The 40,379-nt window shown below is 70.2% G+C and carries 40 protein-coding genes; 12 read left to right on the top strand and 28 right to left on the bottom strand.

Features of this window, described 5'->3' with window-relative positions; all coding sequences use genetic code 11:
* On the bottom strand, window positions 1-1,091 hold a 1,091-nt coding region (locus tag FJ694_RS28215), incomplete at its 3' end, for a Re/Si-specific NAD(P)(+) transhydrogenase subunit alpha (RefSeq protein WP_157270871.1).
* Between the two features lie 126 nt (window positions 1,092-1,217).
* Here FJ694_RS28215 and FJ694_RS28210 point away from each other — a divergent pair.
* From FJ694_RS28210 to FJ694_RS28200, 3 genes are all read left to right on the top strand, one after another.
* Window positions 1,218-1,721, top strand: coding sequence for an NUDIX domain-containing protein (locus tag FJ694_RS28210; RefSeq protein WP_157270870.1), 504 nt, complete (start codon window positions 1,218-1,220; stop codon window positions 1,719-1,721).
* On the top strand, window positions 1,718-2,860 hold the full coding sequence (mnmA, locus tag FJ694_RS28205) for a tRNA 2-thiouridine(34) synthase MnmA (RefSeq protein ID WP_157270869.1): 1,143 nt from the start codon (window positions 1,718-1,720) through the stop codon (window positions 2,858-2,860). Before FJ694_RS28210 ends, mnmA begins: the two co-directional genes overlap by 4 nt.
* Before the next feature lie 158 nt (window positions 2,861-3,018).
* Window positions 3,019-3,966, top strand: a complete 948-nt coding sequence (locus FJ694_RS28200; protein WP_157270868.1) for a CysB family HTH-type transcriptional regulator — start codon at window positions 3,019-3,021, stop codon at window positions 3,964-3,966.
* On the opposite strand, the gene FJ694_RS28195 is transcribed toward FJ694_RS28200, so the two are convergent.
* From FJ694_RS28195 to FJ694_RS28175, 5 genes are all read right to left on the bottom strand, one after another.
* Complete coding sequence (locus tag FJ694_RS28195) at window positions 3,967-4,563, bottom strand: nitroreductase family protein (protein ID WP_157270867.1); 597 nt, start codon at window positions 4,561-4,563, stop codon at window positions 3,967-3,969. It abuts the gene before it with no gap.
* A 50-nt stretch (window positions 4,564-4,613) separates the two neighbouring features.
* A complete protein-coding gene (locus tag FJ694_RS28190) occupies window positions 4,614-5,405 on the bottom strand; it encodes an amino acid ABC transporter ATP-binding protein (RefSeq protein ID WP_157270866.1) in 792 nt (263 codons plus the stop codon).
* Window positions 5,406-5,409: 4 nt separating this feature from the next.
* Window positions 5,410-6,411, bottom strand: a complete 1,002-nt coding sequence (locus FJ694_RS28185) for an amino acid ABC transporter permease (protein WP_232540259.1) — start codon at window positions 6,409-6,411, stop codon at window positions 5,410-5,412.
* A 109-nt stretch (window positions 6,412-6,520) separates the two neighbouring features.
* The gene (locus FJ694_RS28180) at window positions 6,521-7,516 is read right to left on the bottom strand and encodes an amino acid ABC transporter permease (protein ID WP_232540258.1); all 996 of its coding nucleotides are present in this window, start codon (window positions 7,514-7,516) and stop codon (window positions 6,521-6,523) included.
* Window positions 7,474-8,502, bottom strand: a complete 1,029-nt coding sequence (locus FJ694_RS28175; protein WP_157270864.1) for an amino acid ABC transporter substrate-binding protein — start codon at window positions 8,500-8,502, stop codon at window positions 7,474-7,476. The genes FJ694_RS28180 and FJ694_RS28175 overlap by 43 nt, the downstream gene beginning before the upstream one ends.
* Before the next feature lie 128 nt (window positions 8,503-8,630).
* On the opposite strand from FJ694_RS28175, the gene FJ694_RS28170 reads away from it, so the two are divergent.
* From FJ694_RS28170 to FJ694_RS28160, 3 genes are all read left to right on the top strand, one after another.
* Complete coding sequence (locus tag FJ694_RS28170) at window positions 8,631-8,873, top strand: type II toxin-antitoxin system Phd/YefM family antitoxin (protein ID WP_157270863.1); 243 nt, start codon at window positions 8,631-8,633, stop codon at window positions 8,871-8,873.
* Window positions 8,873-9,286: a type II toxin-antitoxin system VapC family toxin gene (locus FJ694_RS28165; RefSeq protein WP_157270862.1), complete on the top strand. Its 414-nt coding sequence runs from the start codon at window positions 8,873-8,875 to the stop codon at window positions 9,284-9,286. Before FJ694_RS28170 ends, FJ694_RS28165 begins: the two co-directional genes overlap by 1 nt.
* A gap of 181 nt (window positions 9,287-9,467) precedes the next feature.
* Window positions 9,468-10,610 carry an endonuclease/exonuclease/phosphatase family protein gene (locus tag FJ694_RS28160; RefSeq protein ID WP_232540257.1) on the top strand — a complete coding sequence of 381 codons (1,143 nt, stop codon included), beginning with the start codon at window positions 9,468-9,470 and terminating at the stop codon, window positions 10,608-10,610.
* A gap of 42 nt (window positions 10,611-10,652) precedes the next feature.
* Here the strand turns inward: FJ694_RS28160 and FJ694_RS28155 are convergent, their stop codons facing one another.
* The 10 genes from FJ694_RS28155 to ssb form a co-directional block, all read right to left on the bottom strand.
* Window positions 10,653-11,726, bottom strand: coding sequence for a sulfate/molybdate ABC transporter ATP-binding protein (locus FJ694_RS28155; protein ID WP_157270860.1), 1,074 nt, complete (start codon window positions 11,724-11,726; stop codon window positions 10,653-10,655).
* 11 nt (window positions 11,727-11,737) lie between these two features.
* On the bottom strand, window positions 11,738-12,604 hold the full coding sequence (cysW, locus tag FJ694_RS28150) for a sulfate ABC transporter permease subunit CysW (protein ID WP_157270859.1): 867 nt from the start codon (window positions 12,602-12,604) through the stop codon (window positions 11,738-11,740).
* A gap of 4 nt (window positions 12,605-12,608) precedes the next feature.
* Window positions 12,609-13,442, bottom strand: coding sequence for a sulfate ABC transporter permease subunit CysT (gene cysT, locus FJ694_RS28145; protein ID WP_157270858.1), 834 nt, complete (start codon window positions 13,440-13,442; stop codon window positions 12,609-12,611).
* A 138-nt stretch (window positions 13,443-13,580) separates the two neighbouring features.
* Complete coding sequence (locus tag FJ694_RS28140; RefSeq protein WP_157270857.1) at window positions 13,581-14,600, bottom strand: sulfate ABC transporter substrate-binding protein; 1,020 nt, start codon at window positions 14,598-14,600, stop codon at window positions 13,581-13,583.
* Window positions 14,601-14,720: 120 nt separating this feature from the next.
* Entirely contained in the window at window positions 14,721-15,710 is a 990-nt protein-coding gene (locus FJ694_RS28135) for a sulfate/molybdate ABC transporter ATP-binding protein (protein WP_157270856.1), read from the bottom strand.
* A 41-nt stretch (window positions 15,711-15,751) separates the two neighbouring features.
* Window positions 15,752-16,717, bottom strand: a complete 966-nt coding sequence (cysW, locus tag FJ694_RS28130; protein ID WP_157270855.1) for a sulfate ABC transporter permease subunit CysW — start codon at window positions 16,715-16,717, stop codon at window positions 15,752-15,754.
* Window positions 16,714-17,550 (bottom strand): sulfate ABC transporter permease subunit CysT, encoded by an 837-nt coding sequence (gene cysT, locus FJ694_RS28125; RefSeq protein ID WP_157270854.1) that lies wholly within the window; start codon window positions 17,548-17,550, stop codon window positions 16,714-16,716. Before cysT (FJ694_RS28125) ends, cysW (FJ694_RS28130) begins: the two co-directional genes overlap by 4 nt.
* Before the next feature lie 25 nt (window positions 17,551-17,575).
* Window positions 17,576-18,568: a sulfate ABC transporter substrate-binding protein gene (locus FJ694_RS28120; RefSeq protein ID WP_198321039.1), complete on the bottom strand. Its 993-nt coding sequence runs from the start codon at window positions 18,566-18,568 to the stop codon at window positions 17,576-17,578.
* 124 nt (window positions 18,569-18,692) lie between these two features.
* A complete protein-coding gene (locus FJ694_RS28115; protein WP_157270852.1) occupies window positions 18,693-19,052 on the bottom strand; it encodes a thioredoxin family protein in 360 nt (119 codons plus the stop codon).
* Between the two features lie 99 nt (window positions 19,053-19,151).
* On the bottom strand, window positions 19,152-19,724 hold the full coding sequence (gene ssb, locus FJ694_RS28110) for a single-stranded DNA-binding protein (protein ID WP_157270851.1): 573 nt from the start codon (window positions 19,722-19,724) through the stop codon (window positions 19,152-19,154).
* A 157-nt stretch (window positions 19,725-19,881) separates the two neighbouring features.
* On the opposite strand from ssb, the gene recQ reads away from it, so the two are divergent.
* Together recQ and FJ694_RS28100 are read left to right on the top strand one after the other, a co-directional pair.
* Window positions 19,882-21,768 carry a DNA helicase RecQ gene (gene recQ / locus FJ694_RS28105; protein ID WP_157270850.1) on the top strand — a complete coding sequence of 629 codons (1,887 nt, stop codon included), beginning with the start codon at window positions 19,882-19,884 and terminating at the stop codon, window positions 21,766-21,768.
* A gap of 193 nt (window positions 21,769-21,961) precedes the next feature.
* Complete coding sequence (locus tag FJ694_RS28100; protein WP_232540256.1) at window positions 21,962-24,259, top strand: 3-hydroxybutyrate oligomer hydrolase family protein; 2,298 nt, start codon at window positions 21,962-21,964, stop codon at window positions 24,257-24,259.
* A gap of 111 nt (window positions 24,260-24,370) precedes the next feature.
* Here the strand turns inward: FJ694_RS28100 and FJ694_RS28095 are convergent, their stop codons facing one another.
* A complete protein-coding gene (locus FJ694_RS28095; RefSeq protein WP_157270848.1) occupies window positions 24,371-24,793 on the bottom strand; it encodes a hypothetical protein in 423 nt (140 codons plus the stop codon).
* Window positions 24,774-26,645 (bottom strand): PHA/PHB synthase family protein, encoded by a 1,872-nt coding sequence (locus FJ694_RS28090; RefSeq protein ID WP_232540255.1) that lies wholly within the window; start codon window positions 26,643-26,645, stop codon window positions 24,774-24,776. Before FJ694_RS28090 ends, FJ694_RS28095 begins: the two co-directional genes overlap by 20 nt.
* Before the next feature lie 161 nt (window positions 26,646-26,806).
* On the opposite strand from FJ694_RS28090, the gene uvrA reads away from it, so the two are divergent.
* The 4 genes from uvrA (at window position 26,807) to FJ694_RS28070 (ending at window position 32,224) form a co-directional block, all read left to right on the top strand.
* Window positions 26,807-29,707, top strand: coding sequence for an excinuclease ABC subunit UvrA (uvrA, locus tag FJ694_RS28085; protein WP_232540254.1), 2,901 nt, complete (start codon window positions 26,807-26,809; stop codon window positions 29,705-29,707).
* An 828-nt stretch (window positions 29,708-30,535) separates the two neighbouring features.
* Window positions 30,536-31,159, top strand: coding sequence for a 2-hydroxychromene-2-carboxylate isomerase (locus FJ694_RS28080; protein WP_157270846.1), 624 nt, complete (start codon window positions 30,536-30,538; stop codon window positions 31,157-31,159).
* On the top strand, window positions 31,159-31,824 hold the full coding sequence (locus tag FJ694_RS28075) for a dienelactone hydrolase family protein (protein ID WP_375140260.1): 666 nt from the start codon (window positions 31,159-31,161) through the stop codon (window positions 31,822-31,824). Before FJ694_RS28080 ends, FJ694_RS28075 begins: the two co-directional genes overlap by 1 nt.
* Window positions 31,814-32,224 (top strand): response regulator, encoded by a 411-nt coding sequence (locus FJ694_RS28070; protein WP_157270845.1) that lies wholly within the window; start codon window positions 31,814-31,816, stop codon window positions 32,222-32,224. Before FJ694_RS28075 ends, FJ694_RS28070 begins: the two co-directional genes overlap by 11 nt.
* Window positions 32,225-32,254: 30 nt before the next feature.
* Here FJ694_RS28070 and bfr read toward each other — a convergent pair whose 3' ends face one another.
* The 10 genes from bfr to FJ694_RS28020 all read right to left on the bottom strand — a co-directional run.
* A complete protein-coding gene (gene bfr / locus FJ694_RS28065) occupies window positions 32,255-32,734 on the bottom strand; it encodes a bacterioferritin (protein ID WP_157270844.1) in 480 nt (159 codons plus the stop codon).
* 119 nt (window positions 32,735-32,853) lie between these two features.
* Window positions 32,854-33,432, bottom strand: coding sequence for a cytochrome b/b6 domain-containing protein (locus FJ694_RS28060; protein WP_232540253.1), 579 nt, complete (start codon window positions 33,430-33,432; stop codon window positions 32,854-32,856).
* Window positions 33,425-33,706 carry a PepSY domain-containing protein gene (locus tag FJ694_RS28055; RefSeq protein ID WP_157270843.1) on the bottom strand — a complete coding sequence of 94 codons (282 nt, stop codon included), beginning with the start codon at window positions 33,704-33,706 and terminating at the stop codon, window positions 33,425-33,427. Before FJ694_RS28055 ends, FJ694_RS28060 begins: the two co-directional genes overlap by 8 nt.
* Window positions 33,707-33,890: 184 nt before the next feature.
* A complete protein-coding gene (locus FJ694_RS28050) occupies window positions 33,891-34,238 on the bottom strand; it encodes an SWIB/MDM2 domain-containing protein (protein ID WP_157270842.1) in 348 nt (115 codons plus the stop codon).
* A gap of 343 nt (window positions 34,239-34,581) precedes the next feature.
* Window positions 34,582-35,676, bottom strand: a complete 1,095-nt coding sequence (locus FJ694_RS28045; protein WP_157270841.1) for an alpha-hydroxy acid oxidase — start codon at window positions 35,674-35,676, stop codon at window positions 34,582-34,584.
* Window positions 35,677-35,686: 10 nt separating this feature from the next.
* Window positions 35,687-36,370, bottom strand: coding sequence for a Fe2+-dependent dioxygenase (locus FJ694_RS28040; protein ID WP_157270840.1), 684 nt, complete (start codon window positions 36,368-36,370; stop codon window positions 35,687-35,689).
* A gap of 33 nt (window positions 36,371-36,403) precedes the next feature.
* Window positions 36,404-38,686, bottom strand: coding sequence for a TonB-dependent receptor (locus FJ694_RS28035; protein ID WP_157270839.1), 2,283 nt, complete (start codon window positions 38,684-38,686; stop codon window positions 36,404-36,406).
* Window positions 38,687-38,800: 114 nt separating this feature from the next.
* On the bottom strand, window positions 38,801-39,220 hold the full coding sequence (locus FJ694_RS28030) for an ExbD/TolR family protein (RefSeq protein ID WP_157270838.1): 420 nt from the start codon (window positions 39,218-39,220) through the stop codon (window positions 38,801-38,803).
* Window positions 39,221-39,260: 40 nt separating this feature from the next.
* Window positions 39,261-40,022 carry a MotA/TolQ/ExbB proton channel family protein gene (locus FJ694_RS28025; protein ID WP_157270837.1) on the bottom strand — a complete coding sequence of 254 codons (762 nt, stop codon included), beginning with the start codon at window positions 40,020-40,022 and terminating at the stop codon, window positions 39,261-39,263.
* Window positions 40,023-40,025: 3 nt separating this feature from the next.
* The coding region (locus tag FJ694_RS28020) for an energy transducer TonB (RefSeq protein ID WP_157270836.1) at window positions 40,026-40,379 on the bottom strand (354 nt) is incomplete at its 5' end.

The raw sequence follows: 40,379 nt of genomic DNA, 5'->3' as shown, positions 1-40,379 counted from the left end.
GTCATCAGGCACGCGGCCACGATGTCGTCGTCCATCGGCACGCTCACGGCCGTGGCGTCCTTCGGCAGCACCAGCTTCAGGAAGTCCAGCACGTTGCGCGCGTACAGCGCGCTGGCGTCGGCCGCCACGAGCGCGGGCAGGTTGGTCTCGCCCACGATCGTCACGCCATGCTCCTGCACCGTTTGTCCGGGCACGGTCAGCGCGCAGTTGCCGCCATTGGCCGCGGCCAGGTCCACGATCACCGAACCCGGCTTCATCGACTGCACCATCTCCGCGGAGACGAGCTTCGGCGCCGGACGGCCCGGGATCAGCGCCGTGGAGATCACCACGTCGGCCAGCGCCACGCGCTTGGCGACCTCGGCCCGCTGGCGCGCCAGCCAGCTCTCGGGCATCGGCCGCGCGTAGCCGCCCACGCCTTCGGCCGCTTCCTTCTCTTCCGCGGTTTCGTAGGGCACGTCGATGAACTTGGCGCCCAGCGATTCGACCTGCTCCTTCACGGACGGGCGCACGTCGGAGGCCTCGATGACCGCGCCCAGCCGCTTGGCCGTGGCAATGGCCTGCAGCCCCGCCACGCCCACGCCCAGGATCACCACGCGCGCGGCCTTCACGGTGCCGGCGGCGGTCATGAGCATGGGAAAGAACTTCTGGTACCGGTCGGCCGCGATGATCACGGCCTTGTAGCCGGCGATGTTGGCCTGCGACGAGAGCACGTCCATGCTCTGCGCGCGCGTGGTGCGCGGCGCGGCTTCCAGCGCGAAGCTGGTCACGCCGGCCGCGGCCAGCCGCTCCAGCCCTTCGCGGTCGAAGGGGTTCAGCATGCCGACCAGCGTGGCGCCGCGCTTCATGAATGCCAGTTCCGCGTCAGCCGGCGGGCGCACCTTGAGGACGAGGTCGCAATTGAAGGCGGCCCTGGCGTCCACGATCTCTGCCCCGACGGCGGCGTAGGCTGCATCCGGTGCCGAGGCCTGGACACCGGCGCCGGACTGCACGAAGAGCTGGTGGCCCTGGGCCTTGAGCTTTTTCGCGGTCTCCGGCGTGACCGCGACGCGGGTCTCTCCGGCCGCTGTCTCCAGCGGTACTCCGATCAGCATGAAAGTCTCCTTGCGGAAGTTGAAAATTTTTCGCTATGTGCAGTTCTATACCACCATGTAGAAAACGGTCAACCGCAATCCGACCCTGGCAGGGCACACCCGTTGGGCGGACGCTACCATCCGGCGATGTCTGAACGATGGAAACCCAACGTCACCGTGGCGGCGCTGATCGACAAGGTGGTCGATGGGGAACAGCGCTTCCTCCTTGTCGAGGAACACACGGCTGAGGGCTTGCGCCTGAACAACCCGGCCGGCCACCTGAATCCCGGCGAGACGCTGCTGCAGGGCGTGGCGCGCGAGGTGCTGGAGGAAACCGGCTGTGTGTTCGTGCCCACGCACCTCGTGGGCGTGTACCTGTCGCGCGTGTACCGGCAGGGCGCGGGCGAGGACATCACGTACCTGCGCTTCGCCTTCGCCGGCACGGCCAGCGCGCCGCAGCCGGGCTGGGTGCTCGACGAGGGCATCGTGCGCACGCTGTGGATGTCGGCGGCCGAGCTGCGCGCCAGCACGCACCGGCATCGCAACCCGCTGCTGCTGCGCGGCGTGGAAGACCACCTCGCCGGCAAGCGCTTCCCGCTGGAGCTGCTGAACACCGACCCCAGCGTCTTCGCGCCGGAGATCAAGGCATGAGCGCCGCCGCACCGGCGGTGCACGTGGGCGCGCGTCCGCGCCGCGTCGTGGTGGGCCTGAGCGGCGGGGTGGATTCCGCCGTCAGCGCCTGGCTGCTCAAGCAGCAGGGCCACGAGGTGGTGGGCATCTTCATGAAGAACTGGGAGGACGACGACAGCAGCGAGTACTGCTCCTCGCGCCAGGACTTCATCGACGCCGCCAGCGTGGCCGAGGTCATCGGCATCGAGATCGAGCACGTCAACTTCGCCGCCGAGTACAAGGACCGCGTCTTCGCCGAGTTCCTGCGCGAGTATCAGGCGAACCGCACGCCGAATCCGGACGTGCTGTGCAACGCCGAGATCAAGTTCAAGGCTTTTCTTGATCACGCCATGCGTCTCGGGGCCGAGAAGATCGCCACCGGGCATTACGCGCGGGTGCGCGAAGTCGGCGGCGAGTTCCAGCTGCTCAAGGGCCTCGATCCGCTCAAGGACCAGAGCTATTTCCTGCACCGCCTGAACCAGCCGCAGCTCGCGCGCACGCTTTTCCCGGTGGGCGAGCTGCCCAAGACCGAAGTGCGGCGCATCGCCGGCGAGGCCGGGCTGCCCAATGCGAAGAAGAAGGACTCCACCGGCATCTGCTTCATCGGCGAGCGGCCGTTCCGCGAGTTCCTGAACCGCTACCTCTCCAACCAGCCCGGGCCGATCAAGGACGCGCGCGGCCGCAAGATCGGCGAGCACGTGGGCCTGAGCTTCTACACGCTGGGCCAGCGCCAGGGCCTGGGCATCGGCGGCGTGAAGGAGAAGGGCGCCCCGCGCGGCGGCGGCGAGCACGAGCCCTGGTACGTCGCGCGCAAGGACCCGGCCACCAACACGCTCTACGCGGTGCAGGGCCACGACCACCCCTGGCTGCTGAGCCGATCCCTGGTGGCGCAGGACCTGAGCTGGGTGGCCGGGCGCACGCCCGCGCCCGGCGCGCTGGCGGCCAAGACGCGCTACCGCCAGTCCGACGCGCCCTGCCGCCTGTCGCTGCCGGCGGTGGACGCCGTCGCGCTGCATTTCGGGCAGCCGCAGTGGGCCGTGACGCCGGGGCAGTCGGCCGTGCTCTACGACGGCGAGGTGTGCCTGGGCGGCGGCGTCATCGCCACGGCCAGCCCGGACTGAGCCACCGGCACCCCACCCAGGCGAGGGGGCGCGGACCGCGCCGAAACAGGCCTTCTCCCAGGGCTCATGCGCCCAACGCATGAGCAAGTGTCCAACCCTTCGTTGGCACGAAAAACGCAGCTTCAATAATGAAAGCGTTCCGACCTCTGGGGGATTGCATGAATTTCCAGCAGTTGCGCTCCGTGCGCGAAGCCGTGCGTTGCGGCTTCAACCTGACCGAGGTCGCGCAGGCGCTGCACACCTCGCAGCCCGGCGTGAGCCGGCAGATCCGCGAGCTGGAACAGGAGCTGGGGGTGGAGATCTTCGTGCGCCAGGGCAAGCGCCTGACCGGGCTGACCGCGCCCGGGCGCACACTGCTGCCGGTGGTGGAGCGGCTGCTGACCGAGGCGCAGAACCTGCACCGCATCGGCGAGGACTTCAGCCAAGGCGACATCGGCACGCTGGCCGTGGCGGCCACGCACTCGCAGGCACGCTACGCGCTGCCGGCGGTGGTGCGCGACTTCCAGGCGCGCCACCCCAGCGTGAGCCTGAAGCTGCACCAGGGCTCGCCCACGCAGATCGCGCAAATGCTGATCAGCGGCGAGGCCGACATCGGCATCGCCACGCAGTCCCTGGCCGAGCAGGACGCGCTGGTGGCGCTGTCGTGCTACCGCTGGACGCACTCGGTGGTGGTGCCGGCCGAGCACGAGCTACTGGAGGGGCCGCTGACGCTGCAGCGGCTGGCGGCCTATCCGCTCATCACCTACGACGTCGGCTTCACCGGCCGCGGCACCATCGACGACGCCTTCCGCCGCGCCGGGCTGCCCATGCAGCTGGTGCTCAGCGCCATGGATGCCGACGTGATCAAGACCTACGTCGGGCTGGGCATGGGCGTGGGCATCGTGGCCTCGATCGCGTTCGACGACGAGCGCGACCACCCGCTGCGCGCCATTGACGCGCGGCACCTGTTCGCCATCAACACCACCAGCGTGGCGCTGCGCCGCGGCGCGCTGCTGCGCGCCTACGCCTACGACTTCATCCAGGCCTTCGCGCCGCACCTGAAGCCGGAGATCGTGATGCAGGCCCAGGCCGCGCGCGCGGCGGCGGCGCAGCCGGCGCCGCTGTGATCAGCCCTCGAAGCTGAACTTCCCTTCCGCCACCAGCGCCGACAGCGGCAGCCGCCCGTTGGGCTGCTCGCGCTCGCGCAGCGCTTCGGGCAGCAGCGACGCCTCGCCGCGCCGGCCCAGCGCCACCACGGCGTGCAGCGCGTGGTCGTCGGGCACGGCCAGCACCTCGCGCGCGCGGGCCTTGTCGAAGCCGCCCATGGCATGCGCGTGCAGGCCCAGCGCCTGGGCCTGCAGCGCCAGGCTCATCCAGGCCGCGCCGGCGTCGAAGGCGTGCGAGGCGATGGGCTGCGGCCCCTCCTTGCCCGGCACCAGGCGCTGCGTGCGCGACAGCACCAGCACCAGCGCGCCGGCCTGCCGGGCCCAGACGCGGTTGCTCTCCACCAGCGTGCCCAGCAGCTGCTCGAACGCCGGCGTGCCGCGCAGGCCGTAGACGAAGCGCCAGGGCTGCAGGTTGTTGCCCGAAGGCGCCCAGCGCGCCGCTTCCAGGCAGGTCATCAGTGAGCCCTTGTCCAGCGCCTCGCCGGTGAAGGCGCGCGGCGACCAGCGCTCGGTGAACTGGGGATCGATGCGGTATTCGGGCTGGCGCGGGGCGGTCATGAGCGGCGTCGGAAAGTCGTCGTACAGGCCGGGCAGTGTGCCGCAGCCTTTCAATCCCGCGCCGTGCCGGCCGGGTCCAGCACCCGCTGCAGGAAGGCGCGGGTGCGTGCGCGCCGCGGCGCGGCGAAGAACTCGGCCGCCGGAGCCTGCTCGACGATCTGGCCCTCGTCCATGAACACCACCCGGTCGGCCACGGCGCGGGCGAAGCCCATCTCGTGCGTCACGCACAGCATGGCCTGTCCCTGATCGGCCAGGGCGCGCATCACGTCGAGCACCTCCTGCACCACTTCCGGGTCCAGCGCCGAGGTGGGCTCGTCGAAGAGCAGGAGCTTCGGCGCCTGCACCAGCGCCCGGGCGATGGCCACGCGCTGCTGCTGCCCGCCCGAGAGCTGCAGCGGGTATTTCAATGCCTGCTCCGCCACCCGCACCCGCTCCAGTTGCGCCAAGGCGCGCTCGCGCACCGCGCCCTCGCGCTCGCCGGCCATGACGGGGCCGAGCGTGAGGTTCTGCAGCACGGTCAGGTGCGGGAACAGGTTGAACTGCTGGAACACCATGCCCACGCGCCGGCGCAGCGCCTGCAGCGCGCGCTCGTCCTCGCGCCGCCCGGGCTCGAAGGCCAGGCCGTCCACCGTCAGCTTGCCCTCCTCAAACCGCTCCAGCCGGTTCACGCAGCGCAGCAGTGTGGACTTGCCGCTGCCCGACGGCCCACACAGCACCACGCGCTCGCCCGGCTGGACGCTGAAATCCACGTCGCGCAGCACGTGGTGCGCGCCGAACCATTTGTTCACGCGCTCGAAGCGCAGCAGCGGGGCGGTGTCAGGGGTGGACATCACGTGGGACATGCCTTCAGTTCCCGCGCCGCCAGCGCGCCTCGGCCCAGCGCCCGCCCGCCGACATCGCGGCGCAGCCGATGAAATAGATCGCCGTGATGAACAGGTAGCCCTCGACCTTGAACGGCCGCCACACCGGGTCGCCGCTGAGCGCCAGGCCCAGGGCGCCGGTGAGCTCGTAGAGGCTGACGATGGTCACCAGCGAGCTGTCCTTGAAGGTGGAGATGAAGCTGTTGAGCAGCGCCGGCAGCGCCGCGCGCAGCGCCTGCGGCAGCAGCACCAGGCGCTGCACCTGCCAGGCGGTGAGCCCCAGGCTGCGCGCGGCCTGCGCCTGCGCCAGCGGCACCGCCTGCAGCCCGGCACGCACGGCCTCGGCGAGATAGGCGGCGGCAAACAGCGCCAGCCCGGCCAGCACGCGCAGCAGCACGTCCGGATTGCTCCCGGGCGGCAGCAGCAGCGGAAAGATGAAACTCGCCATGAACAGCACCGACACCAGCGGCACGCCGCGGATCAGCTCGATGTAGAGCGTGCTCAGGCCCCGCAGCAGCGGCGGCCCGGAGCGCCGCGCCAGCGCCAGCGCAATGGCCAGCGGGAAGGCCAGCCCGATGGCCACCAGCGCCAGCAGCAGCGTCAGCGGCAGGCCGCCCCACTGCTCGGTGGGCACGAAGGGCAGCCCCGCGAAGCCGCCGCGCAGCAGCAGCACGCCGCCCAGGAGCCCGGCGATCCAGGCCCAGGGCAGGACGCGGCCGCCGCCGGGCCGCCCGGCGCGCGCCAGGCTCCACGCGCCCAGCGCGATCCACAGCGCCAGCGCCGCGGCCGGGCGCCATTGCTCCTTGAACGGGTAGCGGCCGAACAGGATCAGCCGGTGCTTCTCCGCCACCACGCCCCAGCAGGCGCCGTGGCCGCGCGCGGCCTGGCAGGCGTCCACGTCCGGCGCCCACACCGCCTGCCACAGCGCCCAGTCCAGCAGCCGCGGCAGGCCCCAGGCCAGCAGCGCCAGGATCGCGAGCGTCGCCACGCCGCTGAGCCAGCTCCCGAAAAGTCTCGTTCGCAACCGCGACGCGAGGCCCGGCGGCGCAGGCGGGCGGCGTGGCGGGAGGGGCGTGAAATCGTCGTCCGCCATGGGCTCAGCGCTCCCGCAGCGCCGCACGGCGGTCCAGCGCGCCCATCAGCGCCGCGGTCAGCAGCGAGGTGCACAGGTACACGGCCATGATCAGGCTGATGCACTCCAGCGCCCGGCCGGTCTGGTTCAGCGCGGTGTTGGCGATCGAGACCACGTCCGGGTAGCCGATGGCCACGGCCAGCGAGGAGTTCTTGGTCAGGTTCAGGTACTGGCTGGCCAGCGGCGGCACGATCACGCGCAGCGCCTGCGGCAGCACCACGCGCCGCAGCACCTGGGCCCGGGACAGGCCGATGCTCAGCGCCGCTTCCGTCTGCCCGCGCGGCACCGCCAGCACGCCGCCGCGCACCACCTCGGCGATGAAGGCGGCGGTGTAGAGGCTCAGGCCCCCGCACAGCGCCACGAACTCCGGCGTGAGCGTCGCGCCGCCCTCCACCGCGAAGGGCCCGGGCTGCGGCAGGCTCCAGCCGCCCTCGGCCGGCCAGGGCAGCGACAGCCCGCCCTTGCTCAGCAGCAGCCAGGGGCCCAGGTGCAGCGGCTCGCCCGGGTCGGGCAGGTACTCCACCAGCAGCAGGTACCACAGCAGCAGTTGCACCAGCAGCGGCACGTTGCGCACGACCTCGACGTAGGCGCCGGCCAGGCCGCTCACCAGCGCGTTGCGTGACAGCCGCGCGATGCCGATGGCGCCGCCCAGCAGCGTGGCCAGCGCGATGCCGGCCAGCGCCACGCGCAGCGTGTTGAGCACGCCGACCAGGAAGGCGCGGGCGTAACTCTGCGCGCCGTCGAAGGCGATGGGCGACTCGCCGATCTCGAAGCCGGCGGCATCGCCCAGGAAATCCCAGCCGGCCTGGATGCCGCGCGCGGCCATGTTGGCCAGCGTGTTGCGCGCCAGCCAGCCCAGCAGCAGCGCCAGCGCGAGCAGCACCAGCGCCTGCGCCAGCCGGGCGCGCGTGGCGGGCTTCAGCGCACCGGCGGCGCGTACAGCAGGCCGCCCTGGTTCCACAGCGCGTTCTTGCCGCGGGGCAGGCCCACGGGTGTCTTCTCGCCGACGTTGCGCTCGTAGATCTCGCCGTAGTTGCCCACGGCCTTGACCGCGCGCAGCAGCCAGTCACGGTCAAGTCCCAGCAGCTTGCCCATGTCGTCGCCCTTGCCCAGCAGCCGCTGCACGACCGGGTCGGTGCTCTCGGCCTTGAGCTTGTCGGTGTTGGCCTGGGTGATGCCGGCCTCCTCGGCCTCGATCAGCCCGTACACGACCCACTTCACGATCGTGAACCACTCGTCGTCGCCGCGGCGCACCAGCGGACCCAGCGGCTCCTTGGAGATGAGGTCCGGGAGGATGACGTGTTCCTTCGGGTCCTTGGCCTCGCGCGAGCGGATGGCGGCCAGGCCGGAGGCGTCGGTGGTGTAGGCCTGGCAGCGGCCGGCGAAGTAGGCGGCGTTGGCAGCCTCGATCTTCTCGAACACCACGGGCTTCAGGTTCAGGCCGTTGGCGCGCGAGAAGTCGGTGAGGTTCTTCTCGGTGGTGGTGCCGGACTGCAGGCAGACGCTGGCGCCCTTGAGCTGCTTCGCGCTGGTCACCTTGGTTTTGGCCGGGACCATGAAGCCCTGGCCGTCGAAGAAGTTGATGGCCGTCTGCTGCAGGCCCAGCGAGGCGTCGCGGGTGAGGGTGAAGCTGGTGTTGCGCGAGAGCACGTCCACCTCGCCGGACTGCAGGGCCGTGAAGCGCTGCTGCGAGCTCAGCGGCACCCAGCGCACCTTGTTGGGGTCACTCAGGACGGCCGCGGCGATGGCCTTGCCGAAGTCCACGTCGAAGCCGCTCCAGCGGCCCTGGCTGTCGGCGGCCGAGAAGCCGGCCACGCCGGTGCTGACGCCGACCACGACCTGGTCGCGCTGCTTGATGGCGTCGAGGGTCTTGCCGGCCTGCGCCGGGGCGGCGGCAAGGGCGAGGGCGGCGGCCAGGGGGGCGAGGAGCAGGGAGGGCTTTTTCATGCGGGGGAGTATGCAAGGGGGCACGGCCGGGAATGAAGGTGGGCTTTTGCGCCCTCACGCCATGGCCACGAGGCTTTGCGCGATGTGAGCTAGCTAGCTACATTGGTCCCAACTGTCGGGAGCTTGCCATGTCCACCGTTGCCTTGTTCGAAGCCAAGAACCGACTGTCCGAGCTGATCGACCGCGTGCAGGCCGGCGAGGTGATCGAGATCACGCGCCGCGGCAAGGTGGTGGCTCGCCTCACGCCGCCGGAGAGCGACGACGCCCGGCAGCGCGGGCTGGATGCCGTGGCCCGGCTGCGCGAGGCGCGGCAGGGCGTGAGCCTGGGCGGGCTCAGCAGCCGGGAGCTGATCCGCGACGGCCGCCGCTGATGGCTGCCTTCGTCGTCGATGCCTCGGTGGCCGCCGCCTGGTTGCTGCCGGACGAGGCCACCGGCTACACCGACGCTGCGCTGGCCGCGACCGCGGACGGCGAGGTCTGGGTACCGGCGCTGTGGCTGCTGGAGATCGGCAACCTGTTGCTCACCGCGCAGCGTCGGCGCCGTATCGACGCGGCCAAGCGCACCGAGTTGGCGGCCGCGGCGGCCGCGCTGCGCCTGCGCATCGACCGCGAGCCCGTGGGCCTGGTGGAACTGGATGCTCTGGCCGCCCGGCACGGTCTCACGGCCTACGACGCGGCCTACCTGGAGTTGGCGCTGCGCCGCAAGGTGGCGCTGGCGACGCTGGATGAGGCGTTGTTGGCGGCCATGAAGATCGAAGGCGTGGCGCTGGCCGATCCGCCATAAGACCGCCACGACCGCAAACCCGAATACGGATCGAAGAGGAAGGCCGCCGTATTGGCGCAGGCAAGGTATTGCCTGATCCATGGCCTTGGCAAGACTCAAATGTCCCAATAAATACGACAGTGGAAAACCATGGTTGCTCGGCTACGCTAACAGTCCGTTCACAACCGATCCGGAGGGTAGCGTGGCAACTCTGACGCTGACGACGTTCAATTTCCACAACCTCTTTCGCCGCGCGAAAATACTGAATCTGCGCGATTCCAGTCTGGCTGCGGAGCTTTTGGATCGCGTCGAAAAGCTCAATGCGATCATTGCAAAAGCAAAATACATGGACAAGGATCGCCAGGATGTTTTTGCGCTTTCCTCAGCGCTGGTTGATTTTATTGATTTTCGCGTAGATGGCGGCAGCTTCGGCGCCTGGGACAAACAGGGCGAGGTAACGGGATGGGGGATTTACTCGGGTTGTGAAGGTCGAAAGTCATGGCAAGGCGAAATGATTTTCAAGAATGAGCCTTTCACCGACGAGGAGCGCGCGAACACGGCAAAAGTAATTTTAGATGCCAACGCCGACGTTGTTTGCGCCGTGGAAATTGAAGGCATGGATGCTCTTAACATGTTCAACCGCGATGCGCTGAAGAAGCGGTTTGCCCAGTTCGTGTCCATAGACAGTCCCAACGATCCCCGGCACATCGATGTCGCTTGCTTGAGCCGTTTTCCCGTGATCGGCATCAAGACACACGTGTTTGATGCTTACAGGAAATACCGCCGCGTTTTCAGCCGAGACTGTCTGGAGGTTGCCATAGACATTGGCGGCAACGCGGGCCCGCTATTTGTTCTCTGCAACCATTTCAAGAGCCAGCTGGGCCGTGGACCCAATGGCCGACAGGAATCGGCGGACAAGCGTCGCGCTCAAGCGGAACGTGTCCGGGAAATTCTCGGCGCCTACGACCTCAAGAAACAGCTGGTGGCCGTGATGGGCGACCTGAACGAGGATTCAAGCAACCCGTACCAGTCACTGGCGCCCTTGTTCAATTGTCCGGACCTGATGCCCGTGGTGGACCCGAAGCTTCCAGCCGTCGAAAGGTTTACCTATTACTATGCCAAGGCGAAGAAGAGCGAGCGGCTGTCACAGCTTGACTATATTTTCGTGTCATCAGCGCTCCACGACCGCCATGTCGAGCATGGTTTTGTCAGAGGCGGTATTTACGGCATTGTCGATGCCGTCAAGGACGCGGGCGGCATTCCGCCCGAGCCTTTTCCCAACATCACGACTTGGTCCCAGGCTGCTTCGGACCATGCCGCGCTGTGGGCCCGTTTCGATCTGTGAGCCTGTTCGTTCGATTGCAGACGCTTCCGCAGACAGGGCCACTCAAATCATCGCCGCCGGATCCTGCGGCTCCTCCGGCGTGACGGCGAAGCGCGTCACGCGCCGCGGCAGCAGCCAGGCCTGCGCGCCCGGCTCCAGTTTCAATTGCTCGCGCAGCCCCAGGTACTCCGCGCGCGGCAGTTCCACGTCGATGTAGCTCTCATCGTCCAGGCGCCGGAACTCCAGCCGCGTGTTCGGGCCCACGGTCAGCGCCTGCTGCAGCCGCACCGGCAGCGCGCCGGGCATCTCGTGCCCAAGCACCTGCAGCTCGTGCGGGCGCACGTAGGTGACGGTGCCCTGGTCCGCCGCGCCCTCGTGCGGGCCGCCGCTGCGTCCGGTGCGGCCGTGGAACAGGTTCACGTCGCCCAGGAACTGCAGCACGAAGGGCGTGGCCGGGTGGTCGTAGACCTCGTCCGGGCGGCCGTCCTGCTCGATGCGGCCCTGGTTCATCACCACGATGCGGTCGGCCACCTCCATGGCTTCCTCCTGGTCGTGCGTGACGAACACGCTGGTGACGTGCATCTCGTCATGCAGCCGCCGCAGCCAGCGCCGCAGCTCCTTGCGCACCTTGGCGTCCAGCGCGCCGAAGGGTTCGTCCAGCAGCAGCACCTTGGGCTCGACCGCCAGGGCGCGGGCCAGCGCGATGCGCTGGCGCTGCCCGCCCGAGAGCTGGTGCGGATAGCGCTCGGCCAGCCAGTCGAGCTGCACCAGCTTGAGCAGGTCCGACACCTTGGCGCGGATCTCGGCCTCGCTGGGGCGCGTCGCCTTGGGGCGCACGCGCAATCCGAAGGCGACGTTCTCGAAGATGTTCATCTGCGGGAACAGCGCGTAGTGCTGGAACACGAAGCCGACGTTGCGCTCGCGCACCGCCGTGCGCGTGGCGTCGTCGCCGTGGAACAGCACGCTGCCGCCGTCGGCCTTCTCCAGCCCCGCGATGATGCGCAGCAGCGTCGTCTTGCCGGAGCCCGACGGTCCCAGCAGGGCGACGAGCTCGCCGGACTCGATGGTGAGGTTGAGGTTGTCGCAAACGGCCAGGCTGCCGAAGCGCTTCACGAGGTTTCTGACTTCGATGCTCATGGGGCTTGCTCTTATTCGCCGCGGCCGGCCTGCTTCAGTTGCGCCTTCACGCGGCGCTCGATCACGTACTTCAGCGCCAGCGTCACCAGCGCCAGCGCCGCCAGCAGCGAGGCCACGGCAAAGGCGGCGGCGAACTGGTACTCGTTGTAGAGGATCTCGATGTGCAGCGGCATGGTGTTGGTCTGCCCGCGGATGTGCCCGGAGACCACGCTGACCGCGCCGAACTCGCCCATGGCGCGGGCGTTGCACAGGATCACGCCGTAGAGCAGCGCCCACTTCACGTTGGGCAGCGTCACGCGCCAGAAGGTCTGCCAGCCGGAGGCGCCCAGCACCGTGGCCGCCTCCTCCTGCTCCACGCCCTGCGCCTGCATGAGAGGAATCAGCTCGCGCGCGACGAAGGGGAAGGTGATGAAGAGCGTGGCCAGCACGATCGCCGGCACGGCGAAGATGATCTTGACGTCGTGCAGCTGCAGCCACGCGCCCAGCCAGCCCTGCAGCCCGAAGACCAGGATGTAGATCAGGCCGGCAATGACGGGGCTGACCGAGAAGGGCAGGTCGATGAGCGTGAGCAGCACGCTCTTGCCGCGGAACTCGAACTTCGCGATCGCCCAGGCCGCGGCGACGCCGAAGACCAGGTTCAGCGGCACCGAGATGCCCGCGGCGATCAGCGTGAGCTTGATGGCCGAGGCGGCATCGGGCTCGGTGACGGCTTCCAGGTACACCTCCAGGCCCTTCTTGAAGGCCTCGATGAAGACCAGCACCAGCGGCACGAACAGGAACAGCGTCAGGAACACCAGCGCCACGGCGATGAGCGTGCGGCGCACCCAGGCCGGCTCGGTGGTGGCGCCGGCGGGAGAGGAGGGGGACATCGGGTTCATGGCGTCACTGGCCCTGGCGGCGCCGGGCCCAGGCCTGCAGCGAGTTGATCAACAGCAGCATCACGAAGCTGGCCACCAGCATGACCACGGCGATGGCCGTGGCGCCGGGCACGTCGTACTGCTCCAGCTTGGAGATGATCATCAGCGGCGTGATCTCGCTGATCATGGGCAGGTTGCCGGCGATGAAGATGACGCTGCCGTACTCGCCGAGCGCCCGGGCGAAGGCCAGCGCGAAGCCCGTGAGCAGCGCCGGCGCCAGGATCGGCAAGGTCACGCGAGTAAAACACTGCCAGCGCGTGGCGCCCAGCGTGGCGGCGGCTTCCTCCAGCTCGCGGCCCAGGTCCTCCAGCACCGGCTGCAGCGTGCGCACCACGAAGGGCAGCCCGATGAAGAGCAGCGCCACGAACACGCCCAGCGGCGTGAAGCTGACCTTGAAGGGCAGGTGCTGGCCGATCCAGCCGTTCTCGGCGTACAGCGCCGTGAGCGTGATGCCGGCCACGGCCGTGGGCAGCGCGAAGGGCAGGTCCACCAGCGCGTCCACCAGGCGCCGGCCGGGGAAGTCGTAGCGCACCAGCACCCAGGCGATGAGCAGCCCGAAGAAGGCGTTGACCAGCGCCGCGGCGAAGGAGGCGCCGAAGGTCAGCCGGTACGAGGCCACCACGCGCGGCGAGGCCACGGCGTCCCAGAACGCCTCGGGCGTCATGGTCGCGGCCTTGAGGAAGGCGGCCGACAGCGGGATGAGCACCACGAGGCTGAGGTACAGCAGCGTGAAGCCCAGCGCCAGGTCGAAGCCCGGCAGCACGCTGTGGCGCTTGAGCAGGGTGCGGGAGAAGAGCATGACAAGGGCAAGGCGCAGCCGCCCGGGAGAGCGGATGCGCCTTGTCGGTAAGGGGGAGAACCCGCGATTTTCGCTGATGCGGGCGGGAGAACGCCCGGCCGCCGCGCGCGAGCGCCGGGCGGCCGGGCCGGCGGGCCCTTACTTCCTGGCCACGATCTGGTCGTAGATGCCGCCGTCGTTGAAGTGCTCGGCCTGCGCCTTCCTCCAGCTGCCGAAGACTTCATCGACGGTGAAGGTGGACACGTTGGGGAAGTCCTGGGCGTGCGCGGCCAGCAGCTTGGCGTCGCGCGGCCGCAGGTTGTGCTTCACGGCGATGCGCTGCGCTTCCTCGGACCACAGGTACTTCAGGTAGGCCTCGGCCTGCTTGCGCGAGCCCTTGCGGTCCACCACCTTGTCCACGATGGCCACCGGGTTCTCGGCCAGCACGGTGCGCGCCGGGTAGACGAAGTCAAAGTTCTTGCCGAACTCCTCGACGATGGACTGCACCTCGCTCTCGAAGGTGCACAGCACGTCGCCGATGTTGCGCTGCGCGAAGGTGGTGGTGGCGGCGCGCCCGCCGCCGTCGAACACCGGCACGTTGGCGAAGATCTTCTGCGTCAGCTCGCGCGCCTGCGCCGGGGTGCCGCCGCCCTTGACCACGGAGCCCCACGCGCCCAGGTAGGTGTAGCGGCCGTTGCCGGTGACCTTGGGGTTGGGAATGACGACGCTGATGCCGGGCTTGGCCAGGTCGGCCCAGTCCTTGATGCCCTTGGGATTGCCCTTGCGCACCAGGAACATCGTCACCGACGACGTGGGCGCGGCGTTGTTGGGCAGGCGCTTGGCCCAGTCGGCGGCGATGAGGCCCTTGTCGGCCACCACGTCGATGTCCAGCGCCTGGTTCATGGTGATGACGTCCGCGTCCAGGCCCTCGATCACCGCGCGCGCCTGCTTGCTGGAGCCGCCGTGCGACTGGTTCAGCGTGATGTCCTCGCCGGCGGTCTTCTTCCAGTGCGCGGCGAAGGCCTTGTTGTATTCCTTGTAGAACTCGCGCGAGACGTCGTAGCTGACGTTGAGCAGCGTCACCGGCGCGGCGTGGGCGAAGCGCGGCAGGACAGCGGCGAGCGCGGCAGCCGGGGCGCCCAGAATGAGCTTGCGGCGCAGGGAGTTTTCAGCGGTCATGGCGGCGATGCCCCGCGAAGGGGGCGTATTTTTCAAACGGCCGCCATGGTAGGCGAGGCGGCCGCCCCGCCAAAGAACAAGGTTCTCAGAAGCTTATGCCGCCTGTGTGCATGGGCGCCTTCAGGCCGCCTGCTGGAACTGCGCCGCCCGCCGCGGCTCCAGGTGGTACTCGCTGCCGACCTGCAGCGGCAGCGCCTGGAATGCCTCGCGGTCGAGTTCCACCTCCACCGCGGCGCCGTCGCGCAGGGTGAAGCCTAGGCGCATGCGCGGCCCCATGCACAGCGCGTGCGCCAGCGTGGCGCCCACGCGCCCGGGCGCTTCTTGCGCATGCACGGCGATTTCGTGCGAACGCGCCCAGCGCGGCGCGCCGTCGGCGGCGTCCAGGCGCTGCGCGTCGCCCAGGAACTGCAGCACGAAGGGGCTCGCGGGCTGGTCGTAGAGCTCCTGCGGGCGGCCTTCCTGCTCGATGCGGCCCTTGTTCATCACCACGATGCGGTCGGCCACCTCCATGGCCTCCTCCTGGTCGTGCGTGACGAAGACGCTGGTGACGTGCATGTCCTCGTGCAGCCGGCGCAGCCAGCGCCGCAGTTCCTTGCGCACCTGCGCGTCGAGCGCGCCGAAGGGCTCGTCGAGCAGCAGCACCCGCGGCTGCACTGCCAGCGCGCGCGCCAGGGCCACGCGCTGGCGCTGGCCGCCGGAGAGCTGCCCCGGGTGCCGCCCGGCCAGCGCCGAGAGCTGCACCCGCTCCAGCAGCTCCTCGACGCGGCGGCGCACCTGCGCCTCCGGCAGGCGCTGCGCACGCGGTTGCACGCGCAACCCGAAGGCGACGTTGTCGCGCACGCTCAGGTGGTTGAAGAGCGCGTAGTGCTGGAACACGAAGCCCACGCGGCGCTGCTGCACGGGCGCGTCGGTGGCGTCCTCGCCGTGCATGAACACGCGCCCGGCGTCGGGCGCTTCCAGCCCGGCCATGATGCGCAGCAGCGTGGTCTTGCCCGAGCCCGAGGGGCCCAGCAGCGCCACCATCTCGTCGGCGGGGATGTGCAGGTCCACGTTCTCGCACACCACCGTGGGGCCGAAGCGCTTGGAAATCTGGTGCAGCTGGATGCTCATGCGGCTCTCCGGGAAATGCTTGTCGTCGGGTTCGGGACGGCTCAGGCGCCGTGGCCGGTGGGCTGGTGCTGGTCGAGGTCGGCCTTGACGCGCCGCTCCACCAGCGCCTTGAGCACCAGCGTCACCAGCGCCAGCGCCGCCAGCAGCGAGGCCACGGCGAAGGCGGCGGCGAACTGGTACTCGTTGTAGAGGATCTCGATGTGCAGCGGCATCGTGTTGGTCTGCCCGCGGATGTGCCCGGAGACCACGCTGACCGCGCCGAACTCGCCCATGGCGCGCGCGTTGCACAGGATCACGCCGTAGAGCAGCGCCCATTTCACGTTGGGCAGCGTCACGCGCCAGAAGGCCTGCCAGCCGGAGGCGCCGAGCACGAGCGCGGCCTCCTCCTGGTCGCGGCCCTGGGCCTGCATCAGCGGGATCAGCTCGCGCGCCACGAAGGGGAAGGTCACGAACACGGTGGCCAGCACGATGCCGGGCACGGCGAAGATGATCTTCAGGTCATGCTCCTGCAGCCAGGGGCCCAGCCAGCCCTGCAGCCCGAACACCAGCACGTAGATCAGGCCGGCAATGACGGGGCTGACCGAGAAGGGCAGGTCGATGAGCGTGATCAGCACGCTCTTGCCCCGGAAGTCGAACTTCGCGATCGCCCAGGCCGCGGCCACGCCGAACACCAGGTTCAGCGGCACGGAGATGGCGGCGGCCAGCAGCGTGAGCTTGACGGCGTCCAGCGCGTCGGGCTGCGTGATGGCGTCCAGGTACACGTCCACGCCCTTGGCGAAGGCCTGCACGAACACCGCCACCAGCGGCACGAACAGGAAGAGGGTCAGGAAGGCCAGCGCCGTGCCGGCGAGCAGCCCGTTGACCCAGCGCGAGGAGCGCTGCGCGCGCCGCCTGGAGGTTGCGGGGTCAACCGCGGGCCGATGCAGCGCCGGGTGCAGCGGTGCGGCCGTCACGGCCGCCGCCACGGCCGCGGCCGAGGACGGCGTGGCAGGCAGGATGGAACTCATGTCGTGGCTCCCTGGCGGCGGCGCGTCCACGCCTGCAAGGCGTTGATGAGCAGCAGCAGGATGAAACTGGCGACGAGCATCACCACGGCGATGGCGGTGGCGCCGTGGTAGTCGTACTGCTCCAGCCGCGTGATGATCAACAAGGGCGTGATCTCGCTGACCATGGGCAGGTTGCCGGCGATGAAGATGACGCTGCCGTACTCGCCCAGCGCCCGGGCGAAGGCCAGCGTGAAGCCGGTGAGCAGGGCGGGCAGCAGCACCGGCAGCACCACCTTGACGAAGGTCTGCGCGCGCGAGGCGCCCAGCGTCGCGGCGGCCTCTTCCATGCTGCGGTCCAGGTCCTCGAGCACCGGCTGCAGCGTGCGCACCACGAAGGGCAGCCCGATGAAGACCAGCGCCACGAACACGCCCACCGGCGTGAAGCTGACCTTGAAGGGCAGCCACTGGCCGATCCAGCCGTTCTGGGCGTAGAGGGCAGTCAGCGCGATGCCGGCCACGGCCGTGGGTAGCGCGAACGGCAGGTCCACCAGCGCGTCGATGACGCGCTTGCCCGGCAGTTGCTGGCGCACCAGCACCCAGGCCACCAGCAGCCCGAACACCGCGTTGACCAGCGCCGCGGCCAGCGACGCGCCGAAGGTCAGCCGGTAGGAGGCCAGCACGCGCGGGGAGCTGACCGCGTCCCAGAACGCCTGCAGCGTCATGCCCGAGGTCTTGATGAAGGCCGCCGACAGCGGCAGCAGCACGATCAGGCTCAGGTACAGCAGCGTGAAGCCCAGCGCCAGGTTGAAGCCCGGCAGGACGCTGCGCTGCTTGAGCAGCAGGCGGGAGAACATGGTGGCGGCTCCGGCAGCGGCGGGCTTACTTGCGGGCGAAGACCTTGTCGAAGGTGCCGCCGTCGGAGAAGTGCGTGGCCTGCGCCTTGGCCCAGCCGCCGAAGGCCTCGTCGATGGTGAACAGCTTCACCTGCGGGAACTGCTTCGCGTACTTGGCCGCGACGGTGGGATCGACGGGGCGGTAGTAGTGCTTGCCGGCGAGGTCCTGCCCTTCGGGCGTGTAGAGGAACTCCAGGTAGGCCTGCGCCGCGGCGCGGGTGTTCTTCTTGTCCACCACCTTGTCCACCACGGCCACCGGCGGCTCGGCCAGGATGGAGACGGACGGGGCGACGATGTCGAACTTGTCCGGGCCCAGTTCCTTGAGCGCCAGCAGCGCCTCGTTCTCCCAGGCCAGCAGCACGTCGCCCAGGCCGCGCTCGACGAAGGTGGTGGTCGAGCCGCGCGCGCCGCTGTCGAGCACCGGCACGTTGGACAGCAGCTTGCCCACGAACTCCTGCGCCTTGGCCTCGGAGCCGTACTTCTTCTGCGCGTAGCCCCAGGCGGCGAGGTAGTTCCAGCGCGCGCCGCCGGAGGTCTTCGGGTTGGGGGTGATGACGGAGATGCCGGGCTTGACCAGGTCGTCCCAGTCCTTGATCGCCTTCGGGTTGCCCTTGCGCACCAGGAACACGATGGTGGAGCGGTACGGGGCGCTGTTCTGCGGCAGGCGCTTTTGCCAGTCGGGCGGCAGCAGCTTGGCCTTGGCGGCGATCTCGTCGATGTCATAGGCCAGCGCCAGCGTCACCACGTCGGCCTCCAGGCCGTCGATCACGGAGCGCGCCTGCTTGCCCGAGCCGCCGTGCGACTGCTTGACGCTGACCTTGTCGCCGGTCTTGGCCTGGTACTGCTTTGCGAAGGCGGCGTTGACGTCCTGGTAGAGCTCGCGCGTCGGGTCGTAGGAGACGTTGAGCAGCGCGATGTCACGGGCCTGGGCGCCAAGGGCCGCCGCCGCGAGCAGCGCGCCAAGAAACAGCGATTTCATGAAGGTCCTCCTGGGATGCATGAGGGCATCCTAGGAACGGCCTTCGAACCGACCAACGAATCAATGCGCGCATGCTTATTCGCTGGCCGCAGCCGCAAGCATGAAAAGCGTCAGTGGTTACCGGTTACGTGCCGGCCAGGGCGCGCAGGCGCGCCGGCAGCGCCGCGACCTCGGGCTCCACGGCCTGGGGCTTGAGGGAGCCTTCACGCGCGGCCTGCAGCAGCCGCGCCAGGTGCCCGGGCTGGGGCAGCAGCACGCCGAAATAGAGCACCGTGTCGCCGCGCGCCACGAGCACGGTGGGGAAGTTCTCGACGTCGATCTCGTCCACCGCGTCGGCTTCGTCCTCGATGTCCACCCACACGAACTGCTCGCCCGGCGGGGCGGCGTCGCGCGCGGCGTCGAAGGTCGGCAGGTATTCCTTGCAGGTGCCGCACCAGGCGGCGCACAGGCAGGCGACGAGGAGGGGAGCGGGGGCGGTGGACATGGGTGCTAAGTGTCGCAGGGCACAGCGGGCGTTCAGGACGTGAAAAAAGCGGCCCGCGGGCCGCTTTTGGTTGTGGCGTCGAGCCGGGCGACAGGGTCGTCAGAACGGAATGTCGTCGTCCATGTCGTCGAAGCCGGTGGCCGGGCGCTGTTGCGGCGCGGGGGCCGCGGGGCGCTGCTGCGGGGCCGGACGCGGGGCTGCGGCGCGCGGGGCCGGGGCGCCGCCGTCCATGTCGTCGCCGCCGCGGGCCGGGGCGCGGCTGTAGCCGCCGCGGCTGCCGCCGCCACCGCCCATGCCCATGCCGCCGCCGCCCATCTCGTCGCCGCCGCCCATGCCTTCGCGGCCGCCCAGCAGCTGCATCTGCTCGGCGATGACGTCCACGGTGTTGCGCTCGATGCCGTCCTTGTCGGTGTACTTGCCGTACTTCAGCCGGCCCTCGACGTACACGGAGCGGCCCTTCTTCAGGTATTCACCGGCGATCTCGGCCAGGCGCTCGTAGAAGGTGACGCGGTGCCACTGCGTGTCCTCGACCATCTCGCCGGTGTTGCGGTCCTTGCGGCGGCTGGAGGTGGCCACCGAGACGTTGCAGATGGCCGTGCCCTGGGGCGTGTAGCGCACTTCCGGGTCGCGCCCGCAGTTGCCGATGAGGATGACTTTGTTGACGCTGGCCATGGCCGCTGCTCCTGCGCGCTGTCGCGTGTGACGTGTACGAAAAACCAGCACGGATTGTGCCGCAGCGCACGATCCGGGCGCCCGCGCGGGGCCTTCGCGCGTGCGTGCGCGCTCGCGCGCGAGGCGCCGGGTACCATCGCCGGCTCCCCCGCGCACCATGGCAGCCCCTCTTCCCGACTCCTCTCCCGCGCTGCAGGTGCTGCAGCAGGTCTTCGGCTACACCGCCTTCCGCGGCTCGCAGGCCGCCATCGTCGAGCACGTCACGGACGGCGGCGACGCGCTCGTGCTCATGCCCACCGGCGGCGGGAAAAGCCTGTGCTACCAGGTGCCGGCCATCGTGCGGCACCGCCAGGGGCTGGGCGTGGCGGTGGTGGTCAGCCCGCTCATCGCGCTGATGCACGACCAGGTCGGCGCGCTCGAAGAGGCGGGCGTGCATGCCGCCTACCTCAATTCCACCCTGTCGTCGGAGCAGGCCCAGCAGGTCGAGCGCGAGCTGCGCAGCGGGCGCCTGGTGCTGCTCTACGTCGCGCCGGAGCGGCTGCTCACGCCGCGCATGCTGGCGATGCTCGATTCGCTGCACGAGCGCCGGCTGCTGAGCCTCTTCGCCATCGACGAGGCGCATTGCGTGAGCCAGTGGGGGCACGACTTCCGCGAGGAGTACCTGGGCCTGTCGGCGCTGCACGAGCGCTTCGCCGGCGTGCCGCGCGTGGCGCTCACGGCCACGGCCGACGACCACACGCGGCGCGACATCGTCGAGCGGCTGCAGCTCGAAGACGCCGCGGCGTTCGTCAGCAGCTTCGACCGGCCCAACATCCGCTACGCCATCGTCGAGAAGGACAACCCGCGCGCGCAGCTGCTGCGCTTCATCCGCGACGAGCACGAGGGCGAGGCCGGCGTCGTCTACTGCCAGAGCCGGCGCAAGGTCGAGGAGACGGCGGACTGGCTGCGCCAGCAGGGCATCCCGGCGCTGCCCTACCACGCCGGGCTCGACGCCGACGTGCGGCGCCAGCACCAGGACCGCTTCCTGCGCGAGGACGACCTGGTGATGGTGGCCACGATCGCCTTCGGCATGGGCATCGACAAGCCCGACGTGCGCTTCGTCGCGCACCTGGACCTGCCCAAGAACATCGAGGCCTACTACCAGGAGACCGGCCGCGCCGGGCGCGACGGCGAGGCCGCCGACGCCTGGATGACCTACGGGCTGGCCGACGTCGTCAACCAGCGCCGCATGATCGACGAGAGCGACGCCGAGGACGAGTTCAAGCGGCTGCAGCGCGCCAAGCTCGACGCGCTGCTGGCCCTGGCCGAGGCGCACGACTGCCGCCGCGTGCGGCTGCTGGCCTACTTCGGCGAAGCGAGCCGCCCCTGCGGCAACTGCGACAACTGCCTGCACCCGCCGCGCACCTGGGACGCCACCGAGGCCGCGCGCAAGGCGCTGTCCTGCATCTACCGCTTCGCGCAGCACGGCGGCGGCTTCGGCGCCAGCCGCTTCGGCGCCGGGCAGCTCATCGACGTGCTGCGCGGCAAGCGCACCGACAAGGTGGCGCAGTACGGGCACGACAAGCTCTCCACCTTCGGCATCGGCGCTGACCTGTCCGAGGCGCAGTGGCGCGGCGTGCTGCGCCAGCTCGTGGCGCTGGGCCACGTGCAGGCCGAGGGCGAGTTCAACACCCTGGCGCTGACGGTCAGCGCGCGCGCCGTGCTCAAGGGCGAGGTGCCGATCGTGCTGCGCGAGGCGCGCGAGCCCACCGCGCGCACGCGTGGCGTGCGCGGCACCCGCGGCGAGCGGGCCGAGCGCGTGCCGGCGGCCGCGGCGATGCTCGACGCCGAGGGCCAGGAGCGCTTCGCCAAGCTGAAAGCCTGGCGTACGGAGGTGGCGCGCGAGCACGGGCTGCCGCCCTACATCGTGTTCAACGACGCGACGCTGGCGCAGATGGCCGCGGAGTGCCCGGACTCGCTCTCCGCGCTGGGCCACATCTCCGGCGTGGGCGCCAAGAAGCTCGAAGCCTACGGGCGCGAGATCCTGCGCGTGCTCGGCGGCTGAAGGCCGCCGCCCCGTCTCCTGGAGCACATCGGCGCGCCGCGCGCAAGCAGCGGCGCTAGGGGTCTTTGCCTAAGCGATCGTGCAATTGCCCGCGCAACGGGGTGACCCGTAGCCTGAAGCGTTCGCTTTGATGAACCGCCGCGGGCAAGGGACCTGCGCCGCACACCACATACGCCAAGGAGAGACCATGTCCGTGAGCACCACCCTCCGTGTCCCGCGCCGCCTGCCGACGGCCGCCGCCGCCGCGCTGTTGTGCCTGCAACTGGCGGGCTGCTGGGGCGACGACGACGACGACCGCGTCAACCGCCTGCCGCAGAACACCACGTCCGTCTCGCGCACCGAGTACCTCGCCGCCACGCCCGGCACCGGCGCCACCGCCGCCACGCAGGACCTGCTCACCGGCGGCCTGGGCGCCGCGGGACTGGCCGCGGCGGCGCCCGCTTACGCCAGTGCCAGCGCGCCCACCGCGGCCGAGCTGCGGCGCAATTCGCTGCACGCCAATTACCGCGGGCTGGTGGACGTCTCGGCCAACGGCGGCTACGGCACGCTGTACGGCCCGACCGTGCCCCTGTCCGGCGGCGCGGTCGCCAACCCGGCCGGCATGGTCCCCGGCGTCGAGTACGTCGGCGTGCTCGACAACGCCCAGGGCACCAAGCGCGTGACCATGGCGGTGCAGGTGCCCTCCAGCTTCAACCAGAACGACCCCTGCATCGTCGTCGCCCCGTCCTCGGGCTCGCGCGGCGTCTACGGCGCCATCGGCACCGCCGGCGAATGGGGCCTCAAGCGCGGCTGTGCCGTGGCGCTCACCGACGCCGGCAAGGGCTTCGGGCTGCACGACCTGTCGGACGACACCGTCACCCACATCGACGGCACGCGCGGCGTGCGCTCGGCCACCGACGCCACGGCGCCCATCACCGCCAAGTCGGCCAACTTCGTGGCGCAGATCACCGATGCCGCGCGCACGGCCTTCAACGCCGCCTTCCCGAACCGCGTCGCGATCAAGCACGCGCACTCGCAGCAGAACCCCGAGAAGGACTGGGGCAGCGACACCCTGGTTGCCGCGCGCTACGCGCTGTGGGTGCTGAACCAGGAGTACGCGCCGCTGGTCACCGGCAGCACCACCGAGCGCGAGCGCCGCTACAGCGCCGCCAACACGCTGGTGATCGCGGCCTCGGTGTCCAACGGCGGCACGGCGGCGGTGCGCGCGGCGGAGCTGGACACGGAAGGACTCATCGACGCCGTGGTGGCCGGCGAGCCCGGCGCCGTCCCAGCGCAATCGACGTCCACTTACGGCATCGCGGAGAACGGCACGGCGCGGGCCGCGGGCACCTACGGCAAGCCGCTGATGGACTACTTCAGCTTCGCCAACCTCTACCAGGGCTGCGCGGCGCTGGCCGCGCCCTCGACGGGCGCCACCCACAACCTCATCGGCAACTCGACGGTGCTCACCGCGCTGGCCACCAACCGCTGCGAAGCCCTGGCGCGCAACGGCCTCGTCACGGGCACCACGCCCGCAGAGCGCAGCGCCGACGCGCTCAACCGGATGCGTGCCTACGGCTGGACGGTGGATGCCGACACGCTGCACAGCTCCCACTTCGGCCTGGGCGCCACCACGCAGGTGGCGAGCATGTACGCCAACGCCTACGGCCGCTTCCCGGTCACGGACAACCTGTGCGGCATCAGCTTCGGCGCAGTGAATGCCACCTTCGACCCGGCGCCGCTGAATGCCGATACCAAGGCGGCGATCTTCGCGGTGGGCAACGGCGTGGCCAACGGCTCGGCCACCGGGCTGACGCCGGCGGTCATCATCAACGACGCCACGGGCGGCGGCGGCAAGCTCTGGAACGCGGCCGTGTCGCGCAGCACCGGGCTGGCGGACTTGGGCTTCGACGCCGCGGTGTGCCTGCGCGCCCTGGTCACGGGCACCAACCCGATCACCGGCGCCGCCCTGGGCGCCAGCGCCACGGCCGCCACGCCGCCCACCGCCACGGCCTTCGGCACGCCGGCGCTGCCGAGCCTGGCCCAGGCGCGGAGCGTGCAGGCCGGCATCGCCGAGACGCTGGCCAGCGCCAGGCTGGGCAACAAGCCCACGCTGGTGGTGGCCGGGCGCAACGACACGCTGCTGCCGCTGAACAACGCCTCGCGCGCCTACGTCGCGGCCAACCGCGCCAACCAGGGCTTGGCCAGCCCGCTGCGCTACATCGAGGTGACCAACGCGCAGCACTTCGACGCCTTCCTGGGCTTCCCCGGCTACGACACGCGCTACGTGCCGCTGCACTACTACTTCGTGCGGGCGCTCGACGCGATGTATGCCAACCTGAAGTCGGGCACCGCGCTGCCGCCCAGCCAGGTGGTGCGCACCACGCAGCGTGGCGGCGAGCCGGGGGCCGCCAATCCGATCACGGCGGCCAACGTTCCGCTCTTCGTCGCCACGCCGGCCGTCGGCAACGCCATCACCTTCAGCGGCAACGCGGTCAACGTGCCGAACTGATTCGGCACCGGGACACCGGCCGGCGCGCCCGCCGGCCACAAGCGCCTTCAAAGGCCGGGCCGCGATGGCGGTGCCGGCCTTTCTTCATGGCCCGGCGCGCGGCCGCAAGGCTCAGCGCAGCAGCGTCACCACCACCACGTTGGAGTCGCGGAACTGGTTCGCGTCGTCCACGGCGCGGGCGAAGAACTGCACGTTGCCGGTGATGCTGTCGGGCAGCGCGACGGTGAGGCCGTAGGGCGGGCCGCCCACCAGCGGGTCCAGGCGCACGGCGCTGCCGTCGGGCAGCACCCGGTAGAAGGCGACGTAGGCGACGGCATAGTCGTCGCGCGCGTCGGCCAGCAGCGTGACGGGCTGCCCCGCGAAGGCCTGCGCCGGCGCCACCGACAGCGTCACGCGCGGCGGGTCGTCGTCATCGTCCCCGATGCCGATGCTCACGCCGCCGCCGCAGCCGCCCAGCAGCGCCGCGGCCACGGTGGTGGCCAGCACCAGGCGCCGGGCGCCCGTGCCGCGTGCCTCAGTCGTGGTAGCGCACATGCACGTAGCCGCCCGGTGCGGCCTCCAGGCCTTCGGGCACCGCCCGCGCCGGCACGCGGCCCGCGCTGTGCTCGACCAGCCACTCGTGCCAGGCCGGCCACCACGAGCCCTCGCGCTTCTCGGCACTCTCGGCCCAGGCGTCGGGCGCCACCCAGTGCGCGCCGTGCCCCATGCGCTGCAGCCTGAAGCGCCGGCGCGCGTGGCCGGGCTCGGAGACGATGCCGGCGTTGTGCCCGCCGTTGGTCAGCACGAAGGTCAGCTCGGTGTGCACCAGCCGGTGCAGCTGGTACACCGAGCGCCAGGGCGAGACGTGGTCGAGCTCGGTGGCGACGCAGAAGATGGGTTGCCGGATGTCGCCCAGCGACACCGGGCGCCCCTCCACCGTGTACTCGCCGTGCGCGAGCTGGTTGTGCAGGTGGCAGCGGCGCAGGTACTGGCTGTGCATCACCGCGGGCATGCGCGTGACGTCGGCGTTCCAGGACATCAGGTCGTTGGGCTGCTGGCGCTCGCCAAGCCAGAACTCGCGCATGCGCATGGACCAGATCAGCTCGCGCGAGCGCAGGAACTGGAAGGTCTCGGCCATCTGCCGCCCGGTGAGGAAGCCGCGCTCGGCCATGATGTCCTCCAGCAGCTCGACCTGCGCCTCGTCAATGAGCACGCCCAGCTCGCCCGGCTCGGTGAAGTCGGTCTGCGCCGCCAGCAGCGTCACGCCGGCGAGCTCGGGCAGCCGGTCCGCGTCGCGCACCTTGCCCGGGCGCGCCAGCGCCGCCGCGGCCATGGACAGCAGCGTGCCGCCCAGGCAGTAGCCGCAGGCCTGCACCGGCTGGTCCGGCACGATCTGCCTGATGGCGGCCAGCGCGTCGAACACGCCCAGCTCCAGGTAGTCGTCCAGGCTCAGCAGCGCGTCGTCCTCGTCCGGGTTGCGCCAGGACAGGATGAATACCGTGTGGCCCTGGTCGGTGAGCCACTTCACCATCGAGTTGTGCGGCGAGAGGTCCAGGATGTAGTACTTCATGATCCAGGACGGGACGATGAACACCGGCTCGGCCTGCACCTCGTCGGTGGTGGGCGCGTACTGGATCAGCTCCACCAGGTGGTTGCGGTGCACCACGCGGCCCGGCGTCAGCGCCAGGTCCACGCCGGGCAGGTACGGATGCTCCGGCGGCGCCAGCGGCTCCAGCCCGTGGCGGCGGCGCCAGGAGTCGAGCCGGTTGAAGGCGCCGTCCACCAGGTTCATGCCGTGGCGCTCGGCGGTGCGGCGCAGCACCTCGGGGTTGGCCAGGAAGTTGTTGCTCGGCGAGAGCATGTCCAGCCACTGCTGCGCGAAGAAGCGCACCACCTGCGCGTGGTGCGCGCTCATGCCGCGCAGCCGGCTGGCGTCCTGCCACCAGTGCTGCGCCGCCTGGTGCGCGCGCGCCATCGGGGCGTAGGGCCACTGGTGCCAGGCCGGGTCGCGAAAGCGCGGGTCGGCCGCGAGCTCGTGGCTGCAGTCGCCGCTGATGCACTCGGCCGCGGCTTCCAGCGCGTGCTGCTGCGCGGATAGCGCCAGCCGCGCCGTGTTGGCCGGCTGCGAGGCCAGGTGCCAGCTCCAGTCGGCCAGCGCCAGGCCCAGCGAGATGGGCGACAGCCCGCCCATGACCGAGGCCGTGGCCGCGTGCAGCGCGCGGTCCAGCGCCTGCGCGGCCTCGTGCGCGTCGGGCGTGTCGGCCACCGCGGGCGGCTCCGGGCTCACCACCCCGGGCGGCGCGCCGGGCATGTCCGGTGCGCGGAGGGCCACGACCGTCGCCTGCGGCAGGGCGGTGGTGGTGGCCGGAGACGTGTCAGCGAAGCGCCGCATCGTGTCGTCGTTCATGCGATCGACGTATACCGAAGCGGCGGCATGCCGCCATCGGGGGATCGCCTCACCCCCCAGGACGGGTTGACGCGCGCCCCGTGGCCCGGCACGCGCCCTGCCAAACGCCCGGCGCGGGCGCTGGCTATCATGGCCGGTTGCCCCAGACTGAGTACAAACCCTTGAATCCCGACACGCCCGCGATCCGCGTGCGCGGTGCACGCACCCACAACCTCAAGAACATCGACCTCGACCTGCCGCGGCAGGCGCTGGTGGTGATCACGGGCCTGAGCGGCTCGGGCAAGAGCAGCCTCGCCTTCGACACCCTCTACGCCGAGGGCCAGCGCCGCTACGTGGAAAGCCTCTCGGCCTACGCGCGGCAGTTCCTGCAGCTCATGGACAAGCCCGACGTGGACGTGATCGAGGGCCTGTCGCCCGCGATCTCCATCGAGCAGAAAGCCACCAGCCACAACCCGCGCTCCACGGTCGGCACCGTCACCGAGATCCACGACTACCTGCGCCTGCTCTACGCCCGCGCGGGCACGCCGTTCTGCCCGCAGCACGCGCTGCCGCTGCAGGCCATGAGCACGGCGCAGATGGTGGACACGGTGCTGGCGCTGCCCGAGGACACCCGGCTGCTGCTGCTCGCACCCGTGGCGCGCGGCCGCCAGGGCGACTTCGCGCCGCTGCTGGCCGACCTGCAGGCGCAGGGCTACGTGCGCTTCCGCATCGACGGCCGGGTGCACGACGTGGAGAGCCTGCCCACGGCGGGCGAGGGCGCGCACGACATCGACGTGGTGGTGGACCGGGTGCGCGTGCGCACTGACGACGCCGGCACGGCCGGCGGTGGCGGGGGCCTGCGCCAGCGCCTGGCCGAGAGCTTCGAGAACTGCCTGCGCATCGGCGGCAGCCGCGCGCTGGCGCTGGACATGGACGCCGGCACCGAGACGCCCTTCAGCAGCCGCTTCGCCTGCCCGCACTGCGACTACTCGCTCCCGGAGCTGGAGCCGCGGCTGTTCTCCTTCAACTCGCCCACCGGCGCCTGCCCCTCCTGCGACGGCCTGGGCCATGTCACGGTGTTCGACCCGCAGCGCGTGGTCGCCTTCCCGTCACTGAGCCTGGCCAGCGGCGCCGTGAAGGGCTGGGACCGCCGCAACGGCTACACCTACGGGCTGCTGGAGGCGGTGGCCAGGCACTACGGCTTCGACCTGGAGCAGCCCTTCGAGGAGCTGGATGCGCGCATGCAGCAGGTGCTGCTGTACGGATCGGGCGAGGAGGCGATCGAGTTCACCTACGAGGCCGAGGGCGCGCGCGGCAAGGCGCGCCAGGTGAAGCGCTCGCACCCCTTCGAGGGCATCCTGCCCAGCCTGACGCGGCGCCTGCGCGAGACCGACTCCGCCGCCGTGCGCGAGGATCTGTTGCGCCTGCAGCACGCGCAGGCCTGCCCGGAGTGCCGTGGGACACGCCTGCGGCGCGAAGCGCGGCACGTGTTCCTGCACGCGGCGGACGCGGCGCCGGGCGAGACCGGGAAGCCCATCTTCGAGGTCGAGCACGCCACGCTTGCCGACGCGCTGGCCTATTTCAACGGGCTGACGCTGCGCGGCGCCAAGGCGGCGATCGCCGACAAGATCGTCAGCGAAATCCGCAACCGGCTGCGCTTCCTCAACGACGTGGGGCTGAACTACCTGAGCCTGGACCGCAGCGCCGACACGCTCTCCGGCGGCGAGGCGCAGCGCATCCGGCTCGCGAGCCAGATCGGCAGCGGCCTGACCGGCGTGATGTACGTGCTCGACGAGCCCAGCATCGGGCTGCACCAGCGCGACAACGAGCGGCTCATCGGCACGCTGCAGCACCTGCGCGACCTGGGCAACTCGGTGCTGGTGGTCGAACACGACGAGGACATGATCCGCGCCGCCGATCACGTGGTGGACATGGGCAAGGGCGCCGGCGTGCACGGCGGCCACGTCATCGCGCAGGGCACGCCGCGCGAGGTCATGGAGCACCCGGAGTCGCTGACCGGCGGGTATCTCGGCGGGCGGCTGCGCATCGAGGTGCCCAGGGAGCGCCGGAAATGGGAGCCGGGCACGGGGCTGCGCATCGTCAACGCCACGGGCAACAACCTGAAGGGCGTCAGCGTCGAGATCCCGGTGGGATTGCTGACCTGCGTCACCGGCGTCTCCGGCTCGGGCAAGAGCACGCTGGTCAACGACACGCTGTACGCGGCCGTGGCCAGGAAGCTCTACAACAGCCACCTGGAGCCCGCGGAGCACGAGGCGATCGAGGGGCTCGAGGCCTTCGACAAGGTCATCAACGTGGACCAGAGCCCGATCGGCCGCACGCCGCGCTCGAACCCCGCGACCTACACGGGGCTGTTCACGCCGATCCGCGAGCTGTTCGCCGAGGTGCCGACCGCGCGCGAGCGCGGCTACGGCGCCGGGCGCTTCAGCTTCAACGTCTCCGGCGGGCGCTGCGAGGCGTGCCAGGGCGACGGCGTGATCAAGGTGGAGATGCACTTCCTGCCCGACGTGTACGTGCCCTGCGACGTCTGCCACGGCGCGCGCTACAACCGCGAGACGCTGGAGATCCTCTACAAGGGCCGCAACATCACGCAAGTGCTGGGCATGACGGTGGAGGAGGCCGCCGAGTTCTTCAGCGCCGTGCCGGCGATCTCCCGCAAGCTGCAGACGCTGCTGGACGTAGGCCTGGGCTACATCACGCTGGGGCAGAGCGCGACGACGCTTTCCGGTGGCGAGGCGCAGCGGGTGAAGCTGGCGCTGGAGCTGAGCAAGCGCGACACCGGCCGCACGCTCTACATCCTCGACGAGCCGACGACGGGCCTGCACTTCGCCGACATCGAGCTGCTGCTGCGCGTGCTGCACCAGCTGCGCGACGCGGGCAACACCATCGTCGTGATCGAGCACAACCTGGACGTGATCAAGACCGCGGACTGGCTCATCGACATGGGGCCGGAAGGGGGGTCGGGCGGGGGCAGGGTATTGCTCGCCGGGACGCCGGAGCAGCTGGCGGACTGCGCGGAGAGCCACACGGGGCGGTTCTTGAAGCCGTTGCTGGCGCGGAATTGAAGCGGGATTTCAAAAGGCATTGAGTAGCACGCGGTAATATCGCAGGCCGCAGAACAAATGTTGTCATTCCCGCGGAAGCGGGAATCCAATTTCTGCGGCCTGGCGCGGTGAATCAGCCGGGAAGTGCATTCGAGGCGATTGCCGGCAGCTGATCCGTCTCGAAAAACACCCCGTCATTCCCGCGCAGGCGGGAGTCCAGGCGGCCCCCAAGCCGGCCGAAGCTAACCCGGCCGTGGTGAATACCGAGTGCTTTCAGCGTATCTCAGCCGCCTCAGGATTCTTCCTCGTGGCAGCAATCTTTTCAAAATAGAATATTGAAGGCGACGGAGCACAGGCAGGATATAAGGCGCCGTTCGGCTCATTTCTTGTCGTCAATTTACGATACGACGAAGTATCCTGCCCGTATGAAATTGATGGCCACATGATTGCAACCACCCACAATTTCTATTTCTTCATCATGCCCTCACGAGCAGCGCCATAACAAAACCATCTCACTGCCAAGACCGACCAATACCGAAAACATCTTCAACGGCCCTGCCCCGATCCGTGGCATGTCTGCATGCGCTTCGAGCAGGACTGGCCGCCACGCCTCGACTGCGTCAGCCAGCCCGGTCTCGCTTCGGCACGCTATGGCCTCTCCATCGGGACCGGATCGGGGTGCCTTTCGCAACCTGATTTCGCGTTCAAAGTGAACAAATGTAAGCTCGCGACACGCCGTCCCCCACCCTGGAACACCACCCGCGAGTCAAGCGCCCAAAAGGAGGAGGGCCGCCGCGTTTGGGCTAAGGTGCCCATTCCTGCTGCACCGCCGCGAAGCCGCTCACGCTCATGACGATCGCCATCGACTACTACTTCGCCCCGCACTCGCCCTGGGCGTACCTGGGCCACCAGCGCTTTGCGGACGTCGCGCGCACGCACGGCGCGCAGGTGCGCGTGCTGCCGGTGGACCTGGGCGGGCGGGTGTTCCCGCTCACCGGCGGGCTGCCGCTGGCCAAGCGCGCGCCCCAGCGCCAGGCCTACCGGCTGCTGGAGCTCAGGCGCTTCAGCGAGTGGCTGCAGGTGCCCCTCAATCCCAACCCCTGCTACTTCCCGGTGAACCCGGACGACGCCGCCAAATTGATCATCGCCGTGGACCTGCAGGACGGCACCGAGGCCGCCTTGGCCCTGGCCGGCGCGGTGATGCGCGCGGTGTGGGTGGAGGAACGCAACATCGCCGACGAGGGCACGCTGGCCGAGCTGCTGCAGGCGCAGGGGCTGGATCGGGCGCGGCTCGACGACGCGCACAGCCAGCGCGTGCACCAGCGCTACGAGGAGGACTCGCAGCGCGCCATAGACGCCGGCGTGTTCGGCGCGCCCAGCTACGTCATCGACGGCGAAATCTTCTGGGGCCAGGACCGGCTCGACTTCGTCGAGCGCCGGCTCCAGCAAATCGACAAGGGAGAACGAGACTGATGTCCATGCAACAGCTGCAGGCCGCCGATGGCCACCGGCTCGACGCCTTCGTGGCCCGCCCGCAGGGCACGCCGCGCGGCGCGCTGGTGGTGCTGCAGGAAATCTTCGGCGTGAACTCGCACATCCGCGCCGTGGCGCAAGGCTTTGCCGACGAGGGCTTCGTCGCCATCGCGCCAGCGCTGTTCGACAGGCAGCAGCGCGGCATCGAGATGGGCTATGCGCCCGAGGACATCCAGCGCGGACGCCAGTTCAAGACAGCCGCGGACCCCTCCCTGGCGCTGCAGGACATCGCCGCGGCGATCGCCGAAGGGGCGCAGTACGGCAAGGTCGGCATCGTCGGCTACTGCTGGGGCGGGCTGATGGTCTGGCTGGCCGCGTGCAGGCTCGACGGCCTGGCCGCCGCCATCAGCTACTACGGCGCCGGCGTCCCGGACCAGGCGGCGCTCACGCCCCGCTGCCCGGTGCTGATGCACTTCGGCGAGCGCGACAACAGCATCCCTGTGCCGAGCGTCGAGGCGTTCCGGCAGGCGCAGCCGCAGGTGGAGATCCAGCTGTACCCGGCCGACCACGGCTTCAACTGCGACCAGCGCGCGGCCTTCGAGCCACAGAGCGCCGCGCTGGCGCGCCAACGCACGCTCGAATTCCTGCACCGGCATGTCGGCTGACCTCATCCCTCAACCCAACGCGCCGCGGCCGCCGCGACGCGTGCTCTACATCGAGGACGAGCCGCTCAACGTGCTGCTCATGACGGAGATGTTCCGCGACCAGGCCGGCTGGCAGCTGCAGGTCGAGCCCGACGGCGCCTCGGGGTTGCGCGCGGCGCGGCAGGACCCGCCGCCGCAGCTGCTGCTCATCGACATGAACCTGCCCGACATGAACGGGCTGCAGATCGTCGCGGCGCTGCGCGCCGACCCGGCCACGGCGCAGCTGCCGTGCATCGCGCTCTCCGCCGACGCCATGCCCGAGCAGGCGCGCGCGGCGCGGGCCGCCGGCTTCGACGACTACTGGACCAAGCCCATCGACATCGCGGGCATGTGGGCGGCGCTGGAGAAGCTGCTGCCCTGAGTGAACGACCGGATGGGATGCCACGCGGCCTCAGGCCGCGGCAGCACCCATCTGGCTCTGCAGGTAGTTGGGCAGCCCCACCGCGTCGATCAGGCGCAGCTGCTGCTCCAGCCAGTGCGCGTGGTCCTCCTCGGTGTCCTCCAGCATCGGCAGCAGCAGGTCGCGGGTGACGTAGTCGCGCTCGCGCTCGCACAGCGCGATGACCTCGCGCAGGTGCGTGATCACCGAGTACTCCACCGCCAGGTCGCTGCGCAGGATGCCGGGCACGTCCTCGCCCACGTTCAGCGGCGCGGGCACCATGGCGACGCGGCCGCCGAGCATCAGGATACGCTTGATGAGCACGTCGGCGTGGCCGGTCTCGTCCTCCATCTCGTGAGAGATGCGCGCGGCCAGCCGCTCGTAGCCCCAGTCTTCGAGCAGGCGGGAGTGGATGAAGTACTGGTCGCGCGCGGCGAGCTCGCCGGCGAGCAGCGCGTTGAGGGCATCGAGAACGGCGGGATGGCCTTGCATGGGGAGGTACTGCCAGGAAACGGGTTGCGAAGGCGCGCATCATGCCCGCCGCCCCGGCCGGGGCCGGGCAGCGGCGCTCGAGGCGTCGCAAGGAATGGGAAAGAAGGCCGGAAAGGGGCTCAGCGCCGGGCGTCGCCGCCGCGCTTGCGGCCGGTGAGCATCGAGGCCGGCAGGTTCTCGCGCCAGTGCCAGCTCATGCCCAGCACGCCCAGCAAGTGCACCAGCACGCACGCGAGCAGCGCGTCGGCCATCCAGGCGTGGATGTCGATGGGCCAGTCCTCGCCCCAGAAGGCGTCGAGCCGGCTGATCCAGCCCGTGACGCCCAGGCCCAGCACCAGCGCCCAGATCAGCCACACCATCCACAGCCCCAGCGGGTCGTGCCCGACGTGGCGCGGCGCGCCGGCGCGCAGGTAGGCGCGCGTGCCCTGGAGCGAAGGTTTCAACTCGGCGAGGCGGGCGTGGTTGCGGGCCACCAGCGCCCACAGCAGCCGCACCACCATCGCGCCGGCGCCCACGTAGCCCACGATGCGGTGCAGCCGGTCGCCGTCGTCGCGCACGAGGTCGAAGGCCACCGTGGCGGCCAGCGTCCAGTGCGCCAGGCGCACCAGCGCGTCCCACACGCGCACCGGGGCGGTTGCGCACGAAACCTCGACCGCGCCGGCCGCGGCGCCGTCCCGGCGGGCCGCCGAATCAGTCACCGTACTCGGTCTTGACCGGGGTCAGCGTCTTGGCGTCGTAGTAGATCTCGACCTTGCGGCCGTCCGGGGCACGGCCGTAGATCTCGTAGCAATTGCCGTCCACCTTGAACTTGTTGATCTTGTAACCTTGGGCCTCGATGCGGGCGCGGGCGGCGTCTTCCTTGAGCCACTCCTCTTTCGGATAGGCCTTGCAGTTGGCCTTGGCAAAGGCGGCGCCGGAAGCCAGCGTGGCGGCAAGGCCCAGCGCGGCGGCGGCGAGAACGGACGGCTTCATGGCGGCTTTCCCTCGGTCGGATGAGAACGGACAACGCGCGAGCCTAGCACAGCAATGCGAATCGTTCTCATGTGGAGCCGCAAGAACGCGTCTCGGGCGCGCATGAAAAAAGCCGGCGCTGGGGCCGGCTTCTCGCAAGGGACCCGAACCGTGCGGGGCACGTCCGGGATGGAGCCTCACTGGATCACTTGAGGTGCTCGTTGATGAGCTTGGTCATCTCGAACATCGACACCTGGGGCTTCTTGAAGATGTCCTTGAGCTTGGCGTCGGCGTTGATCATGCGCTTGTTGGACTCATCCTGGAGCTTGTTGGCCTTGATGTAGTCCCACACCTTCTTGGTGACCTCGGTGCGCGGCATGGGCTTGTCGCCGATGACGGCGGCCAGCTGCGCGCTGGGCGTCATCTCCTTCATGAACGCGGCGTTGGGGCGCTTGCCGCCATCGTCGCTCTTGGCCGCCGATGCAGCCTTCTTGGCGGCCGGAGCCTTCTTGGCCGCGGCCGTCGTGGACGCAGCTTTCTTTGCAGTTGCCATTGGAATTCTCTCCATCAATTACTGAGTTTGATGCGCCGGGTGGGGCGAAGGCTGCGTGAACCCTCTTTTCTCTGCGGCACCCTGCGTGGCAAATGGTACTGCGCCCCCAGGGGAGTGAGAAGCCAAGCTCAAGCTTTTTCCCTCTGGGAAACCGGTTTCATGGCGCCTTGCGCAACACCATGGCCGGCATTTCGTGGCCTGGTTGCGCCGAAAACGGCCGCGCGGCGCCACCGTGGCGTGTGCCAGCAGGGCCGGAGTCAAGCCGCGACGCGCCCTTCACGGGTGCCATCACGGGTGCGATCCGGGCATCCGCAGCGCGGTTGCGGCCCGCGCGGCACGGCCCTCAGGAGTCGCCATCGATCAGTTCGGGCCCGATGTCGGCCAGCGTGCGGCAGCCGCACAGCGCCATGGCGATCTCGAGCTCGTCGCGCACCAGGCGCAGCACGTGCGCCACGCCCAGCGCGCCGGCCGTGGCCAGGGCGTGCAGCACCGGGCGGCCCAGCAGCACGGCTTGCGCGCCCAGCGCCAGGGCCTTGAGCACGTCGGTGCCGCGGCGCATGCCGCCGTCCACCAGCAGCGGCAGCGCGCCGCCCAGGGTGTCGGCGATGCGCGGCAGCGCGCGCGCGGTGCTCACGGCGGTATCGAGCGTGCGCCCGCCGTGGTTGGAGACGATCAGCCCCGCCGCGCCCTGCGCCAGCGCCTCGCGCGCGTCGGCCGGGTGCAGCACGCCCTTGAGCAGCAGCGGCAGCGTCGCGGCCGAGCGCAGCCAGGCCACGTCGTCCCAGGTCGGTGCCTGCGCGACGACCTGCTCGAAGAAGTCCGCCCCGTCGGGCAGCGGCGGCTGCGGCCGCAGGTTCACCGCCCGGATTCCCGGCGGCAATGAGAAGTTCGCGCGGCGCTCGCGGTCGCGCGCGCCGGACGTGGGCGCGTCCACCGTGAGCACCAGCGCCTCGAAGCCGGCGGCCTCGGCGCGCCGGACGAGTTCCAGCGTGTGGGCGCGCTCGCGCTGCAGGTAGAGCTGGAACCACAGCGGCCCGCGCCCGGGCTCGTCGCGCACCAGCGCGGCCACGTCCTCCAGGCGCTGGCTGGCCTGGGCGCTGAGCACCATGCCGGCGCCCTGCGCCGCGGCGGCCAGCGCGGTGGCGGCCTCGCCGTCGGGATGCGCCAGGCGCTGGTGCGCCATGGGCGCCACCAGCAGCGGGCTGGCCCAGCGCCGGCCCAGCAGCTCGACGTCGGCGCTGCCGCCGGCAAGCGGCCGCAGCACGCGCGGCAGCAGCCGCAGCGCGTCCCAGGCCTCGCGGTTGGCGCGCAGCGTGATCTCGTCGCCCGCGCCGCCGCACAGGTAGGCCCAGGCCGCCGGGTCCATGCGCTCGCGCGCATGCGGCTCGTAGTCGGTGGCCGCGGCGATGCCGGCCGGGATGCGGGCAGCGGCGTCCATCAGCGCGGCCTCAGGTGTCGGCCCACATGCGCAGCAGGTTGTGGTACGTGCCCGTGAGCGCCACGGCCTCGGGTGTCTCGCCCTCGCGCTGGCGCAGCCGCATGAGTGCCATGTCCAGGTCAAACAGCAGCCGGCGCTGCTCGTCGCTGCGCACCATGCTCTCGACCCAGAAGAAGCTCGCCAGCCGGTGGCCGCGCGTCACCGGCGCCACGCCGTGCACGCTGGTGCTGGGGTAGAGCACCGCGTCGCCGGCGGGCAGTTTCACCTTGCGGCTGCCGTAGGTGTCGTCGATCACCAGCTCGCCGCCGTCGTACTCCTCGGGCTCGGCCAGGAAGATGGTGCAGCTCACGTCCGAGCGCACGCGCTGGCCGCTGGCGCGCGAGTGCATCACGGCGTTGTCCACGTGCTGGCCGTAGAAGTTCGTCTCGCCGCCGTAGCGGTTGAAGAGCGGGTTGAAGATCTTCTTGGGCAGCGCGGCGGAGAAGAACAGCGCGTGGCGCTCCAGCGCGCCCAGCACCAGCGCCTGCAGCGCGCGCGAGGCCTCGCCGCCCTGGGGCAGCTGCTGGTTGTTCTTGCTCGCCAGGGCTTGCGCCCCGGCGGTGGCGCGGCCGTCGCGCCAGTCAGCGCCGTCGAGCAGCGCGCGCGCGCGCCGCACGTCCTCGGCCGAGAGCACGTTGCGAAGGTGGATCAGCATGTCAGGGCCTCGGAGTGTGCGGCGGGCTCCGGCTCAGAAGCGCGCCTTCAGGCTCAGCTGCACCGTGCGCGGCGCGCCGGGTGCGTAGAAGCCGGCGTAGAGCGAGTCGGCGTAGAGCTTGTCGGTCAGGTTGAGCACGTAGAGCTTGGCCGTGAGCTTGTCATTGAAGGTGTATTCGGCCATGGCGTCAAACGTGGTGAAGGACGGCGCCGTGACGTGGCGCGCGTTCTGCGGACTTTGCTCGCTGCGGAAGTTCAGGCCCGCGCCCAGGCGCAGCTGCGGCAGCACGCGGTAAGTGCTCCACACGCTGGCGCTGTGCTTGGGCGTGAGCGCCGAGCGGTCGCCCTTGCGCTGGGTGTTGTTGACCGTGCCGTTGGGGTTGGTGGCCTGCACGTTGCTCTCGTCGATCTTCGCCTCCGGGATCCAGGTGTAGGACACGTAGGCGTCCCACGCCGGCGTGATGCGCCCGGCCACGTTGAGCTCCAGGCCCGCGGCGTGGCGCTTGCCCGAGAGCAGCTGCTGCGTGGCGGCGCTGTCGGGGTCGTTGTTGCGCTCGTGGTACTTCTGCGAATAGAACAGCGCCGTGCCCAGCGACAGGTTGTTGTCGAACAGGTCGAACTTGCCGCCGATCTCGACGTTGCGGCTCTTCTCCGGCGGCGTGTTGATGTCCTTGTTGTCCACGGCCGGCCCCTGCACCGCGTACTGGTAGGTGTCGCCCGACACGTTGTACGAGGTGCCGAAGGAGGCGTAGTAGCTCGACCAGTCGTTGGGCTGGAAGATGGCGCCCACGCGCGGGCTCCACAGGTTGTCGGTGCGCTCGGCGCTGTTGGGCACCAGGCTCACGACACCGCCGGTCGTCACGCGCGAGAGCACGTTGTACGTGGCCTTGAAGTGGTCGAAGCGCAGGCCCGCCAGCAGCTTGAGCTCGTTCGTGACGGCCATCGTGTCCTGCACGTAGGCCGAGATGTTGGAGGCCCGGAACTTGTTCATGTAGGGCGCGCCCGGGACGTCGATGGAGGCGCCGTCGTTGGGCGTGCCCACCGTGGTCAGCGGCGCCGTGGGCACCGTACCGGGCACCAGGTAGCTGCCCGGCACGTTCTGGTTGCGCTTGGCCTCGTCGTAGGCCAGCTCCACGCCCGTCAGCAACTGGTGGCGCTTGCCCAGCAGCTCGAAGTTGCCGCTGTAGTCGCTTTGCAGCGTGGTGATGTCGCTGATGCCCTCGCGGCCCTTGAAGTTGCGGCGCAGCACCGTGGCGTCGCTCAGCGTCGCGGGCGTCACGGCCACGCCGCCGGGCTGGCTGGCGGCCGGGGCGAAGCCGATGGCGCTGGCCCACAGGTGGCGCTCGTAGCGGCCGTGGCGCAGCGAGGTCTTGAGCTGCGAGTTGTCGCCGAAGCGGTGCACGTGCGTAAGCGTGCCGTAGTCGGCGGAGCCGTCGTTGAAGTCGGAGGTCAGGCCGTAGAAGTTCTTGGCCGGCAGCAGCAGCTGGATGCGCCCGTCCTCGTTCAGCAGCCGGGGCTGGTTGTAGTTGGGGATGTTGCCGTACTGCAGGTGGTAGTAGCTGATCGTGAACTCGTCGGCGCTGCCCATGCCCCAGCGGAACGAGGGCGCGATGCCGTGCTTCTCGACCTTGGCGCCCCAGTTGTCGGTCTTCTCGCCCATCACGTTCAGGCGCAGCGCGGAGGTTTCGCCCGTGGTCCAGTTGAAGTCGCCGGTGATGCGCTTCTTGTCGCCGGAGCCGACCGTGGCTTCCATCTCGTGCTGGTCGTTGAGGAAGGGCTGCTTGTTGACCTGGTTGACCACGCCGCCGGTGGAGCCGCGGCCGAAGAGCATCGACGCCGAGCCCTTGAGCACCTCGACGCGCTCGAAGTTGAAGGTGTCGCGCTCGTACAGCGGCGCGTCGCGCAGCCCGTCCACGTACAGGTCGCCGGCCTGCTGCAGCGAGAAGCCGCGCAGCCGCACGTCTTCCTCGCCGGTCTCGCCGGACAGGAAGGTCACGCCGGCGGTGTTGCGCAGCACGCTCTTGATGTCGTCGAGGTTGCGGTCGTCCATGAGCCGCTCGGTGATCACGGTCACCGATTGCGGGATGTCGCGCAGCTTCTGCTCACCCTTGCCGATGGTGGTGGTCGTGGCGCGCAGCGTGTTCTTGCCATTGGGCTCGGCGGCGGCCTTGGCGCGCACGGCGGGCATCACGGCCTCGCTGCCTTCCTTGGGCGCGGCAGGCGCCTCGGCCTGCGCCATGGCGGCGCCGGCGATGCTGAATCCGGCGGCCAGGGCGCCCAGCGGCAGCAGGGCGCTGCGGTCGTGTTTCGTGGTCATGCAAATCTCCAGGGTGAGTTCGGCCGGAGCGCGCGCGGCGCCCGTTCAATCGGGGAGGGGAAAGCGAAGCGGGCGCGGGCGCGCGGCGGCGGCGCCCGGCCGGGGGAAGTCAGCTCAGGGCGTGTCGGGCGTGCTGACGAAGCCGACCTTGGTCAGCCCGGCCTTGGCCGCGTCGGCCAGCGTCTCGGCCACGAATCGGTAGGCCACGGCCTGGTCGGCGCGCAGGTGCACCTCGGGCTGCGGGTCCCTGGCGCCCTCGGCGGCGAAGCGCGCGGCGGCGTCCTCGCGGCTCACGGCCTCGCCGTTCCAGAAGCGCTGGCCGGTGGCGTCGATGGCGAACTCCACCTTCTGCGGCGTGACCTGGTTGACCTGGCTGCTGGCCTTGGGCAGGTCCAGCTTCACGGCGTGGGTGAGCAGCGGCGCGGTGACGATGAAGATCACCAGCAGCACCAGCATCACGTCGATGAGCGGCACCATGTTGATGTCGGACACCGGCGCGGCGGTGGACTTGCGGTCGAAGCTGGCGAAGGCCATGGCTGGGGGCTCCGTGGAATGGGTGTCGTCGGTTGCGCCGTCAACCGGCCGTGCGCAGGCCACGCACGTTGCCGGAAGGGGCCGCGCCGGCGTCGGCCGCCGGCGCGGCGGCCTTCATGGACTGGCCCATGGACAGGAAGGTCAGCAGCTCGAAGGCGAAGGCGTCGAGCCGGGCGTTGAGCACGCGGTTGCTGCGCGTGAAGGCGTTGTAGGCCACCACCGCGGGGATCGCCACGGCCAGGCCGATGCCCGTCATGATCAGCGCCTCGCCCACCGGGCCGGCGACCTTGTCGAGCGTGCCCGCGCCGCTCATGCCGATGGCCAGCAGCGCGTGATAGACGCCCCACACCGTGCCGAACAGGCCCACGAACGGGGCCGTGGCGCCGACGGTGGCCAGCGCGGTCAGGCCGTTCTCCAGCCGCGTGGTCTCCTCGTCGAGCACCTTCTTGATGGTGCGGGTCACGAAGTCCTGCGCCGTGCCGGCCTCGCTGAGCTTGGCCGCGCCGTACTTGGCATGGTGCGACTGCGCGTGCATGGCATGCGCCGTCAGGTGCGAGAACGGGTCGCGCGCGCCGTGGGTGGTGATCTCGTTGCCCACCTCCTCCAGCGAGCGGGCGTCCCAGAAGAACCTCAGGAAATGCTCGCTGTGGCGCTTGCGCAGCATGTGCGTGATGCCTTTGATGGCGATCAGCGCCCAAGACAGCACCGACATGGCGACCAGGATCAGCAGCAGCCCCTTGCCGACGGCGTCGCTCTGGGCCAGGAAATGGGCAAAGCCCGTGGCGGTTTGGGGGTCGGTCACGACTTATTCCTCCAGGATGAACTCGAGCGGCATCAGCACCCAGAAGGACAGGGGCTGGCCGTTTTCCATGTACGGCTTGAAGCGGGTGGCGCGCACGGTGGCCAGCGCCGCCTCGTCCAGGCGCGCGAAGCCGGTGGAGCGCACCAGCTGCGTCTGCTGCGGCAGGCCGCGGGCATCGACCAGCACGCGCACGCTGGCCTTGCCGGACTCGCCGGCGCGGCGCGCCGCGGCGGGGTAGTTCAGCACCGGCGGCGTGGCGTACTGCACGGCGCTGATGGCGATCGTCTTGGGTTGCGGCGGCGCCGCGGGCGGGGCCGGCGGTGCGGGCGGCGCCGGGGGCGCGGGCGGGGCCGCCAC

This window comes from Azohydromonas aeria (genome assembly GCF_009760915.1).
Lineage (GTDB): Bacteria > Pseudomonadota > Gammaproteobacteria > Burkholderiales > Burkholderiaceae_C > Azohydromonas > Azohydromonas aeria.
This window is presented reverse-complemented; position numbering and strand designations above follow the sequence as displayed.

Bases quoted from the DNA above. Each gene is read 5' to 3' on its own strand.
- FJ694_RS28210 (WP_157270870.1), top strand. From the start codon at position 1,218: ATGTCTGAACGATGGAAACCCAACGTCACCGTGGCGGCGCTGATCGAC.
- mnmA (WP_157270869.1), top strand. From the start codon at position 1,718: ATGAGCGCCGCCGCACCGGCGGTGCACGTGGGCGCGCGTCCGCGCCGC.
- FJ694_RS28200 (WP_157270868.1), top strand. From the start codon at position 3,019: ATGAATTTCCAGCAGTTGCGCTCCGTGCGCGAAGCCGTGCGTTGCGGC.
- FJ694_RS28195 (WP_157270867.1), bottom strand. From the start codon at position 4,563: ATGACCGCCCCGCGCCAGCCCGAATACCGCATCGATCCCCAGTTCACC.
- FJ694_RS28190 (WP_157270866.1), bottom strand. From the start codon at position 5,405: ATGTCCCACGTGATGTCCACCCCTGACACCGCCCCGCTGCTGCGCTTC.
- FJ694_RS28175 (WP_157270864.1), bottom strand. From the start codon at position 8,502: ATGAAAAAGCCCTCCCTGCTCCTCGCCCCCCTGGCCGCCGCCCTCGCC.
- FJ694_RS28170 (WP_157270863.1), top strand. From the start codon at position 8,631: ATGTCCACCGTTGCCTTGTTCGAAGCCAAGAACCGACTGTCCGAGCTG.
- FJ694_RS28165 (WP_157270862.1), top strand. From the start codon at position 8,873: ATGGCTGCCTTCGTCGTCGATGCCTCGGTGGCCGCCGCCTGGTTGCTG.
- FJ694_RS28155 (WP_157270860.1), bottom strand. From the start codon at position 11,726: ATGAGCATCGAAGTCAGAAACCTCGTGAAGCGCTTCGGCAGCCTGGCC.
- cysW (WP_157270859.1), bottom strand. From the start codon at position 12,604: ATGAACCCGATGTCCCCCTCCTCTCCCGCCGGCGCCACCACCGAGCCG.
- cysT (WP_157270858.1), bottom strand. From the start codon at position 13,442: ATGCTCTTCTCCCGCACCCTGCTCAAGCGCCACAGCGTGCTGCCGGGC.
- FJ694_RS28140 (WP_157270857.1), bottom strand. From the start codon at position 14,600: ATGACCGCTGAAAACTCCCTGCGCCGCAAGCTCATTCTGGGCGCCCCG.
- FJ694_RS28135 (WP_157270856.1), bottom strand. From the start codon at position 15,710: ATGAGCATCCAGCTGCACCAGATTTCCAAGCGCTTCGGCCCCACGGTG.
- cysW (WP_157270855.1), bottom strand. From the start codon at position 16,717: ATGAGTTCCATCCTGCCTGCCACGCCGTCCTCGGCCGCGGCCGTGGCG.
- cysT (WP_157270854.1), bottom strand. From the start codon at position 17,550: ATGTTCTCCCGCCTGCTGCTCAAGCAGCGCAGCGTCCTGCCGGGCTTC.
- FJ694_RS28120 (WP_198321039.1), bottom strand. From the start codon at position 18,568: ATGAAATCGCTGTTTCTTGGCGCGCTGCTCGCGGCGGCGGCCCTTGGC.
- FJ694_RS28115 (WP_157270852.1), bottom strand. From the start codon at position 19,052: ATGTCCACCGCCCCCGCTCCCCTCCTCGTCGCCTGCCTGTGCGCCGCC.
- ssb (WP_157270851.1), bottom strand. From the start codon at position 19,724: ATGGCCAGCGTCAACAAAGTCATCCTCATCGGCAACTGCGGGCGCGAC.
- recQ (WP_157270850.1), top strand. From the start codon at position 19,882: ATGGCAGCCCCTCTTCCCGACTCCTCTCCCGCGCTGCAGGTGCTGCAG.
- FJ694_RS28095 (WP_157270848.1), bottom strand. From the start codon at position 24,793: ATGTGCGCTACCACGACTGAGGCACGCGGCACGGGCGCCCGGCGCCTG.
- FJ694_RS28090 (WP_232540255.1), bottom strand. From the start codon at position 26,645: ATGAACGACGACACGATGCGGCGCTTCGCTGACACGTCTCCGGCCACC.
- FJ694_RS28080 (WP_157270846.1), top strand. From the start codon at position 30,536: ATGACGATCGCCATCGACTACTACTTCGCCCCGCACTCGCCCTGGGCG.
- FJ694_RS28075 (WP_375140260.1), top strand. From the start codon at position 31,159: ATGTCCATGCAACAGCTGCAGGCCGCCGATGGCCACCGGCTCGACGCC.
- FJ694_RS28070 (WP_157270845.1), top strand. From the start codon at position 31,814: ATGTCGGCTGACCTCATCCCTCAACCCAACGCGCCGCGGCCGCCGCGA.
- bfr (WP_157270844.1), bottom strand. From the start codon at position 32,734: ATGCAAGGCCATCCCGCCGTTCTCGATGCCCTCAACGCGCTGCTCGCC.
- FJ694_RS28055 (WP_157270843.1), bottom strand. From the start codon at position 33,706: ATGAAGCCGTCCGTTCTCGCCGCCGCCGCGCTGGGCCTTGCCGCCACG.
- FJ694_RS28050 (WP_157270842.1), bottom strand. From the start codon at position 34,238: ATGGCAACTGCAAAGAAAGCTGCGTCCACGACGGCCGCGGCCAAGAAG.
- FJ694_RS28045 (WP_157270841.1), bottom strand. From the start codon at position 35,676: ATGGACGCCGCTGCCCGCATCCCGGCCGGCATCGCCGCGGCCACCGAC.
- FJ694_RS28040 (WP_157270840.1), bottom strand. From the start codon at position 36,370: ATGCTGATCCACCTTCGCAACGTGCTCTCGGCCGAGGACGTGCGGCGC.
- FJ694_RS28035 (WP_157270839.1), bottom strand. From the start codon at position 38,686: ATGACCACGAAACACGACCGCAGCGCCCTGCTGCCGCTGGGCGCCCTG.
- FJ694_RS28030 (WP_157270838.1), bottom strand. From the start codon at position 39,220: ATGGCCTTCGCCAGCTTCGACCGCAAGTCCACCGCCGCGCCGGTGTCC.